Genomic DNA, 57,090 nt, shown 5'->3' with positions numbered 1-57,090 from the left:
GCCGGCTTCGCGAGCGTCTGCCCGGTGTCGACGTGCGTCACGGCGACGCCCTCCGCGTCGGGTTCGACGCACCCGTCGTCGTCGGCAACATCCCGTTCCACCTCACGACACCAGTGCTGCGTCGCATCCTGACCTCGGGTTCCTGGCGACGCGCGATCCTGCTCACGCAATGGGAGGTGGCCCGCAAGCGGGCCGGAATCGGCGGCGGCACCATGATGACCGCGCAGACCTCGCCGTGGTTCGAGTTCGAGCTGCGCGGTCGCGTGCCGTCGCACGCGTTCCGCCCGATGCCCTCGGTGGACGGCGGCATCCTGTCGATCACCCGGAGGGGGTCGCCTCTGCTGTCGTCGGCGGAGCGTCGCCGCTACGAAGCGTTCGTACGTGACGTGTTCACAGGGCGCGGACGAGGCATCGCGCAGATCCTGCGGGCGCGTCGTGGAGCGACACCCGAGCTCGTCACGGCCGGTCTGCGGCGGGCGGACATCCGTCCTTCGGCGCTGCCGAGGGACCTCGATGCTCTGCAGTGGGCGGCGCTGTGGACCTCGCTCCACGATCGCTGAAGACAAGGCGTTGCGGATTCCCCGGCGTCGGCGAAGACTTATCGTCGCCGGGGCTTCCGGCACTCCCGTGGAAGGCGAGTCACATGGTCGTTCTCAATCCCTATCTGACGTTCCGCGACAACGCCCGCACAGCGCTGGAGTTCTACCAGAGCGTGCTGGGCGGGACACTCGACATCTCGACGTTCGGATCCATGCCCGACATGGGCTACGACCCCGGCGACAGCGAGCTCGTCATGCACGCACAGCTCACCACCGAAGACGGCCTGGTGCTGATGGCGTCCGACACACCGAGCGGCGTGGAGTTCCGGCGCCCCCAGGGAATCTCCGTCTCGCTGAGCGGGCCGGAGAGTGACCGCCTGCACAGCGTGTGGACCGGTCTCGGCGACGGGGCGACCGTGACCATGCCACTGGCTCCGGCACCGTGGGGCGGCGAGTTCGGAATGCTCGTCGACCGTTTCGGGATCTCCTGGCTGGTCGCCATCGACGACTGACGCGTCAGCGGACAGCGGCGGTGGTTGTCCGCGGCATCGGGCACACTGTGTGCATGGCGACCTTCGATCATCTCGGCATCACCGTCGACGACGTGCCGGCCGCGTCCGCGCAGTTCAATCCCGTCTTCGAGGCGCTCGGCTACACGCGTGCCCACGACAGCGCTGAGCACGCGTACTGGCGACGCACGGATGAGCCCGAGATCCTGCTCTACTCGGCTCGCGAGGAGGGCACGGGCCCCCACGTGCACGGCCGTGTCGGCTGGCAGCATCTCGCGTTCGCCGTCGACTCGCGCGAGGAGGTGGACCGGATCCACGACATCGCCGTCGCAGCAGGGTGGAGTGAGGTACGGGCCCCCAAGGAGTACCCGCGGTTCAGCGATCGCTACTACGCGTGCTTCGTGGAGGACGACAACGGCATCAGGCTCGAGATCATGCACAATCCGCCGACGGATAGAGTCTGATCAGCTCGCGTCGCCGATCACGGGATGTGTGTGCGCACGGCGTCGAGGAATCCTGCGGGGTCGTCGACGGAGATCCGCACGGCCGAGACGGTCACATCTCCCTGCGGCAGGTGCAATCGGGTCGGCCGCTCGAGCGTGATCTCGATGTCGGAGCGGTCTTGGATGACGTGGTTCAGGACCTGGTCGCCCTCCGGGCCGGTCAGGCTGAGCTGCGGGGCGCCGCTGAGCGAATGCTGTCGCCGCTGGACCGAGGCTATCGACTGCCAGGGAAGGTCGATGTCGATCTCGCCGCCGTGACGCACCCGAATGCCGTCGGGGCCGACCGCGTGCGGACGGGTGAGGTAGCCGAGCAACATCCCGAGCATCGTGAGCACGCCCCACACGCCGAGCGCCAGCAGAGGCCAGCGCAACCAGGGGATCGAGTGCACGAAGAGATCGATCAGGGGGATCTCGACAGTGGACAGCACGAGGAACACGATGAGGATGGTGCGGATCGGCTTGTCATAGCTGAACGCCGAGGCACCGCGCGGAACACGCGGTCGCCCGGTGACCGCCCTCCCGATGCTGCGCCATCCGGCGGTCTCCATGGCCGATCCACGACGGATGCCGTGCCGGATGCGCTCCGCACCCTGGAGCTGGGGCCCGATGCGTCGGGGCTCGGTCGAGGCGACGGTCTGTGACATCGAGCGGCTCCCGTCCTGGTCGTTGCGTTGCACTTGCAATGTAACGACCAACGTCCGTCGTTGTCAATACGAGTGCAATGTGAAAGCATGATGGCATGCCGAAACGCGTCGATGCAGCAGAGCGGCGCGCCCTCATCGCCGACGCGCTCTTCCGCGTGATCGCCCGCGACGGACTGGGCGCCGTCAGCCTGCGCCATGTCGCGACGGAAGCCGGCGTCACCGCCGGGATGGTGCAGCACTACTTCTCCTCGAAGCACCAGATGATGACATTCGCCATGCAGGCGGCGAGCGCCCGCTACGAGGCGCGCATCGGCGCCGCCGTCGGCGAGCTGGGCGCCCACCCCCCGCCGGGCGCGACGCTTCGCGCTGTGCTTGCCAACTTCATTCCGCGTTCCGAGGCGGAGCTTCACGACGGCCGCATCAGCCTGGAGTTCCAGGCCTACGCGGCCGGGCGTGACGACCTCACCGGGGCGCTGGCCGAAGGCGACATGCAGTTGCGGGAGTGGCTGGCCGGACTGATCGCTCAGGCCGCGGATGTCGACGAGCCCGGTGCCGCGATCCGAGCGGCCGGCCTGCTCGCCAGCGCCGAAGGACTCGGGCTCAAGGTGCTCAGTTCGGGGATGCCTGCATCCGAGGCGCTCTCGGCGCTGGACGCGCAACTTCACCTCAACGGCATCCGCTGAACGGACCGCGGACGCGAAACGGGCTCAGTGCTGTGCGTGCGTCTCGATGTAGGCGCGAAGCGCCGACTCGTCGTGGGGCATCTCGACCACGTGCTGCGGTGCATCCAACATCCGCCGCAGCTCGTCGGAGTGCTCCAGGTCGATGCCGATCGCCTCGGTGATCGTCTCGGCGAACTTCTGCGGCTTCGCGGTCTCGAGCACGAGCATCGGCACGTCGGTCTCGACGAACGACCGCGCCACGTGCACGCCGTCGGCAGTGTGCGGGTCGATGACCTCGCCCGAGTTCTCGTACACCGATCGAATGGCGGCGATGCGGTCAGCGTGCGTCGACGAGCCGCTGACGATGCCGAACTCGCCCTCGAACCGGGACTGTTCCGCCGAGAAGTCGAAGAAACCGGTCTCGTCGAGCTCGGCCCACGCGGCCGACACCCGAGCGGGATCACGGCCGACCAGCACGTGGATGAAGCGCTCCAGGTTCGACGCCTTCGAGATGTCCATCGACGGGCTCGACGTCGCGTGCGTGTCAGCGGCTGAGCGCGGGCGGTAGACGCCTGTGCGGAAGAACTCGTCGAGCACGTTGTTCTCGTTGGCGGCGAGCACCAGCCGACGGATCGGCACGCCCATCTCCTTGGCGAAGAACCCGGAGAGGATGTTGCCGAAGTTCCCGGAGGGCACGGTGAACGAGACCTCGAAGCCTGTACGGTACTCGGGCTCGACCGCATCCGTGACCCGCAGCCACGCCCAGAAGTAGTACACGACCTGGGCGGTGATGCGAGCGAGGTTGATGGAGTTCACCGCTCCGAGCCGCTGCGCGCGTTTGAAGTCGATGTCGCCTGCCAGCCGCTTGACCAGGTTCTGGCAGTCGTCGAACACGCCCTCGACTGCGATGTTGTGCACGTTCGCATCGTCGAGCGAGTACATCTGCGCCCGCTGGAAGGAGCTCATCCTCCCCTGCGGCGAGAGCATGAAGATCGACACGCGCTCCTTGCCGCGCAGCGCGTGCTCGGCCGCGGATCCGGTGTCGCCCGAGGTCGCGCCGAGGATGTTCAGCACGCCGTCGTTCTTCTCGAGGACGTACTCGAGCACCTGGCCGAGGAACTGCATCGCCATGTCCTTGAACGCCAGAGTGGGTCCTTCGGAGAGTCCCACCAGCGTGATCCCGCCCCCGATCGAGCGCAGAGGCACCACCGCGTCGGGGAAGTCCGCGTAGGCATCCGCCGTCATGCGAGCGAGGTCCTCACGCGGGATGTCGGTGGCGAAAAGTCCGAGCACCTCGGCCGCGAGCTGCGGATAGGTGAGCGCACGCCACCGCTCGAGCGTCTCGGAGTCGACCTGCGGCATCCGCTCTGGCACGGCGAGACCGCCGTCGGGGGCGAGGCCTTCGAGCAGCGTCTCGCTGAACGGCTGCGGCTGCATGCCGCCGCGGGTGGAGATGTACAGCACGGATGCTCCTCGGGTCGACCGCCTGGGGGTTCCATTGTCGCAGGGTCATCCGACCCGGCGAGCCGCATGTCACACTTCGCACCCGGCATCCGACATTCAGACGAGGGCATCGAACCGGATGCCGCGACGGAAGGATGATCATGACCAGGATCGACATGGCCCGCACGAACAAGCTCGGCTACGCCGCCGTTCTCGGAATGGAGGCGTACTCCCGCAAGGCGGTGGAGACCAGGCTGTACGAGCTGATCAAGCTGCGGGCGTCGATCCTGAACGGCTGCGGCTTCTGCGTCGACATGCACGCCGCGGACGGCGCGAAGCACGGCATCCCGCAGCGCACTCTGCACGCGGTGGGCGCCTGGCAGCATGCGAAGAACCTGTTCGAGCCGAAGGAACTGGCCGCCCTCGCGTTGACCGATGCGATCACGAAGCTCGGCCCCGACACGGTGACCGACGAGATCTGGGACTCGGTCGCACAGCACTTCGACGAGGGCGAACTGGGCGGCATCGTGATGGCGATCTGCACGATCAACGTGTGGAACCGCATCGCGATCTCGACGCAGATGGAGCCGCCGGTCGATGACAAGCATCCGATCGTCTGAGTTCGCCGCGGGCGGCGGGCGTGGACGGTAGCGTGGCGGCATGACCGTCGCCGTGTCCACCACGCCCGCAGCACGAGCGTGGGAGGCGGAGCGCGGCAGGCTGATCGGCATCGCGTACCGGATGCTGGGCGACTTCGGCCACGCCGAGGACGTCGTGTCGGAGGTCGCGATCGAGGCACTGCGCGAGGAGCGCGCCGGGATCCGGAAGGTGCACTCCTGGCCCGCCTGGCTGACCACCGTGTGCATACGGCGGGCGATCGACCGGTTGCGGGGCCTCGCGGCGGTGCGCGAGGAGTACACGGGGCACTGGCTCCCCGAGCCCGTCGCCACCGATCGGCTCCCGGAGGATGCCGTGGCCGATCGCGAGATGCTCTCGCTCGCGCTGCTGCATCTCGCCGAGCAGCTCTCCCCGGAGGCCCGCGCCGCCGTGGTGCTGCATCGCGCGTTCGCGATGCCGGCGACCGAGATCGCCGAGATCCTCGAGAAGTCGCCCGCCGCCGTCCGTCAGTTGATCTCGCGCGGCGAGCGCCGTCTGCAACTCCACGTGGACGCTCCCCCACGTCCTGCGAACCCGCAGGCGCTGAACGCCCTGGTCGACGCAGTGCGGACCGGCGACGTGTCAGCACTGCTCGCCCTGCTCGCCGACGACACGATCCTGTGGACCGACGGCGGCGGGGTGGTCTCTGCGACCCTGAATCCGATCTTCGGCGCGGAGAGGGTGCGCCGCTTCTTCCTCGGCGTGCGCGAGAAGGCGGCGGCACACAACCGTGAGAACCCGTTCTCGATCGAGGTGCTCGACGTCAACGGCGAGACGGCTTTCGCACTATCCCACTCGGGACGCACGGACGTGCTCGCGGTGGAGTTCGACGATGCGGGGCTGATCTGCGGGATCCGTCAGGTGTGCAACCCGCACAAGCTGCGGCGCGCGCTGGGCTGACCGGCACGCGCCGGAGCATCCTCCTCACTCCTCCGGCTCGAGCGGCCGCGTCGTGTCGCGCCGCGCCCGCCGCGTGTCCCGGCGTTCCTCGCCGACGGTGAGCGATGCGTCACCGGATGCGGTGTGATGCGGATCTCCCGGTCCCCGCGGCTGGATGCGGCCTGGCTCGAGGGTGCGCGTGACGTCCTCCGCGGTCACGATCGGGATCTGCGCGGTCGCGGTCTCGTACCACTCGGTGAGCGCCGGATCGTCGGTGTCGATCCCGGCTCCGGCACCCTCCTCGGTCGCGACCTCCGTGGCCCCGAAGACGAAATCGTCACCGTGCTCGCTGATGCCGCGCCTGACGCCCTGTGCGATCGCGGCGCGTGCGAAGCGGCGGCGCAGCATGTACGGGTCGGTGTGCAGCTCCCTGGCCCAGGCGAACATGATGCCGATCACGACGACCGCGAACGGCAAGGCGGAGACCACCATGATCGACTGCAATCCCGACAGCGCCGTCTCGCCTCCGGCGAGCAGCAGCGCCAGCGCGGCGGCGCCGAGAAGCAGTCCCCAGGTGATCGTCACCCACGTAGACGGCTCCGGCCGGCCGCGCTGACTCATGGAGCCCATCACGATCGCGGCCGAATCGGCAGAGGTGACGAAGAAGAGCACGATCGAGAGCATGGCCAGCACGGAGAGCACCGCACCGAACGGCAGGTTCTCGAAGACCGCGAACAGGATCGCCTCCGGCGCGCCCGCCTCGCTGATCGCGCGGCCCTGCGCCTCGAAGAACATCGTGGTGCCGCCCATGATGCCGAACCAGATGATGCAGACGATCGAAGGCACCACGATCACCACCGTGACGAACTCGCGAAGCGTGCGTCCGCGGGAGATCTTCGCGATGAACATGCCGACGAAGGGCGTCCACGAGATCCACCACGCCCAGTAGTAGTTGGTCCAGGTGGAGACGAACTGGGCGGCCTCCTCGCCCTGCGCGGGGTTGCGCATCAGCATCGTCCAGAGTTCATTGATGAACGCCGGGACGCTGGAAGGGATGATGTTCAGCAGGAACAGCGTGGGTCCGGCGATGAAGATGAACACCCCGATGACGCCGGCGATGACCATGTTGATGTTCGACAGAGCCCGGATGCCGCGCTTGATGCCCGACACCGCCGAGAGTACGAACGCGGCGGTCAGAACGGTGATGATCACGATCAGTCCCACGTTGCCGATCGGACCGATGCCGCTGACGTACTCGACGCCGCTGGCGATCTGCAGCGCCCCCATTCCCAGGGTGACGCCGGTGCCGAACAAGGTCACGATGATCGCGAAGACATCGATGATGGCGCCGACCCATCCGTCGGTGCGGTCGCCGAAGATCGGCTGGAAGATGGCCGAGATCAGCGGAGGCCGTCCGCGGCGATAGGCGGCGTACGCGATGGCCCCGCCGACGAGCGCATAGAACGCCCAGGCCATCGGACCCCAGTGCAGGATCGACTGCGCCAGAGCGTCGAGCATCGCGTCAGCGGATCCTGGCTCAGAGGCGAACCCGTACGGGACGTCGTTGAAGTATCCCAGCGGCTCCGCCGGACCCCAGAAAAGCAGCCCGATGCCCATACCTGCCGAGAAGAGCATCGCGATCCACGACACCGTCGAGAACTCGGGGCTCTCGTCGTCGGCGCCGAGACGGATGCCGCCGGTGCGTCCGTACCCGACAACCAGCATGAAAGCGATCGTGACGATGGCCAGCAGCGAGAACAACCAGCCGAAGTTGGTCGTCACCCACCCCAGTGAGGCGGCTCCTGCCTCGCTGATGCTCTGCGGGCTCGCGAACCCCCAGATGACGACCGCGAGCACCAGGACACCGGCGATGCCGAGCACGGGCCAGTTCGTGCTGAAGGTGCGCGGGGTGTCTTCGACGCCGATGCCCGGGATGAGAGCGGGGTGGGTGACCTCCTTCAGAACCCGCTTCGGCCCCGTCCTGTCCGATGGCTCCTTGCGCGGCCTCGGTCCTGGCCGCGAGGGCTGCTCGGGTCCTCCGTGCGGTGGCTCTGATGTGGTCATCGACGTTCCTCCTCGGGTTGTGCACCCGGTCCCGGATGCTTCGTCTTCGGCTCGTCGCGTTCCATCACCCCATAGATCGTGTCCGGCTCGCAAGCGCCTTGCATTCCGGGCGTGGCCCGGATGCGCTGTCAACCCCTGTACTCGTCGATGCTCTCGGCGTCTAGGTTGAGCGCGATGCGAGCGACAGGTGCGGTGGAGTACGGCGGCGGCGCAGTGGGCACCATCGGCGGTGCGCTGCGGGATGCCGCCCGGCCGGCGCGGCTGCTGCTCGCGGCGAAGACCGCGGTGGCGGTCGCAGCCGCGTGGCTGATCGCGCCGCTGATGCCGGGAGTGACCGACGAGTACCCGTACTACGCACCGCTCGGCGCACTGATCAGCATGTACCCCACGCTCATGAGTTCGCTGCGCTCCAGCCTGCAGACGCTGATGGGGCTGGCTGCCGGCGTCGGGATCGCCGCGATCATCGTGCTCACCGTCGGTCCGAGCGTATGGACCCTCGCCGCGGCGGCCGCGCTGGGCGTGCTCGTCTCCGGCACCGGATGGTTCGGTGCGGGGAAGGAGTACATCCCGGTCGCGGCGCTGCTCGTCCTCATCATCGGCGGTGGCGATCCGGAGGGCTACTCCCTCGGCTACGTGGTGCAGACCGGAGTCGGCGTCGTCATCGGACTGCTCGTGAACCTCGTCATCCCGCCGGCGCCCCTCGTCGGGCAGGCGCGTGCCCGTCTGGATGCGTTTCAGCGCACGCTGGCGGGGCACCTGCACGACATCGGCGACGCCGTGGCGGAGTCGTGGCCGCCCGAGAACGAGGGCTGGGCGCGTGATGCACGCGACCTCGCCGAGACGAGCCGCGCCCTGCGCGGCGCCCTCGCCGAGGCGGATGAGAGCCGCCGGGGGAACCCGCGAGCGTGGATTCGCCGCGTCGACACCTCGCAGGAGCACACCCGTCTGGAGACGCTCGACGACATCGCCCATCAGATCCGCGACATCTCGGGCTGCATCGGCGACACGATCTGGTCGCGCCGGGCAGCGCTGGAGCTCGACCCGGAACTGGTCGGGCCCCTCTCCGATGCCTGCCACGCGGTGGCCGAAGTGCTCGATCCCGACACCGATCCCGAGCGCGACGAGACAGCGCGCAGGACCGCAGCAGAGCGAGTGGACCGACTGTTCGCGGCCGTGCATGATCGCACGCTGGACGTGGGAACCGTGACCGGTCCCGGCGTGCTCAGCGCGATGCACCTGCACCGCATCCTGATCCTGCTGAGCCCGGCCGACGACACCTGACACAGAGCCCCGCGGCTGCCGTGCATCGCAGCGCGGATCAGCCGCGGCGGTACTGCAGCAGCAGCTCGCTGTCGGCACGCAGCACCGACATGAGCCTCATCTCGGTGCGCACCGCCTCGCCTACAGCGATGCGGCCGGCGGCGCCGGCTTCCAGGGTGGGCGCGACCGTGAGATGCAGGGCGTCCACCGCGCCGGCACCGAGGAACGATGCGAACGTGTGCGGGCCGCCCTCCGCGTGAACGTGCATCAGCCCGCGCCCGGCGAGCTCTGCCCGGATGCGCAGGGGATCGGCATCGTCGGCGCCGGTCTCGATGAGGTCGGCCACCTCCGCGAGATGCTCCCGGCGCTCCGCGCGATGCTTGTCCTCGGCGTTTCCTGCGGGGACGGTGCAGATGATCGGTCGTACCGGAGCATCCGTGAACATCGCGGATGCGGGGTCGAGGTCGAGACTGCGCGAGACGAGCACCAGCACGGGGTGCGGTGGCAGGCCGTGCCGCATCCGCCACCCGGACGCGGCGTCGGAGAGCCGCATCGCCGCGTAGCCTTCCCTGCGTGCGGTGCCGGCCCCCAGCAACACCGCGTCGGCCGGCCAGCGCAGCAGATCGAACAGGCGACGGTCCGCTTCGTCGCCCAGCCCGCCGGAGAGACCGTCGCGGGTCGCAGCGCCGTCGATGCTGGCGATGAAGTTCATGCGCAACCACGCCCGCCCCTCCGGTATGCTCGTCCCGGCCAGCAGGGCTTCATCATCGAGGTCCGACGCCGGGTCGGGCCAGAGGCGATCGATGGGCATCCCGCTCCTCACACGTTCCGGGTCGGATGGGTGTTGTGCTCCAGCCGCACCGGCTGACGCATCCCCAGTATGGCCTCGGCCATGCGGGCCGCGTCGACGGCCTCCGCGATGTCGTGCATGCGCACGATGCGCGCGCCCTTCAGGATGCAGGCCGTCATCGCAGCGAGGGACCCGGACAGCCGCTCCCCTTGCGGACGATCGATGGACTCGCCGATGAAGTCCTTGTTCGACACGGCGACGAGCAGCGGCAGGCCGATGTCGACGAGCTCGTCGAGGCGGCGGGTGAGTTCGAGGGAGTGCAGGGTGTTCTTGTCGAGATCGTGACCTGGATCGACGATGATGCGCTCACGCAGTACGCCGCCCGCCTCGGCGCGCTCTATCCGCTCGAGCAGGAACGAGCGCACCTCCGCCACGACGTCGTCGTAGCGTGCTGCGGGCTTCTCGACGCGCGGCGGACCGACGCTGTGCGTGATCACGACGTGCGCCTCGCTGTTCGCGATCACGCCTGCCATCCGGGTGTCGCCCAGACCGCTGGTGTCGTTGATGACCGCCGCGCCCGCGGCGATCGCGGCGGCGGCGACGTCGGCATCGTTCGTGTCGACCGAGACGACCACCCCGGCGCCCGACGCCGTGATGGCCTCGACGACCGGGACGACTCGGTCGATCTCCTCCTGCACCGACACCGCGGGGCCGCGTCCGAACGGCACGCCTCCGATGTCGACCCAGTCGGCGCCACGCTCGGCGGCGCGAAGCGCGCTGCCGACCGCGCGGTCCAGGGCGAAGGTCGCGCCCCGATCATGGAACGAGTCAGGGGTGCGGTTGACGACGGCCATGACCGCCACCTGGCGAGCGAAGTCGAAGTCCCGTGCGCCGATGCGGCGCACGGTCTTCGCTGCTGTGGGTGTGCTCATCGCGGTTTCCCCACGCTGTCACGCACGGCGTCGGAGGAGTCCCAGTCGTTGGCATGCATGGCGGCGACGACCATACCGTCGGAGACCCAGTACGCGCGGAACGCGCCGCCGCGAGCGACGTCCGTGTCGCCCTCGATGTCGACCCGGTCATACCCCTCCGGGCCGACGCTGCCGAAGTACTCCATGCCGAGGTCGTACTGGTCGGTGAAGAAGTACGGCAGATGCACGTAGGGCTCCTCTGCCCCAAGCAGGTTGCGGGCGACCACCTTGCCCTGCTCGATCGCCGTGTCCCAGTGCTCGACCCTGATGCGGCGTCCGAGCACGGGATGGTCGTGATTGGCGACGTCGCCGATCGCATAGACATCAGGGGCGGAGGTGCGCAGCGTCGTATCGACGAGGATCCCGTTCTCGACGGCGAGGCCCGCCGACTCGGCGAGTTCCGTGGCGGGTGCCGCACCGACGCCGACGACCAGCACGTCGGCCTCGACCATGTCGCTCTCGGCGACCTGGGTGCCGAGGCGCAGATCCACGCCGTGATGACGGTGCAGTTCGGCGAACACGCGTGCCACCTCGGGTCCCAGCACGCGCAGCAGAGGCAGCTCCGCCACTTCGAACATGGTCACCCGCGCGCCTGCCTGGCGTGCGGCCGATGCGACCTCGAGGCCGATCCACCCGGCGCCGATGATCACGACATGAGCGTCCGGTGTCAGACGCGCTTTGAGCCCGGCGCTGTCCTCCATCGTGCGCAGGTACACCGGGTGCGCGACGCGCTCTGCGGCCTCGAGGTGCCGGGGCACTGCGCCCGTCGCGATCAGCAGCCGGTCGTAGTGCAGTTCGCTCTCGTGTCCCGCCTCCGATCTCGCTGTCAGCACATGGGCGTCGGTGTCGATGCTCGTGACGCGGGTGCGCAGCTCGATACGCACGTCATGGTCGCGATACCAGCCGGCCTCATGCACGGCGGCCGCTTCGACGTTCTTCTTGCCGAGCAGCACATCCTTCGACAGCGGCGGCCGCTCATACGGGAGGTGGTTCTCGGCGGCGAACAGCACCAGTTCGCCGTCGTAGCCGCGTTCGCGCAGCTCAGTGACTGCGGTGGCGGCGGCGAGGCCGCCGCCGACGATGGCGATGGTCATCTTCCGGTCCTCTCTGTGGATGCCGATTCTGCCGCACTCAGCGTTCGGCGACGAGCGCGAAGAACTCGGCGCGTGACCGGGCGTCGTCGCGCAGTGTTCCCCGCACGGCGGAGGTCTTGGTGATCGCATCGCCGGCGCGTGCTCCGCGCAGTGTCATGCAGCTGTGGGCAGCCTCGACGATGACGCCGACACCACGTGGCTGCAGCCGGGCTGCGAGAGCGTCGGCGATCTGCACGGTCAGCCGCTCCTGTGTCTGAGGGCGACGCGCGTAGTGATCGACCATGCGCGGGATCTTCGAGAGCCCGACCACGCGATCCGCAGGGAGATACACCACGTGGGCGACGCCGCTGAACGGCAGCAGATGGTGCTCGCAGAGAGAGTGCACAGGGATATCGCGCACCAGCACCATCTCGTCGTACCCCTCGCGGTTCGCGAAGGTGGTGAAGTCGAACGGCTGCGGGTTGAGCAGCTCGGCGTATGCCGCGGCGAACCGGTATGGGGTTCGGGCGAGGTCGGGTGCGTCGGCTGCATCCGGATCGATGCCGAGGGCCGCCAGGAACAGCCGGCCGGCGTGCTCGGCGGCTGCGAGATCGACCGCCCGCGGGGCAGCCTCGATCCGCACGCGATCCGGCGACGCCGCCGCAGGCGTCGCGAGCCCGAACGTCTGGTCGTGGGTCCGATCCGCGATGGAAGTGAGCGTCATGCGGTCCTCCTCGTGCTCACTTCCAGTAGAGACCCCTCGATCTCTAAAGTCAATACTTATCGCTTTTAGAAGATGGACGGTCGCCGCGCGTGAAGCCGGGCCGGCTCGGGCGCGTACGTTCGAGGCGTTCGTCATGCCGGCGATGGAGACGGCGGACGGCGGCGGGGTTCACCTGCGAGGGGGCCGGATCGAATGACCAGCGGCGCGCCGAGACCCCGATCGCGAGCGTGGCCGGGATGCTCGCCGATACTCACGCTCGCGATCGTCGCGCGTTGGGGACGCGCGGGTCAGAGCACTGGGGATGCTCCGCACTCAGAGCACTGGGGATGCTCCGCGCACTCATCAAAATACCGAGTGCAGTACAGGCCCTATAGGGTCGCAAGTCCATAGTTCGGTGGACTTTCGTCCCCCTCTGCGCTTCGGCGCCTGCCTCGCACGGGATGCCGCCGTGCGTCCATCCCGACCCTGATCACACGATGGGCAGACGAGCTGCGACGCGCCACCGGCCGTCGACCTCGCCTGCGCTGAACTCGCCACTCGCACCGACCACGCGCTCCGCCATCCGGCCGAGCCCCGTACGACTGGAGGGCACGTCACGCCGGGGGGCTGCGGGCAGGGGGCTGTCGATGATCAGCCGGGCGACGGCCTCGTCCAGCTGCAGGTCGATGGCGACGGTGCCGGGGCCGGCGTACTTCAGCACGTTGGTGACGGACTCGCGCACGACCCGGGCGAGGATGATCTCGGCGGCGCGAGCCAGCCGCTCGTCGCGCAGTGGCCCCTCGCACTGGACCTCATGACCGGCCGCCTCGAGCTCAACGCGCGCTTCACTCACGGCTTCCGCGAGATCGCCGACATGCATGCCCTCGGAAGCGCGCCCCTCGTCGGCGAGCTCGATCACGAACCGAAGGTCCGCCATGGCCTTTCGTGCAGCGCTGCGGATGGCCTCCTGCGAGGCAGGCGCCGCCTGCTCGTCATCGAGCAGCTGCGCATGCATCGACACCACTGTGAGATGGTGCGCGATGCTGTCATGCAGTTCACCGGCGATCCATCGCCTTTCGGCGAGCACCGCTTCCCGCTCCTGCTGCGCCTTCTCGGCCAGTTCGTGTTCGAGACGACGACCTCGGGCGAAGGCGGCACGCAGAGCGAAGCCGATGGCCCCGGCCACGGTGGCGACGATGAGGTAGATGCCGACGTTGACGGGGACGCTCAGCCCCCCGTAGGCGATGATGCTCGCGGCGACGAGGAACACGGCCAGGTAGGCGAAAACGAGTAAGGTCCACCCGAGCCGCAGCACCAGTGCGGCTGCGACCGCGAACGCCAGGAGGACCTGGCTCTCCGAGCCGGTGAGGAACGAGACTGCCAGCATCGCTCCGAGCACGGCCGTGGCGACCAGGGGCGTCCAGAGATACAGGGCGAACGCCGCGGTCGCCCCGATGCTGAGGAGGGAGGCGAGGATGTCGCCTCGGGGCGAGGAGAACGCTCCGAACACGTCCACAGCGGCGACGCCCGCCACGATGACGAGGATGACGACGCTCTCCGGGCGACTCAGCCGCTCGCCTCTGCTGAGCCAAAGCGAAACACGTTCACCGCGACCTGACCGGATCGACGACATGTTCCGCTATCTCCAATACGCCAGTACGCTAGCGATAGATGCCGAGAAGGATGCACAACTGCTGCCAAAAGGTCATGTTAGTCACCCCCTTCGCCGGTTCGTTTGTTCAGATGCTCTAGAGCTTCTCGGCAAACGCCTCGCAACGCATCTGACACGAGTTCAGACTTCGCTGGCCAAAGGTCTACACCGCAGAACCGGCACCGCACACCAGGGCCGGAGCTAGGCTGGCTGCATGCCGGAGATCCGCGTGCTCATCGTCGATGACGACCCGCTGGTGCGGACCGCTCTCGCGCATTTCGTCGCACGCGATCCGGTCATCGAAGTCATCGGCCAGGCCGAGGATGGCGGCCAAGCACTCGCCATGACCGAACACGACCGTCCCGACGTCGTGATGATGGATGTGCAGATGCCCGGGATGGACGGCATCCAGGCCACCAGGGCGATCTCCACCCGCTGGCCGGAGGTTCGCGTGCTCGCCGTGACGACGCTCGAAGGCAGCGAGACCGTCCTTCCGATGCTGGGCGCCGGGGCGTCCGGCTACCTGCTGAAGGACTCCAGCGCGGACGCCATCATCGCGGGGATCCACGCGGTCCACGATGGCGCGAGTTCACTCTCCCCGAGGATCGCGTCCATGCTCATCAAGCACGTTCGCGACGGCGAACCGCCGGCCGACGCCGGTGAGCTCGAGCCTTTGACAGACCGTGAGGAGCAGGTCGTCCAGCGCCTCGCCCAGGGCATGTCGAACGGCGAGATCGCGCGATCGCTGATCGTGTCGGAGGGAACCGTGAAGGCGCACCTCGGCCGGGTCATGTCCAAATGGGGCGTGCGCGATCGCGTGCAGATACTCGTGGTCGCGGCGCGCGCAGGGCTGGTCGATTTCCGCTGACCCACCTGGCGTCAGAACATGGCGGCCGGGAGGAAGCCCTCGTGCTCGAGCAGCCAGCGCTTGGTGAGCAGACCCTCTCCCGGCGGCCCACCCGAGTAGCCGCCGAGCCCGTCGCTTGCGACGACGCGGTGGCAGGGCACGATGATGGGGATCGGATTCGCGCCCATGATCGAACCGATGGCGCGCGCAGGCACCGTCGTGCCGCTGCGTCGGGCGAGTTCGCCATACGTCACGGTCTCGCCGTGCGCCACCGTCGCGTGGAGGGCGTTGAGCACCGCGCGACTCGCCTCGCCCTGCGTGCCGAGATCGATCGGCATGTCGAAGACCGTCAGGCGGCCTGCGAAGTAGGCGCGCAGCTGCGCGAGCGCCTCGCCGAGCAGCGGGTCTGCCGGTTCGGCGTCGACGGACAGGCGACCACTGGGCCAGGTGACGCGTGTGATCGCCTCGCCGTCGCCGGCCACTCCGATCACGCCCACCGGAGTTCTGACAGTGGCGAACGAGCTCATTCGGCGACCATATCCCGCACGTGGGACATTAACGCCGGGTGAATTCCGCCGCCGCGGGCCCGACGCTGATTCGAGATCTGTCAATATAGATGGGAATCTAATCAACGCCAGAACCACCGCCACTTGAGGAACCCGCATGAGCACCGCACCTACCGTGACCAAGGCGACCAAGTCGACCGCCGGGAAGGGCGCCGTCGACACGCGTCGACTGTCGACTCTCGACCGTTGGCTGCCGGTATGGATCGGTCTCGCCATGGTCGGCGGCATCGCGCTCGGCCGCTTTCTTCCAGGCCTCTCCGAGCTACTCGCGCGCCTCGAGATCGGCGGTATCTCGATTCCGATCGCACTCGGACTGCTCGTGATGATGTATCCGGTGCTCGCCAAGGTGCGCTACGACAGGGTCGCCGCGGTCACAGGAGACAGAAGACTGCTCGTTTCGTCGCTGCTGCTGAACTGGCTGGTCGGACCGGCGCTGATGTTCACACTCGCCTGGGCGTTCCTCCCGGACCTGCCGGAGTACCGCACGGGACTCATCATCGTCGGGTTGGCGCGATGCATCGCCATGGTCGTCATCTGGAACGATCTGGCCTGCGGCGATCGTGAAGCCGCCGCCGTGCTGGTCGCCATCAACTCGGTGTTCCAGGTGATCGCATTCTCACTCCTGGGTTGGTTCTATCTCACAGTGCTTCCCGGTTGGCTCGGCTTCGACACCCAGGGTCTCGAGATCTCGGTCGGGCAGATCGCGTTGAACGTGCTGATCTTCCTCGGCATCCCTCTCGTCGCCGGCTTCACCTCCCGCTTCGTCGGAGAACGCCGCAGAGGGCGCGGCTGGTACGAGCAGCGGTTCCTTCCGCGGGTGGGTCCGTGGGCGCTGTACGGGCTGCTGTTCACCATCGTGCTGCTCTTCGCACTGCAGGGCGAGCAGGTGACCTCCCGCCCCTGGGACGTCGCGCGCATCGCACTGCCGCTCCTGGCCTACTTCGCGATCATGTGGTTTGCAGGCCTTCTCACCGGGAAGTCACTCGGGCTGGACTACGCCCGATCCTCGACGCTGGCGTTCACCGCGGCGGGGAACAACTTCGAACTCGCGATCGCGGTCGCGATCGGCACATTCGGTGCCGCATCCGGCCAGGCTCTCGCCGGCGTCGTTGGCCCGCTCATCGAGGTCCCCGTGCTCGTCGGTCTCGTCTACGTCTCGCTGTGGGCCGCTCGCGCCTGGTTCCACACCGACCCGTTCGCCGCAGAGGGGGCGAAACTGTGAACCTCACGCTGACAGCCGAGGGCAGCGTCTGCAGCCCCGCCGCCCTGCACGCCATCGGACAGGAAGCGGCCTCGTCGGTGGCCGCGACCCTGAAGGCGCTGTCGGACCCGCTGCGGCTGCGGATGCTCTCCGCCATCGCCTCCGATCCGCGCGGCGAGTCGTGCGTCTGCGACCTCGCCGAGCTCGCCGACGTCTCTCAGCCGACCGTCTCGCATCACCTGAAGGTGCTCAAGGATGTCGAAGTGCTGACGTCGGAACGACGAGGCACCTGGGTCTGGTACCGCATCAATCCGAGCCACCGCGGCGCCGTCATCGCGCTGCTCGACTCTTTCGCGCCGGCGAGTCTCGGGTGGCGCGCCGGAGCTGGCGAGCCGCCTGCGCGCCCTGATTTCGACGCCAGGATCACCAGACTCGGGCAGGAACTCGCGTCTGAGACTCCCGAGCTCGAACAGGAAACCGTGCTGAGCATCGTCCGCGAGTCCTACACGGCCCTCGCGCGCACCGCCAAGGTGACCGGAGCGCTCGTACCGCTCACCGAACGCTTCGCCCGCCAGCGCCTGGCCGACCTCACCCGCGACAGGGACGTGTCGGCGCCTCAGGTGCTGTTCGTGTGCGTCGCCAACGCCGGGCGGTCACAGCTCGCTGCGGCACTCGTCAATCAGCTGGGTGGCGGCCGGATCGTCGCTCGCTCTGCGGGCTCGAACCCGGGTGACGTCATCGATCCGCACGTCCGCGCGCTTCTCGCAGAGATCGAGGGCGAGGCCGCAGCCGAGCGGTTCCCGAAACCGCTCACCGACGACGCGGTCCGCGCCGCCGACGTGGTCATCACGATGGGATGCGGTGACGTGTGCCCGATCATCCCCGGCGTGCGATACGACGACTGGGCGGTCGGTGATCCTGCGCTCGCGTCCACAGCGGGTGTCGAAGCCATCCGCGATGACATCGCGGGGCGCGTGCGCACTCTCGTCGACGAACTCCTCCCCTGACCCCCCTCCGTCCTCCAGGAGCCAGCATGACCACCGTCTCATCGAAGCCGTCCGTCCTCTTCGTCTGCGTGCACAACGCCGGCCGCTCTCAGATGGCCGCCGGTTTCCTGCGCGACATCGCGGGAGACCACATCGAGGTCCGGTCGGCCGGATCCATGCCCGCAGAGCAGATCAACCCCGTCGCCGTCGAGGCGATGCGCGAGATCGGCATCGACATCACGGCCGAACAGCCCAAGGTGCTGACAACCGAGGCCGTGCAGGCGTCGGACGTGGTGATCACCATGGGCTGCGGTGACGCCTGCCCGTTCTTCCCCGGCAAGCGCTACGAGGACTGGAAGCTCGACGATCCGGCCGGTCAGGGCATCGACGCCGTGCGCCCGATCCGCGACGAGATCCGTTCCCGCATCGAGAAGCTGGTCGACGAACTCACCTGAGAATCGCCAGGTGAGCGCGCGTCGGCGGGGCGACCTGTTGACCTTCAGCCCGGGTGAAAGTCGATGATGGTCCCATGACCCGGCCACGCGAGCGCGAAGAGGTGCCCCTGCCGGTCGCGGCGCCGCGAACCCTGCTGCCGATCGGCGCGTTCGCGCAAGCTGTCGGCCTGAGCGCGAGCGCACTGCGTCAGTACGGCGAATCCGGGCTCCTGATTCCCACGGAGATCGATGGACGCACCGGCTATCGCTACTACGCCCCGGATCAGCAACGTCGCGCCATCTGGATCCGCCGGCTGCGGGACGCCGGGCTCGGCCTCGGCAAGATCGGCGCCATCCTCGACGGCGACGCCGCCGAGGCCGAGCGTCTGCTGGACGCCTGGCTCACGGATGCCGCGGAACGGCAATCAGCCGCTACGGCGTTGGTCGCGGACCTCAAGCTCAGCCTGCGAGCGCGCGTCGAGAACAACCCTGTGCATCGCACGACCGCCGGTTTCGACGGTGCCGTCCTCGCGAACGCCATCGAGCAGGTGACGGCCGCGAGCGGCATCGACGGATTTCACAGCGTCCTCATGGACATCACCGATGGGGAGGCTGCGGTCGTCGCCACGGACCGCTATCTGCTCCTCGCACGCCTGGCCGTCTCCAGGCGCGTGTCAGGTCCGCCGGCGAGGGTGAGCTTCACGCCGGGATCGGTAGCCGCCTGGCTTCGAAGCAGGCGGCGGGTCGACCTCGTCGTCGAATCCCCGATCGGCCGGAACGGTCGCAAGACCATGCACGCTCACTTCTGCGATGACGCGGGGCACCGCCGTGAGCTCGAGCGCGAGCGGGATCTGCTCCCCAGCGTCCACGCGCTCCTGCAGGACCGGTCAGGTGCGCCGACGAGGATCGTCTTTCCACGCACCGAAGTCCTGCGAGTCTCGCGTTCGACCGGGAGCCTCTCACTCATCGCGTCGGAAGGAGAGGCACGCTTGCACTCGGATGCGGGTGTCGCCGCGGGCTCCGCAGACGGTCGCGCCGTCTCGCTGGAGCTCTCCGCGGCGACACTGACCCGAATCGCCGAGGCGGCGGTCGGTCCCGCGCTCAGCTGCGACGTCGACGAACCCGGCGCGGCCGTCGTCTGGCGGGCGCCGAGCCAGCCGGACTTCGTCGCGCTGGCGATGCCGCAATCGAGATGAACCAGCGGATGCCGAGGGGCTTCAACGCCTGGGTCGTCGCGACGGTCGGCGCTGATCTCGGCTCCGGTGTTCTCGCGTTCTCGCTGGCCTGGGTCGCGTCCGGGCACGGGCCGGCCCTCGTGTCGGCCGTGCTGACTCTCACCGTGGCGCCGTCCGTGCTGTTCGGCCTGCTCGGAGGTGCCGTCGCGGATCGCTTCGGCCCCCGGCGGGTGATGATCGTCTGCACGTGCGCATTCATGTCGATCAGCGCCGTGCTTGCGCTCACCGTCACTGTGCGACCGATGTCACCGGTGGCGCTGGTGGTGGCTGCGGCGGCGATCGGAACCGTCTCGGCGTTCCACCGGCCGGCCGTGGGCGTGTTCCCGCGGATGTTCGTGGTCGATGCAGAGTTGGGAGCCGCGATGGCGCGCGTCGGAATGGCGAGCCAGGTCGCGGGCGCGATCGCACCTCCGCTCGGAGGAATTCTGGTCGGCGTCATCGCTCTGAGCGGTGTCGCCTGGATCGACGTGGTCGGGTGCATCTGCATGGTCATGGTGCTGCTCGCCGTCCGCCCTCCGATCGCCTCAAGCCCCGCGATGGAGGCGGTGTCCGTCCGCGGCATCCTCCGTGGAATCGCCACGGCCGGCGAGACCAGAGGCGCACCGGCGCTACTGGCCTGCGTCGCGCTTGTTGCAGGAGCAGTGATCCCGTCGATGGTCGTCGGCATCCCCCTCGTGGCTCGCGAACGCGGATGGACGGCGGCCGAGGCGGGCCTCATCGAGGCGGGCTGGATCGCCGGAGGTCTGCTCGCCGGCGCATGGTTCTCTTGGCGCGGAACAAGCGCAAGGGCGTGGCGTGGGATCGCGATCGGCCCCGTCCTCGTCGCCTGCGGGCTCGCCGCCCTCGCAGTCTCTCCGTCCTGGACGTCCGCGGCAGGCGGCACCGGCATCATCGGGTTCGGTGTCGTGATCTTCACCGCGCATGTCTTCCCCACCTACGTCCGCCTCGCCCCCGCATCGATGCTCTCCCGCTTCCAGAGCGTCCTCATCCTGGCGCAGCGAGCGCCACAGCTCGTGGTCACGCCGCTCATCGGCATACTGATCGGGTTCACCACCACCGGCCCGGCATTCTTGTGCGGCGCCGTCGTCGCTCTCGTCGCAACCGTCGTCGTGGCCGCGAACAAGACCCTGCGCGCCGTCGGCTCAGCCTCTGTCGCAGGCGGTGTCAGCCCTGCGCCGTGACGCGGACAACGTGGCGCCGGCTCGGTGCCGCGCCGGTCACGCCCGTTGCCACATCCACGGCACGGTCTCGGTGACCTTGACGAGCCCCGCACGCTCCAGGATCGGTCGTGAGTCTTCCGTCGAATCCGAGTGAATCCACCGCACCCCGCGCGACATCGCCGACCGGACACGCGCGGAAGTCAGTGCACGGTAGATACCGCGTCCCCGGTAGTCGGCGAGAGTGGCGCCACCCCAGATCCCTGCGAACTCCGTACCGGGGACCAGGTCTATCCGGCCGGCGCTGACGATGCGCCCGTCGACTTCAGCCGCCCACACCTCGACCGGCTCTTCCCTGGCCCGCTGCTCGAGGATCGCCGACAGCATCCGCTCGGCCCTCGGCGTTCCGCCGAACACCGAATCCTGCATGTCGAGCGCTGCGCGGATGTCCTCGGGATGGGTGAGCTGCCGCACCGTCACGCCCGCCGGCGGCTCGGTGCCTATGAGCGCCGAGGCGGCCCCCAACATCACCGACTCCGGCTCGTCAGGGGCGAAGCCTGCCGCGCGCAGAGCCTCTTCGAGGCCCGGCGCGCGATCGTGTGTGCGCGTCTTCCACTCAGCCTGTCGAATCGATCGATCGTCGGCGAGGAGGTCAGGCACGCGCTCAGCGTATCGGCAGGGTCGCGCGGCGTTCGGCCGCGGTTCCACACGCTGCCGCGACGCAGGCCTGTGACGACGCATCAGGAAGATCGCCGGTTCGGCGGCTATCCTCGCGTCGTGATCGTCTGGCTCAACGGCACCCACGGCGCGGGCAAAACCACGACCAGCGCACTCGTGCAGGCATTGATCCCGGGTTCGCGGGTGTTCGACGCCGAGAAGGTCGGCGAGACGCTGATGGACATCTCGCCCGGCCTGCCTGAGACCGACAACTTCCAGCACTGGCCACCCTGGCGGCCGCTCGTGGTCGATACGGCCCGCCGCGTGCTCGAGTACACCGGTGGCACGCTCGTGGTTCCGATGACCGTGCTCGTCGAGCCGTACTGGCAGGAGATCAGTGACGGCCTCGCGGCGCACTCCATCGCCGTGCGCCACTTCGTGCTCCACGCCGATCAGGACGCGCTTCGCAGCCGCATCGAGAACGACACCGTGCTGGGTCACTCGACGTTTCGGATGAGGTACCTGGAGCCGTATGCGGAGGCGTACGAGACTTGGCTGCGGAATGCGGCCGAGGTCGTCGACACGACTCGGCTCACCCCCGCGGAGGCCGCACAGCGCATCGCGGCCGCGGTGCGGGTGTAATCGAGGGCTGACGCTGAGAGGGGAGCACGCTGGGGCCGGCCACTGTCACGCTCTCGATCCGTCTGCGCGATGGTGATCGCCGACGCGGCGAGCGATCCGCGGACATGCGTCCCTACGACCCGTCCGCTCCTTCAACACCGGGGCCCGGCCCCGGGCGCACCGCCGCTGTGTCGGCGATATCGATGCGCACGTTCCCGTCGTGCTCCGACACCTCGATACGCGGTGCGGCGTCAGCCTCGGTGGAATGCTCGGCACGCAGCAACTGGTCTCGGCGCTTCTGCTCGTCGGTCATCGGATCTGGTTCGCGCTCACTGTTGGACATGATCCGAAGCGTGGTCGCCGCCGCCGCGTACCGCGATCCCCTGGCCTCACTGCCGCGGTCGTGATATCGCCAGCCCGCACCGCTCCCGGCCGACACCGGGATCCACTGATGCGGGGCTCGGGGTCAGGTCTGCGCGAACGGTTAGAACTGCTCGACGCGCTGCCGTCACTGATCCAGCCCCAGTACTTCGTCCAGCACGCGACGAGCGAAAGCCGCTTGGCCAGGCGCGGTGTTCGTCAGCATGATGAGGCCTTTCCAGAGCGCCCATCCCGCCCCGCGCGCCCATGTTGCATCGTCGAGGTCGAGCGTGGATCGGAATGCGCGTCGCGCTGGTCCGCGGAACTGGGTCCAATAGATCACGGTGTCGCATGCAGGGTCGCCGACGGCGGAGCAGCCGAAGTCGATCATGGCTGAGAGCGCCCCTCGGCGGTCAACGACCAAGTTGTTGATCGCGACGTCGCCGTGAACCCACACTGACGCTTCGCCCTCCGGCGTCGACGTTGCGCTGCGCCAGAGCGCGGCGGCGCGGTCTCGTTCCCGCACGTCGAGCAATGCGAATCGACTTTGCACCTCGTCGTCCCAGTGCGTCACAGGCGCACCGCGGTAGGCGCTGTGCTGGCCGGGCGCCGGACCATCCGTAGCATCCGCTCGGCGCAACGAGGTCAGGAACAACGCGAGATCGACAGCCAGCGCGGTGTCGCCGCTCAGGTGGGCAGGGTCGGGCCGGCGACCTTCGATCCAGCTGTAGATCGACCACGGCGCCGGGAAAGTCTCGTTCGGACGTCCACGACCAACGACGCTCGGGATCGGCTGAGACAGCTGCGGCGCGAGCCTCGGCAACCACTCCTGCTCCTTCCGCACCTGTGGAACGTAGGCAGCGGCCGCTGGGAGACGAACAACCAGAGCCTCCCCGAGGCGGAACATGCGGTGATCGTTCCCCGCTTCCGCGATTGCACGCACAGGCAGAGCCGCCCACTGTGGGAACTGCTCTCGCACGAGATCCTGCACCAACGCTTCGTTGATCGCGAGGCGGCTGGGAAAAGGCACACTCATCCCGCCACGCTAGTCGGCAGAGGCCCCGTGCCGGCCGACAGCGAGTGCTGTCCGCGAGTCCGGACGACCGATTGCGGCCGTGAATCGGTTCCGTACGGCGTAAGACGCCGCTGACGATCTTTACGGCGGGCCGATGGCCCCGTCGCGGATCGGTTCGGTCACCCCCGAAGAATTCCGTGACCAAACCGTTGCATTCGTTACCCGGCCGTTATAGAGTCATCGCACGGTGAATGTTTGCTGTGGCACTCACCGCATGTGATTGCAGGACACTCTTGGTGCAAGGGACAAGGGCCGGCCGGAAGCCTCTCCGACCGGCCCTTACTTGCGGCTCGTGCAGGGTGTCGGCACCCGCCAGTACGCTGAGGGAATGACCGATCGCCAGCTCGCCCTGCGCGCGTGGGAGAGCCTGTTCCGTGCACAGCACCAGGTGCTGGGAGAGATCAGCACCGACTTCGACGGGGCTGAGATCACGCAGGCCGAGTACGACGTGCTGCTCACCGTCGTGCGCGGGTCCGCCATGACGGCGCGTCTGCGCGACATCACCGCCAACTCCCTCACCAGCCAGCCCAGCGTCTCTCGCCTGGTGGAGCGCATGGTGCTGCGCGGACTGGTGACGAAGGCTGCCGACCCCGACGACGGTCGCGGCGCCGTCGTCACGGCGACAGAGGCCGGGGCGAGGGCGTTTCGCAACGTGGCCGCCGTCCATGGCCGCTCGATCGCCAGCCGCATGTCGGTGCTGGACGACGACGAGCTGGCGGCCCTGCTCCGTCTGACGGAGAAGCTGCGGCGGTAGTGGCAGCACCGCCCCTCGAACCGCCGTGATCCTGCGGCGCCGGATCGCCGGACGGCAGCGGCCGGTCTTCTGGCAGGGTGTACCTGAACGCCTTACGAGGGGAAAGGAAGGCTCACCATGGAGATCGCCGGAATCATCGGCATCCTGATCATCGTCGGCATCGCCGTCGTCGCCGCCATCGTCGTCGCACTCATCCTGATGCTGTTCGCCCGCAGCTGGATCAAGGTCGCTCGCGCCGACGAAGCGCTCGTCATCTCCGGACGCAAGCAGAAGGTGCAGCGAGCGATCATCAACGCCGACGGCAGCACCAGCTCCGAGCTCGCCGAGTCGCCCGTCACGGTGATCGTCAACGGCAAGTCGCTGGTCAACCCGATCACGCAACGGCACGAGATCATCTCGCTGCGCTCGCGTCAGGTCTCGCTCAACGCCGAGGCGCAGTCGCTCGACAGCGTGACCCTCAACGTCGACGGCGTCGCGATCGTCAAGATCGGCTCCGATCCTCTGTACGTGCGCCGCGCCGCCGAGCGCTTCGCCTCGCAGGACAAGGCCATCGAGCAGTTCACCACTGAGCAGCTCGAGGGTGCGCTGCGCGGAATCGTCGCGACGCTCTCGGTCGTCGAGCTCATGCGCGAGCGCAAGAAGTTCTCCGACCAGATCGCCTCCGACGTGTCGCAGGAGCTCGCCGAGCAGGGTCTGATCCTCGATTCGTTCCAGATCAAGGGCATCACCGACGCCGTCGGGTACATCCAGTCGCTCGGCGCACCCGAGATCCAGGCCAAGCGCCAGGCGGCCGAGATCTCGCAGACCAACGCCGACCGTGCGATCAACCAGAAGAACATCGCCAACCAGGAAGCGAACCTGATCGAGCAGACCGCGCTCGACACCAACACCGCCAACGCGAACGCCGGTATCGGCCGTGCCCGCGCCGAGGCCGAGCAGGCCGAGCAGCTGGCCCGCGCGCAGGCCGAGCAGGCCGTGCTGCAGCAGCAGGCGGAGAACAAGCAGGCCCAGCTCGATGCCGACGTCAAGCGCGTCGCCGACGCCCAGCGGTACGAGGCCGAGACGCGCGCGCAGGCCGAGCTCTTCACGCGCGAGAAGGCCGCCGAGGCCGCGGCAATCGAGCAGGTCAAGCAGGCCGAGGCCCGCACGCGCATCGCCGAGCAGCAGGCCGAGGCCGACAAGGCCCGCGCGGCGGGTGAGGCCGCCGCCGCAGAAGCCAAGGCCGCCGGTGAGGCGAACGCGCTCCGCGCACAGGCGGAAGCCGAGGCCGAAGCCCGACGGCTGCGCGCCAACGCCGAGGCCGAGGCGATCCGCGCCGAAGGTGAGGCGCGGGCCGCCGCCGTCGAGGCGGAGGCCAAGGCGATCGCCTCGAACCAGGAGGCGTTCCTGTCGCAGCGGGTGCTCGAGGTGCTGCCGTCGATCATGGCCGAGTTCGCCAAGGGCTACTCGACGATCGGCAACGTCTCGATCATCGGCAGCGCCGGTGAGGACGGCGCCTCCAGCGTCGTCGGAGGAGACAGCGCCAGGGCCATGCGCTCGGTGTTCGACAGCGTCAGCGCCGCCACCGGTCTCGACCTCGCCGCGATCATCCAGGGACAGGCGATCGGCCGCGGCTTCGGCGCCGGCCTCTCGCAGACCACGGACGCGAGCACGACCGAGGAAGCTCCCGTGAAGCGCGAACCGGTGCCGACCACGCCTCCGCCTGCCGTGCAGGCCGCCCCCGCAGAGTGAGTCGCAGAAGGGCCGCCCCGCAGCCGCGGGGCGGCCCTCTCGCATCTGCCGCGCGGGTCCGTACCGATCCGGTACGTAGACTCGAATCATGACGTTGCCGCCGCCCCCTCTGCCGCATGCCGTCTTCACAGGAGCATGGGGTGACACCGAGACCAGGGGCTGGAGCGCGGCTCAAGCGGTGGTCAGCGAGGGCATGGTCACCCTGTGGATCGCGTCACCGAACGGCTGGATGCAGCAGTTCACCGCTCCCGCGAGCCAGGTGACCGCGAAATCGGCGGCGCAGCGCATCACGCTGAACGTCCACGGCCGGAGCTACCCGATCCTCGCGGACCCCGGCGCGGTCGGCCGCGCACTGAACCTCACCGGGATGGGAATCGCGGGCAACCTGATCGACGCCGGGGGCGTGAGCGCCGCCAGCGGAGTCGGACGCACCGTGAACCAGGCCGCCGCCGCGCACTCATTCACGGCCGGTGGCGGCAAGGAGTTCCTGACCGCGATGCGCGCCTCTGGCGCCCGTGTCTCACGTCTGGGCTATGGCGCCATCGTCGCCATCGGGTGCGGCGGCGGGCTGGCCCTCGTCATCGCGACACTCGTGATCACGGTGCTGGTGCTCAATGTCTGACGCCGCGTACCCCTACCCGGGCGCGGGCGACCCGGATTCGATGGCCGTACGCGACCCCGGCACCTCCCCCGCTGTGCTCGCCGACATCGCCGCCCGGCGGTGGGATCTGCACTCGGCCATCGTGGCGCATCCTCGTGTCTACCCCGAGTTGCGGAACTGGATCGCGCAGGTGAACCCGGACGGCGCGCAGGCCCCCTGGATCGGATCGCCGACGCCCTCGCCTGCACCGGCGCCGGCCCGCCGCCGCGGCATCGGCTGGTGGTTCGCCGGTTGCGGCTGCCTCGCGCTCGTCGCCCTGGTCGTGATCGGCATCATGCTTCTCGGCGGACTCGGAGCCGCGCTCTCCTCAGACGACGGCGACCGTCAACGCGGCGGAACCCAGACCTCCGTCCCCGCGGATCCCGGCGCGGGAGACGATCCGCTGGGGGCCTTCGAAGCGGAGCGGGAGGCGTACTACGAGCTGGTCGCCCAACTCGACGGCAACCCCGCGGCACCGCTGGTCACCCATGAGGATGTGTTCCGCCGCTACGAGGAGCGAGCGGCGAGCGAGGGGCTCACCTCGTTCTCGGCCGAGACGTTGGCCCAGCAGGCGCGCGAGCTGCGCGAGCAGCTGCAGCAGAGCATCGCCGAGGCCGAGAAGCGCCGCGTCAACAACAGCGGCACGCTCACCGAAGACATCGTCGACCAGGCCGGAGAAGGGTTCATCGACATCCGCTGGGATGCGGCATCCGCCTGTCCCTCTTCGGATGAGGAGGGCTGGCGGACGTCGGCGTGCGTCACCAAGGAGGACTCGCTCACGGTCCGTCTTCTGCCTGAGAAGGAGTTCTCCAGCGACTGGGAGAAGCGGATGCTGGTCGTGCACGAGCTCGCCCACGTGTACCAGCGGGCGGATGGCACCCGATTCGAGGACCGGAACGGGCATGCTGACCGCCTGGTGGAGCAGGGCCTGTTCCAGGGCGACCTGGAGAAGATGGCGGACTGCTACGCCCTCACCTATCACGACGAGTGGTCCCTGTCGCGAGGCGACGTCGAGATCGGCTACGGGTACGTCTGCGGCGAGTCCGAGCGCAAGGCGATCCGCGAATGGGCCGCCGACGTCGACGCGCCGTTGCCCGGTTGACCTGCAGTCGGCATCGACGAAGGCTGGACGGGTGAGCAGCGGGAGGTTCGATCTGGAAAGGATCGGCGACGGCCTCAGCTTCGCCGCTGCACTCGACGACCTGCATACGGCTCTCGAGCGCAGCACCTCGGCCGTCGTCAGTGCACCTCCAGGCACGGGCAAGACGACGCTCGTGCCGCCGATGCTCGCGTCGCGCACATCGGGCCGCGTGGTCGTGACCCAGCCGCGCCGGGTCGCTGCGAGGGCGGCGGCTCGCCGTCTCGCTCACCTCGACGGCTCGGCGCTCGGCTCCCGCGTCGGGTTCACAGTGCGCGGCGAGCGCAGCGTGACGCGGACGACGCGCGTCGAGTTCGTCACCGCAGGCGTGCTGCTGCGCCGGATGCTCGACGACCCGGGGCTCGACGGAGTGGATGCCATCGTGATCGACGAAGTGCACGAGCGCGCACTCGAGACCGACCTGCTCATCGGGCTGCTCAGCGAGACCCGACAGCTGCGCGACGACCTCCTCCTCGTCGCGATGTCAGCCACGATCGACGCAGAGCGTATCGCGGCCGCGATCGGCGCCGATGACACGTCCGCCCCCGTCGTCGCGCACGACGTGCCGGCGCATCCGCTGACCGAGCGGTGGGCTCCGAGCGCGGCGCCTCGACTCGACGAGCGCGGCGTGACGCGCGACTTCCTCGCGCACGTCGCCCGCACGGCGGCATCCGCCGGGCGGGAGCTGGTGCGCGACGACCCTTCAGCCGATGTCCTCGTGTTCGTCCCCGGTGCCCGCGAGGTGTCGGAGGTCGCTCGCCGCCTCCGCGAGAGCGGTGGCGAGTTCGAGGTGCGCGAGTTGCACGGGCAGGTGCCGGCGGCCGAGCAGGATGCGGTCATCCGCGGTCGCAGCGTGCATGAGCCGCCCCGCATCGTGGTCACCACCTCCCTGGCGGAATCCTCGCTCACGGTTCCCGGCGTGCGTCTCGTGGTGGACAGCTGCCTCTCCCGCCATCCGCAGCGCGATGCGGCGCGCGGGATGACGGGTCTGGTGACGACGAGCGCGCCGCGATCGTCGTCGGTGCAGCGCGCCGGTCGTGCCGCCCGCCAGGGCCCGGGCACGGTCATCCGGTGCGTCGATGAGCGCACCTACGCGGCCGCCCCCGCCCGCCCCGCACCTGAGATCGCGACGGCTGACCTCACCGATGCTGCGCTGCTGCTCGCCTGCTGGGGTGCCCCGGGCGGCCAGGGTCTGCGGATGATCGACCGGCCGCCTGCCGACAGTCTCGCGGACGCGCAGGCCGTGCTGCGCGGCCTGGGCGCCATCGATTCCGACGGACGCGCGACGACGGAAGGACGCGGACTCGCGCGGATCCCCGCCGATCCTCGTCTCGCGCGCGCCCTTCGTGACGGCGCACCCGTGGTCGGAGCACGGCTGGCGGCCGAGGTGGTCGCGCTGCTCGCGAGCGATGTGAGGATCGCGGATGCCGACATCGCGGGCGCCCTGGTCGCCATGCGAAACGGACGGGGACCGCAGGCGCGGCAATGGGCGCGCGAGTCGACGCGGCTCCAGCGGTACGCCGCGAGTGACGGCGACGCCGGTGCCGGCAGAGGCGTCGACGACGCTGGGCTCGTCGTCGCCTTCGCCTTTCCGGAGCGGGTCGCACGTCTCGTTGATCGCTCGTCCGATGGATCCACGTTTCTGCTGGCTTCGGGCACGCGCGCAGGCGTGCGTGGCTCGTTGGCGGGCGCCGAGTGGCTTGCCGTGGCAGATGTCGCCCGCGCGCCGGGTCGGGTGGCCGCCGGCTCCGGGGCAGTGATCCGGGCGGCCGCTACGCTCACCGAGCAACAGGTCGAACTGGCGGCCCGCCACCTGATCACCGACCGCATCGAGGCGGAGTTCTCCGGCGGCCGGGTGACCGCCCGCCGTGAGCACCGCGTGGGTGCCATCGTTCGCTCGTCCGTGCCCGTCCGCGCCACGACGGGCGAAGGGCACGATGCGGTGCGGCGTGCGATCCAGCTGCGCGGGCTCGATGTGCTGATCTGGTCGGATGCGGCCGACGACCTGCGCAGGCGACTCACGCTGCTGCATCGCGAGTTGGGCTCGCCGTGGCCGGACGTGTCGGATGCGGCTCTGCTCGAGAGTCTCGACGCGTGGTTCGGCCCCGAGCTCGATGCCCTGGCCAAGGGCGCACAGGCGTCACGGATCGACCTCGTGCCGGCCCTTCGCCGGGTGCTGCCCTGGCCTGAGGCGGCAGAGCTCGACACTCTCGCGCCCGAACGACTCGAAGTGCCGAGCGGCTCGCGCATCCGCATCGACTACCCGCCGATCGATGAGCCGACGGCACGACCGGTGGTCGCCGTGAAGCTTCAGGAGTGCTTCGGCTGGGCAGAGACGCCGCGCCTGGTGCACGGCCGGGTGCCAGTGCTGTTCCACCTGCTCTCCCCTGCCGGGCGCCCTCTTGCCGTGACCGACGACCTCGCCTCGTTCTGGTCGGGCCCGTACTCGCAGGTGCGCGCTGAGATGCGCGGGCGCTACCCGAAGCATCCGTGGCCGGAGGATCCCTGGCGGGCGGTGCCGACCCGACACACGAAGAAGCGCGCGACCCGCACCTGATTCAGCGGCCGTCGCCCATCCCGCCGCGAACGTCTCGAACGTCCGTACTCAGCACTCGATGACGTTCACGGCGAGACCGCCCTCGCTGGTCTCCTTGTACTTCGTCGACATGTCGAGGCCGGTCTGACGCATGGTCTCGACGACGGCGTCCAGCGACACGTAGTGCTCGCCGTCACCCCGAAGCGCGAGGCGCGCGGCGGTGACCGCGGTCGACGCCGCGATCGCGTTGCGCTCGATGCAGGGGATCTGCACGAGCCCGCCGATCGGGTCGCAGGTGAGACCGAGATGGTGCTCCATCGCGATCTCGGCGGCGTTCTCGATCTGACGGTTCGTTCCGCCCATCACCGCCGTGAGGCCGCCCGCCGCCATGGCGCAGGCCGAACCGACCTCGGCCTGGCAACCGCCCTCCGCACCCGAGATCGACGCGTTGGCCTTGAACAGTGAGCCGAGTGCCGTGGCGGTGAGGAGGAAGCGGCGGATGCCGCGACGACGGTTGGCCTCGGCCATCTGCCCCTCGTCGAGTGCGCCGTCCTCGGCAGCCGCGAGCGCCTTGTCGGCGCCGAATCCGAGGAGGGCGCTGCCGACCAACTCGCCGTATGGCGTGACGGCGTTGCCCGCGCCGAGACCGGAATCGGCGAGGAAGCGCCACCAGTACATGGCGACCGCGGGAAGGATGCCGGCCGCACCGTTCGTGGGCGCCGTGACGACCCTTCCACCGGCGGCGTTCTCCTCGTTGACGGCGAGCGCGAACGCGCCGAGCCACTCCCCCGGAATCTCGCGGTGCCCCTCAGCCTCCGACGCCTCCAGCTGCGAGCGGATGTCAGCCGCCCGGCGCTTGACCTTGAGGATGCCGGGCAGGGTTCCCTCCGCGTGCAGTCCGGCGTCGACGCAGGCACTCATCGCATCCCAGATGGCATCGAGGCCGGCTGCGACCTCTTCCTCGCTGCGCACCGCCATCTCGTTGAGCCTGGCGACCTCGGCGATCGACAGGCCGTTCTCGTCGCACAGCGCCAGCAGCGACGCGGCATCCGAATACGGGAAGGGCTGCTCGGCAGCGGTGACCCGCGCCTGCTCTCCCTCACGGCGGATGAACCCGCCGCCCACGGAGTAGTAGGTCTGCTCGAGCACCGTGGAGCCGTCGGCTGCGAACGCGTACAGGGTCATCGCGTTCGGGTGGCCGGGCAAGCGCGTGCGCGGGATGAACGAGATGTCATCCTTCGTGAAGGCGACCGGTCGCTCGCCGGCGAGGTTGAGACGCTGCCCCTCGGGCCAGTCGGACCACGCCCGGCGCACCTCGTCCGGGTCGCACGCCTCCGGTGTCAGCCCCTGCAGTCCGGCGACGACGGCATCGGGCGTTCCGTGGCCGAGACCGGTGGCACCCAGCGAGCCGAACAGGTCGCAGGTGACCCGGTCGACCTCGTCGAGGAGGTTCTCGGCCCGCAGCCGCTCGGCGAATTCCAGCCCGGCGCGCATCGGCCCGACCGTATGGGAGCTCGATGGACCCACCCCGATGGAGAACAGGTGGAATGCCGAGACGTACGCAGTCACGTCTCCAGCCTACGTCCGCGCCGGGGAGTCGGCCCTACTCGACCAGCTTCCCCGCCGTGTCCACGTCGCGCATGAGATCGGCGATCTCCTCGGGGACGGCCGCGATGCGCTCACGAGTGACGCCGGACGAAGGCGACCACACGAGGTTGACCTGCAGGGACGGGTCGGTCTCGGGGAAGTCGCTGCGATTGTGGCATCCGCGGCTCTCGCGACGCTCGAGCGCAGCCTCCAGCGTGGCGCGGGCGGCGATCGCCGACGCCTTGAGGTCGAAGGCGTGGGCCAGATCGTGGAATCCGGCGATGTCGGGATGGATGCCGACATCGGCCATCCGCTGCTCGATGCGGTCGAGCTCGGCGAGCCCCGCACGCAGTCCCTGCTCGTCGCGGACGACCCCGGCGTGCTCTGTCATCGTGTTGCGGATCGCGCGCTGCAGCGCTCGCACATTCTCATGCCCGTCGGCCGCGAGCAGGTCGTCGATCTCGGCGCGTGCCCCGGCCACGGCATCCGCCGATCGGCGCTGCGCGTCGAGGCTCGCCGCGTGGGCCATGGCCGCTCTCGCGACGATGCGCCCGTAGACCAGCAGCTCGATGAGCGAGTTCCCGCCGAGGCGATTCGCACCGTGCAGACCGCTCGACGCCTCGCCGACGGCATACAGGCCGCGCACGTCGGTGCTGTGATCCTCGGGGCGCACCCAAACGCCGCCCATCGAGTAGTGCGCTGTCGGCGCGATCTCGATCGGTTCTGCGGTGATGTCGAGCATCTGCAGCTCGAGGAGCGTCTGGTGGACCCGCGGCAGCCGGGTCATGATCGTCTCACGCGGCAGATGCGACACGTCGAGCCAGACGCCGCCGTTCTCGGTTCCGCGACCCTCCTTGATCTCGGTGTATGCCGCGAGCGCCACGCGATCACGGGTGGACAGCTCCATGCGATCGGGGTCGTACTTCGCCATGAAGCGCTCCCCCAGGCCGTTGCGCAGGATGCCGCCCTCGCCCCGCGCGGCCTCGGACACGAGGGTGCCGGCCGCACTCTCGGGCTCGATGATTCCCGACGGATGGAACTGCACCAGTTCGGGGTCGCGCAGCCTGGCGCCGGCGTCGACGGCGAGGCGGAACGCGTCTCCGGTGTTCTCGTCACGTCTCGAAGAGGTTCGGCGCCAGATGCGGGTGTGACCTCCGGCCGCGAGGATCACGGCATCCGCGTGGATGAGGTAGCGGGTGCCGTCGGCCTGATCGAAGCCGTAGGCACCGAAGACGGTGTTGTCGCGCACGAGGATGCGTGTGATGTAGACGCCGTCGAGGATCGGCACGTCGAGTTGTTCCGCTCGGCGCACCAGGGTGCGCTGGATCTCCAGACCGGTGTAGTCGCCCGCGAACGCGGTGCGACGGAAGGTGTGCGCGCCGAAGAACCGTTGCGAGATGCGGCCGTCGTTCTCTCGGGCGAAGTCCATTCCCCATCGCTCGAGATCGCGGATACCGCGCTCCGCTCCCTTGGTGACGACCTCGACCGTGTGCGGGTCGGCCAGCAGATAGCTCTCCTTGATGGTGTCTGCGGCGTGCTGCTGCCAGCTGTCGTCGGCGTCCATGGTGCCCAGGGCCGCGTTGATGCCACCTGCGGCGAGCGAGGTGTGCGCATCGTGACGAGGGCGCTTGCCGACGGCCAGCACGTCGACTCCGCTCTCCGCGACCTCGATCGCGGCGCGCAACCCCGACCCTCCGGTGCCGATGACGAGGACCGTGGTGGAGATCTGGCGTTCGCGTGTGCTCATGTGATCGACGTTAGGCCGGCCGCGGCGATTACTCCAATGCATTATCTGCGTTGATTCGATACGCTAGGAGCATGAACCTGGAACAGCTGCGTGGATTCGTCGAAGTGGCCCGGCTCGGGCACTTCACTCGCGCCTCCGAGAGTCTGCACCTGGCGCAGCCGTCGCTGAGCCGCCAGATCTCGACGCTCGAGCGCGAGCTGGGCAGCGAGCTGCTGCACCGCGCGCGGGGACACATCTCGCTCACGCCCGCCGGTGAGGCGCTGTTGCCGCGAGCACAGCGGATGCTGGCCGAGGCCGAGGCGATCCGCGAGGAGATGGGCGAGCTCGCGGGCCTCCGCCGCGGACGCGTGCGCCTGGGCGCACCACCCACCCTGTGCGTCAGCCTCGTCGCCGAGGCGCTCAGCGCGTTCCACGACGCGCACCCCGGGGTAGAACTGCACCTCGCCGAGGCAGGCTCACGCGCCCTCGTCGAGCAGCTGGCGGTCGGCGCCATCGACGTGGCGCTGATCACCGCGACCGACGCACGCCCGCTGCCGAGCGTCACCCTCACCCGCGTTCCCCTGCTGGCAGAAGAGCTCGTCGTCGTCTCGTCCTCGGCTCAGCCCCCCATCACTCAGGACGCCATCGACCTCCAGCGCCTCGCCGAGATGCCGCTCATCGCACTCGATCAGAGCTACGACCTGCGCGCCGCGACCGACGCCGCCTTCCGCGAGGCCGGGTTCGCTCCGACGCCCGTGCTGGAGGGGGCGGAGATGGACACCGTGCTGCGCTTCGCAGAGCGCGGCCTCGGCGTCGCCGTCGTTCCGGCTATGGTGCTGACCGACCGCCCCGGGCTGCGTTCGGCGCGGCTCGCCGAACCGATGACGCGAACCGTCAGCCTCGCACACCGCTCCGACGTCACGCCCGGCGTTGCGGTGGCGGCGATGCGCGGGACGATCATGGCGACTGCGGCACGTTTCGCCGACCGCGACCCCGCGGTTCAGAGCCTCATCGGCTGATCCGCGGATCGGACAAGACGAAACCCCCGCCGCTTCCGCGACGGGGGTTTCAATACTGTCTCAACACAGTGCGCGCCCCGAGGGACTCGAACCCCCAACCTTCTGATCCGTAGTCAGATGCTCTATCCATTGAGCTAGGGGCGCACGGCCCGCTCAGCGGGCCATGGAACAGCCTACAACACGCTTCACCGAGATGCGAAATCCGCCGGACGGTCCGTTCAGTCGGCGCGTCTGGCCTTCTGAAGCGCCGACCGCGCCGCCTTCGCTGCCCCCTTGGCGGCGTCCTTCTCGCTCGCCTTCTCCCGCTTCCTGCGGGCTCGCTGCTCCGACGAAAGCGCCTGCAGATCGACCAACTTCAGCGCCTGCATGCGCGCCTCCCGCATGCGGTCGTAGTCGGGATCCTGGTCGGGGCGCATCCCCTCGACACGCAGGCGCCGATCGAGATTGCCGCGCACATCGCCCCACGCCGCGGCGCGGGCATCCTCGACGAGCTCGCGCAGGAGCTCGTCGTCCTCGGTCATCTTGCGAAGGTGCTGCGCGACGCCGAGCGACTGCTTGGCGCGCCGGCGGAGGTTGCGCACGTCACGATCGCGGTAGTCGTGCGTGCCGTGCGGGTCGGAATAGCGCCCCTTGGCCTTCTTGCGCAATTGGGTCAGATGCTCGGCCGCATCCTCTGACTCCTGGGCCATCGCCAGCAGCGCGCCCCGCGCATCCTCCTTGTACCGGTCGATATCGAAGACGCCGCCCTGCGCGATGGTGCCGACCAGGATGTGGTTCTTCACGGTCAGCCGAGCGGCCGCCGCGGCGATGGCGACGCCCTCGGCGATGGCATCCGCTGTTCGTCCCACCGTTACCTCCACGATCGAGCGTACCGGCAGCAGCCGACGTCTACGAGACCCGATCAGCCGTCGCCCCGGGCGCGCGCCAGAAGCCGTCGCTCGGCGGCTTCGCGACCCTCCGCCAGGTGGGCAGGGATCAGCTCGCGCAACGCGTCGACGTCGCGTGCGAGGAAGGCGTCCAGGATCACCCTGTGCTCCTCGACCATCTGCTCGACGTCCTCGAACTGCCCGAACAGCCACCGCAGACGGGTGACGTACGACTCGGCGAGCTCCTGCAGGACGTCGTTGCCCGACAGCCCGACCGCCGTGGTGTGGAACTTCGCGGAGGCCGCCTGCGCCGCGGCGATGTCACCTGCGGCGACCGCGCGCGCCTCACGGGCGTAGGTCGCGCGGATCACCTCCGCCCCGTGGTCGTCGTGCCGCTGGGCCGCCAGCACCCACGCGAGCGTCTCTATCGCCTCGCGGAACTCCGCGAAATCGCGGATGTCCTTGATCGTGAACTCCCGCACCACGGCCCAAGTGCGGGGATGCTTCACGACGAGCCCCTCGCCCACGAGCGCCTTGATCGCCTCGCGCACGGGCAGACGCGACACTCGCAGCTCGGCGGCGATGTCGCGCTCGATGAGCCGGGAGCCCGGCAGCCGTCTGCCCAGCATGATGTCTTCGCGGAGTGCGTTCGTCACCCGAACGGACTCGAGCTCGATCACCCGCTCGATCACCATGAACGGATTCAACCATTCACGGCCGGCGTGCGCCATGGGTGGCGGGAAGCGGACCACAGGGCCGGCGGCAGCCACCGTTCGACGGCGACCAGGATACTGTCCGGGCCAACCGCGTCGGAATCAGCCTCAGCCGCCGCTGGAATCCCGCGCGACCAGTTCGGGCTGGAAGCGTACGCGGCGGTCATACCCCGCCCCCTCCAGCTCCTTGAGCAGCAGGTCGACGCCCGTCCATCCCAGCAACCGGGCGGGCTGGCGTACCGAGCTCAGCGGCACGACAGCGGCCGAGGCGAAGTCGATGTCGTCGTAGCCCACCATCGCGATATCCTCCGGCACGCGGATGCCGGAGCCGAAGCTGAACGCCTGGAGCAGACCCACCGCCAGCAGATCGTTGGCGGCGAAGACGGCGTCGGGTCGATCCTGCACCTCTCGCGCGACCAGCAGCTCGCCCGCGGCGCGGCCCTCCAGCACGGTCAGCGACGACCGCTCGACGATCTCGAGCGTCGCGCCGGCCGCCTCGGCGACGGCCAGCTCGGCACCCCGAAGACGATCGGCGACCTGGTGCACGCTGCGCGGACCGCTCACGAACGCGATCCGGCGGCGGCCGCTCGCCAGCAGGTGCTGCACAGCGAGCCTTCCCCCTTCGACGTCGTCCACCGAGACGGAAGGGAAGGACTGCTCGTCGACCTCGCGGTCGACGAGCACCACCGGCATGCCACCGGATGCGAAGCGCCGCAGGGATGTCAGGTCATCGGAAGCCGGCGTCAGCAGCACCCCGTTGACGCGCTGCTCCCGGAACAGCTCCAGATGCGCGTTCTGCCGCGCGTCGCTCTCGTCGCTGTTGCCGAGCAGGACGGTCATCCCGGCATCCGCAGCCCGATCCTCTGCGCCCCTCGCGACCTCGGCGAAGAAGGGGTTGCCGATGTCGGGAACGACGAGCCCGATGCTGCGGCTGCGACCGGCACGCAGCTGACGCGCCGCGTCGTTGCGCACGAATCCGAGCTCGTCGATGACCTTCTGCACGCGCTGGGCCGTGCGCGCCGAGACGCGATCCGGTCGATTGAGCACGTTGGAGACGGTGCCGACGGATACGCCTGCCGCCGCCGCGACGTCCTTCACACCCACTGCCATGCAGCTTCCCTCCCCCGTTCACCCGCACAGAATCTGCGGTGGTCCCACTTTCTCATTCCGCGCGGGTCTGGCCGCGTCGACGGCGCGCCGGCACGCCGACGACGGCCAGTGCAGCGCATCCGACGGCCGGTATGAACAGCGGCGCCAGGGCCCACGTCACCACACCGACGAAGACGGCGGCAGCGGCGACGTAGAGCGCGCCGACGGCATCGGCGCGCAGGAGTCCCGGGACGGAGCGCACGGCAGCCGGCCACCCGGTGGAAGGCGACCATGCACCCGCCGCCATGAGCACGCCGACCGAGAGGACGACCAGGCCCGCCCAGCCGACGACACCGACGATCTCGCCGCCCGGCAGCATCCCGGAACGAGCGAGCAGCACGTCGACGGTGAGCACCGCGGCGATCAGCGCGGCCGGCACGCCGACGAGGAGTGAGGGCAGGATGCCGGCGCGCAAGTCGGCCCAGAAGAGGCCGACGCGGGAGTCCGAGGCGGCGACGAAGCGTCGCAGATGACGGATGCCGGCGGCGACCGCGATCGGCAGTGTGACGACACCGAGCGAGACGATCGTGATCAGCAGCCCGATCGCGAGCACCTCGCCGAACAGACCGAATTTCGCCGTCGCACCGGGATGGGGGCCGGGGTCGAACCCGGCGCCGACCGGCCCGGCGCCGGAGCGCGCCTCGCGCGCCGCCGCCCTCGCCTCCCTCCGACCAGCCGCGGACATCGTCAGCCCTTCAGGCCCTGCGTGGCGACGCCGTCGACCAAGAACCGCTGGAAGACGATGAAGAACAGCAGGATGGGCACCAGCGCCAGGAACGAGGCGGTCACGGTCGCACCGTAGTCTGCGCCTCCGGAAGACGCGTCGTTGTACAACCGCAGCGCGATCGGCAGCGGGTAGTTCTCGGGACTGGTCAGATACAGCAGCGGGCTGAGGAAGTCGTTCCAGGTCCAGATGAACGCGAAGATCGCGCAGGTGATCAGTGCCGGCCGGATCAGCGGCAGGATGATCGACCAGAAGATGCGCATGTGGCCCGCGCCGTCGATTCGAGCAGCCTCGTCCATGTCGCGCGGCATCTGGCGGATGAACTGCACGATGAGGAAGACGAAGAACGCCTCGGTGGCGAGGAACTTCGGCAGGATCAGCGGGATGAAGGTGTCGATCCAGCCGAGCTGGTTGAAGATGATGTACTGCGGGATGATCACGACGTGGAACGGCAGCAGCAACGTGCCGATCATCGCCGCGAAGAGGATTCCCAGCCCCTTGAACTGCACGCGGGCGAACGCGTAGGCGGCGAGCGCCGACGATGTCACGGTGCCGACGACGGCCGAGGCGGCGAGGATGAAGGAGTTCAGGAAGAACTTCCACATCGGCACCCCTGCGATGCCCTCCATCACCTTGCCGTAGTTCTCGACCGTGGGATTGACGGGGATCAGCCCCGCGTTCGAGCCGAACTCGCTGTTGGGCTTGAGTGTGGAGAGGAACAGCCACAGCAGCGGGTACAGCACGATCGCGGTGAGGATGATGAGCCCCACGAACCAGATCGTCGTCTGGACGGTGCGGCGCTTGACCCTGCGACGCGCGGGAGCGGGCGCGGACGCGGACACGGGCGACTGATGCTCGATGTCTACGGGAGTGGAGGTCATTTGTCGTCTCCTGCGTAGTGCACCCAGGACTTCTGCGTGCGGAAGAGGATGAATGCCAGCAGCGCCACGACGATCAGCAGCACCCAGGCCATGGCCGCGGCGTAGCCCATCTGCCCGTCGGAGAAGCCTCGCTTGTAGAGGTAGACGGTGATGAAGTTCGTCATACCAGCCGGACCGCCGGTGCCGTTGGAGATGATGTACGCGGATGCGAAGACCTGGAACGCACCGATCAGGCCGAGCAGCAGGTTGAAGAACATCACCGGGGAGAGCATCGGAAGCGTCACCGCCCGGAATCTGCGCCAGGCTCCGGCGCCGTCCATCTCGGCCGCTTCGTAGAGCTCCTTGGGGATCTGCTTGAGGCCGGCGAGGAAGATGACCATCGTCGAGCCGAAGGTCCACACGTGCAGCAGGATCATCATCGGCAGCACCATCGGCGGGTTGCCGATCCAGCCGCCGAGGTTGATGCCGAAGATCTGCAGACCGCTGTCGACAGGGCCGTCGGTGGAGAACATCGCACGCCACACGATCGCCACCGAGACCGAGGCGCCGATCAGCGACGGCGCATAGAACGCGGAGCGGAAGAAGCCCGCACCCTTGTCGCGGTAGTTCAGCAGCATCGCCACACCGAGAGCAGCGGCGAGCGTGATCGGGGTGCCGACGAACACGTAGACGAGCGTGATCTCGGCGGACTGCAGAAAGACCGGATCCTTCGTGAACAGCCTGATGTAGTTGTCGAACCCGATCAACCGCGGTGGCTGGAAGATGTTGTACCTCGTGAAGGAGAGATACAGCGAGTACGCCATCGGCACGAGCGTGAGGCCGAGGAAGCCAATGAGCCAGGGAGTGAGGAACGCGTAGCCTGCGGCGGTCTCGCGGCGGGCGCGGGTGCGCTGGCCGGGGCGAACCGGCTCCACCTCGCGGCGGCCTTTACGCATCAGCCGCGCGCTCGAGCGCTCTTCGGTGACGATCACCCTTGTCGCTGTGGTGCTCACGGGGCCATCCTTCCGGGGTTCGGAGCGGGTGACAGCGAAGAGCACGCCGGGGCGCACGGCACGGGCGGACTGTCGCCGAGGTTACCGAACATCATCGTCCTCTCTGGACGTCCTCGTCCGGCGGGAGCCGCGGAACGTCGCTGTCCGTGTGGATGTGTGCGCCACCCGATTGGGAAAGCGCTTCCCTGCAAACTAACTCAAATTGAAACGTTTCGCAAGGTGAACCGGGGTCACCGGCGCAGGTCCTGCACCGGGCTCGTGAACCCGGCCCGATGAGTCGGGTGTGCAGCCAGGATCGCTGGCGTGATCACCGCTCCGTCCGCGGCCGCGGATGCGTAGATCGCCGCGACCAGCTCGAGGGATCGCGCCGGGGCGTCGGCGGTCGCCGGCAGCGGAGTGCCGTCGAGCAGCGCATCGAACACGTCGCGCAGCAGCGGCGTGTGGTCGCTGCGCTCCTCGGCATCCGGGAACGCCCACGCCTCGGCCTCGGACTCGAAGCCGGGCGCCGGCGTGATCCGCCAGTTCTCGTGTCCGTGACCGTAGACGTGATCGACCGTGATGGTCGCCTTCTGCGTGTCGATGCGGATCGAGCTCGCCTCGCGGGGTGAGACGGCGCTGGTGACGATCTGGGCCACCACGCCCGCCTCGAAGACGATGGTCGCGGTCGAGACGTCTTCCGTCTGCGTCTCGCGGTCCAGCCGGAACAGCCTCCCCTGCACCGAGGACCAGTCCCCCAGCAGGTGCGCGAGCAGATCGAGCTGGTGGATGCCGTGCCCGAGCGTCGTTCCGCCGCCCTCCGTCTCCCAACTGCCGCGCCAGGGCACGGCGAAATAGGCGGCGTCGCGGAACCAGAGCGTCTGACACACCGCGACGAGCGGCCGACCCAGTGCGCCGCTCGCCAGAAGGCCGCGCACGTGCGCCGCAGCGGTTCCCGTGCGCTGCTGGAACACCACGGCGAGGTGGCGGTCGGCCGCGAGCGCGGCAGACCGCATGTCGTCGAGCTCGTCGAGCGACGGCGCCGGTGGCTTCTCCACGATCACATGCGCGCCGGCGGCGAAGGCGGCGAGCGCCTGAGCGCGGTGCGGTGCGGGAGGGGTGCAGATGAGCACCACATCCGGATGCTGCGCCGCGAGCATCCCCTCGTAGTCCGCGGACGATTCAGGAATCCCGTACTGCGCTGCGAACTCGGCAGCCCGCTCGGCGCTGAGGTCGGCGACCGCGACGAGTTCGGCGCGGGGATGCTGCGCGACGGCCTTCGCGTGAAGATGCGCGACGGCACCGGTGCCGACCAGCACACAGCGCAGGGCGCGGACGGACGGAGAATGGGACGTCATCGAACCTCCTCGGGACTGCGTCGATCATAACGTTTCAACGCCTGGCCGACGTCACAGCAGACGCCGCAGCGCGGCCGCGATGCGCGCCGCCTCGCCCGCCCCCGCATCCGCGATGCCGACCCCGTAGCGGAACACGACGCGCTCCCCCGCGCCCACCTGGAGCTCTTCACTGAAGAACGGGGCGGGGTTGAGCGCCGCGTACTCCTCGGAACGGGCGAACCATTGCGGCGGGTGGTGCGGGTTGTCCACGGCATCCACCATCACGATCAGCGATGTCGCGTCGATCACATCGTGGCGGCCCTCGAACCCCATCCACTCGTGCCGCTGCCCTCGCACGTCCGCCCCTGAGCCCGTGCCTTCGGCCGTGACCAGGCGCCCGTCTGTGAACGAGCGCGGTCCCCGCCAGAACAGGCCGCCATAACCGGCGTTCTCGCGGCCCCTCGTGGTGGGCGAGCCGATTGCGACCGGGGTGTCGGTCACGTTCGTCATCGCCGTCTCGAACGTGAGCGCCCATGTCGTGTCGTCCAGCACGCGCGCCGTGAGCGCGCGGTGCTCGGTGAAGATCCGGCGGCTGTCCTGCGTGACCCACTCCAACTCGTGCGCGAACAGCGCCACGCCGTCTTCGATGTCGGCGGCGGTCACGTCCAGGTGCCGCTGGGTGCCGTCGTTGGGCAGCTGCACATAGCCTTCGCCGCGCACGTAGGTCGGCCCGCCCCAGAAGTTCTCGTCGTCAACCACGGGGAGCGACCACGCAATGCCCTTGTGCCATACGTGATCCCAGGGCCGGAACAGGCTCACGACCCGCCCCGATCTGGTGCGGATCGGATCCAGGTAGGGCTTCGGTGATTCCAGTTGCGGGGACTCTGGTGCGATGACGTACCGGAAGAGTTCGACGTCGCCGTCGGAGACGACGATCCCGGCGTCGGTGCTGTCGAGCTTCAGTGTCATCCTGCGGTCTCCTCTGGGTCGCCGCTGAACGGATCCCGCCGCGCGGCCGATCGGCTGCCGGTGTGCATGAGCGGTGTCAAGATTCTCCTCGAGCGCGAGCCGCGTTCGGAAGCTGGATGGCGCCGGTGATCACGGGCGGCTGTCCGTTCTGCGCGTGATGAAGCTGCACGTACCGGCCGCCCAGGGCCATGAGCTGCTCGTGCGAGCCCTGCTCCGCGATGCGGCCGCGCTCGAGCACGACGATGCGATCGGCCTGCCGCACGGTCGACAGCCGGTGCGCGACGATGAGCGTCGTGCGGCCGCGCATCAGCCGCTCGAGGGCCTGCTTGACCAGCGCCTCCGACTCCGGATCGAGTGCGCTGGTGGCCTCGTCGAGCAGGAGGATGCGCGGATCGCGTACGAGCGCACGGGCGATGGCCAGCCGCTGCCGCTGGCCGCCGGAGAGGCGCGCGCCACGCTCGCCGACGACGGTGTCCCAGCCATTCGGCTGTGCGCGCACGAAGTCCCAGACGTTCGCGTCCCGCAGCGCCTTCTCGACGCGCTGCGGCGTCGCATCAGGGAGTCCGTAGGTGACATTGTCGAAGATGGATCCCTCGAAGAGCACCGAATCCTGCGGCACCACCGAGATCGAACGGCGCACCGTGCGCACATCCAGCTCCTGCAGGTCCTGACCGTCCACGAGGATGCGTCCGCTGCTCGGGCGCACGAAGCCGAGCACGAGGTTCAGCAGGGTGGACTTCCCCGAGCCCGACGAGCCGACGAAGGCGACGGTCTCGCCAGCGCGGATGCGCAGATCGATCCGGTGCAGGGCGTCGTCGTCGGCTTCTGCGTAGCGGTGCGTCGCGGCCTCGAGCACGATCTCGCCGCGCACTTCGTTCACCACGCGCTTGCCGGAATTGTGCTCGATGTCCGGCTCCTGCAGCACCTCGGCGATCGATCTCACGGATTCCAGCCCGCGCGCTCCCACGGGGATGAGCATGAGCAGCTGCGTGAGGCCTCCGGTGAGCAGGGTGAAGTACGTGGAGAGCATCACGACCTCGCCGGGAGAGACGGGCAGGACGCCGGTCAGGGCGAACACGGCGGCGAGCATGAGGCACGCGGCGCCGAGCAGCTGCATCGCCACCCATGAGATCGACGCGACGTGGCCGTTCAGCAGGTCGAGATCGAGGCCGGCGCGCCGCACGCCGGCGGCACCGTCGGCGACCCTGTTTATCGCCGTCTGCTCCAGTCCGTGCGCCCTGGTGACCGGGATGAGGGAGGCCATCTCGCCGACGCGCGCTGAGAGCGTCTCGATCTCACGCCGGAACTCCTCGTTACGTCGCCGCGAGCGCTTGCGCATCGCGTAGCGGATGCCGATGGCGATCGGAACGGCCAGGGCGTACACGGGCAGGAACTGCGGCACGGCGATCGCCGTCATGCTGAGCGCACCGATCATGACCATCGTGGAGGAGAGCAGCGGATGAGTGACCTGCTGCAGCATGAGTTCGACGTTCTCGACATCGCGCACGAGCTTGGTCTGCACGATCGACGCGCTGACGCGGGTGTGATACCCGATCGACAGACTCTGCAGCCGGGCGGTCAGTGCGTTGCGCAGGTCAGCGCCGAGGTCGCGCACGACGGTCATGAAGTTGCGCGTGTAGATCAGGTGGTTCGGGTAGTTCTGAAGCAGCAGCAGCGCGGCGAGCGCGAACCACCACAGCACGCCGCTGACCTCACCTCCTGCTGCGACGATGTCGATGATCGCCGCCGTGATCACCGGCAGGAACCAGAGCGGGGTCTCCTTGACGGCGAACGCGAGCACCGCTGCGGTCAGGCGCCACGGTCGACGCCCGACGAGACGGAGGACGGAGCGGATCGGATGCTGTCCGTCGATCAGCGCCGCAGCGCGGGAAAGCGCTTTCTTGGACATGACCCCATCGTAGGGTCATTGGCGGAAGGGCGGCAAGGCGGTCGCCTCGGCGCACTTCGCACGGATGACCGCCGGTCTCCCGAGGACCCGCCGTTCTGCGCGAGCTATGCTCGTTCCCGACAGACGGAGGACGGATGCCGCGGGCGAAGATCACCGAGGTCGCTCGTGAGGCGGGGGTCTCGCTCTCCACCGTGTCGCGGGTGATGAACGGCAATCAGTCGGTCGATGCTGCGTTGGCTGAACGGGTCCGCGAGGTCGCCGCCCGGCTGGGCTATACGGCCAACCCTCTTGCGCGCAGCCTCGTGCTCGGGCGGACGCAGACGATCTCGGTGGTGATCCCCGATCTCGCCAACCCGACGTTCCAGGCGATCCTGCGGGGACTCAGCCATGCCGCCGCCAAGGACGGCTACCACGTACTGATCTCGGACACCGAGGAGCGGGTGGAGCACGAGAGCGAGGTCGCCACGACGACGCGTCAGCGCACGGACGGCGTGATCCTCTGCGCTCCTCGACTGCCGCAGGACGAACTGGCCGCCTTGTTGCCCACGATCGCACCCGCTGTGGTGATCAACCGGGGGCCGCAGGAGAACGCGCCCACCGTGGCGGCAGACTACGGCACGGCCATCATGGCTCTCATCGACCATCTGCGCGGTCTGGGACATCGGCGGCTGGCGTTCGTCTCCGGCGCCGTGTCCAGCGCCTCGGGCGAGGCGCGCAGGCGCGCCCTGGCGGCGGCGTGCGATGCCGATCCTGGGCTGGAGGTCATCGAGATACCGGGCGGCGTCGACTTCGACAGCGGAGCCGCCGTCGCTTCGGCGGTTATCGACAGCGCTGCCACGGCGGTGCTCGCCTTCAACGACCTGGTGGCGATGGGACTGCTGTCGGCCGTATCCGCCCGCGGTATCCGGGTTCCGGAGCAGCTGTCCATCGTCGGGTTCGACGGCATCCCGTTCGCCGCATATACGAGCCCTCCCCTCACGACGGCGGCGGTGCCGGCGGCCGACCTCGGCCGTAACGCGTGGGCGGCGATGCACGCGCTGCTCTCGGGTGCAGACCCGGTCGCGACAGAGACCTTCATCCCGGAGTTGGTCGTGCGCGAGAGCACCGGGCCCGCGCCCCGCTGAGACCCGATCGGCAGCTTCGCTGCGTGATATCGTGAGAAAACGTTTCCCGAAACCTGGAGTCACGGATGCCTCGCCTTCGCTATGCCCTCGCCGGCGCCGGTCACCGCGCGCAGATGTACGTCGAAGCGATCGCCGGACCGCATCGCGAACGAGCCGAGCTCGTGGCGATCTGCGAGCCCAATCCCGTGCGCGCTCAGCTGCACGCGCGAACCGTCGTCTCGGCCGGAGATGCCGCGCCACGCGTAGGCGCACCGGACGAGCTCGAGACGCTGATCCGCGAGGAACGAGTCGACCGCGTCATCATCTGTGCGCGCGACGACCTGCACGCTGAACTGATCGTGCGCTCGCTGGACGCAGGCGCCGACGTCGTCGTAGAGAAGCCGCTCACGATCGACGCCCCCAGCGCCGCGCGCATCGAAGAGGCGGTCGCCCGCACCGGCCGGAAGGTGGTGCTCACCTTCAACTACCGCTACTCGCCGCGCAACAGCACGCTGCGGCAGGTGTTGCAGGACGGCGAGATCGGCGAGATCACCTCGGTCGACTTCTCATGGATGCTCGACACCAACCACGGCGCCGACTATTTCCGCCGCTGGCACCGCGAGAAGAAGAACTCCGGCGGGCTGCTCGTGCACAAGTCGAGCCATCACTTCGACCTCGTGAACTGGTGGCTGCGCTCACAGCCGCGCCGCGTGTTCGCATCCGGCGGGCTGCGCTTCTACGGCGCCGCGAACGCGGCGGCCAGGGGCCTGGGCGAGCGGCCGGCCCGCGGCACGCACGACGGAGCCGACCTGTTCGAGCTGGATCTCCGTAAGGATCCGCGCCTTGCCGAGCTCTACCTCGACGCCGAGAAGCACGACGGCTACCTGCGCGATCGCGACGTCTTCAGCGACGGCATCACCATCGAGGACAACCTCGCCCTCATCGTCGACTACGACTCCGGAGCGACCCTGTCGTACTCGCTCAACGCGCACGCCCCGTGGGAGGGCTACCGCGTCGCCGTGAACGGCACCCTGGGCCGAGCCGAGCTGGAGGTCGTCGAGCGCGGCGCCGTGCTCGCCGGCGAGGGCCTGCACCCGGCCATCGATCCGAGCCTTTCCCACACCGAGCGTGTCGCGAACCTGCGCCCCGAGGGCGAGCGCCTGATCCTGCACAAGCACTGGGGCGAGGCATACGAGGTGCCCATCGTCAGCGGTACCGGCGGTCATGGCGGTGGTGACGCACTGCTACTGAACGACGTCTTCATCGGCCCGAGCGACGACCCGCTCTCGCGCCCCGCGGACTGGAGCGATGGCATCCGCTCGATCGCCGTCGGTATCGCCGGCAACCGCTCGCTGGAGACCGGTCTGCCGGTACAGGTCGCCGACCTCGGCGTCCGCTTGCTGCAGGGTCCTGCCGCACGATGAGCCGCGTCGTCGTCACGGGCGGTGCCGGACGCCTTGGACGCAGCCTGGTGGCCGGTCTCGCCCGACGCGGGTACGACGTCGTCTCCTTCGACCGTGCGATCTCCGACTCCCCACAGTTCGCCGACGCGCAGCAGGTGGTGATCGACCTGACGGATGCGGATGCCACGGCTCGCGCGCTCGGCGAGGCCAGGGCCGATGCGATCATCCATCTCGCCGGCATCGCGGTGCCGTTCAGCGCTGCCGAGGACGTCATACTGCGCACCAACGCCGCGCTCGCCATGAGCGTGCTCGGCGGCGCGGCACGCGCGGGCATCGGCCGCGTCGTCGCCGCCTCCAGCCCCACCGTTCTCGGATACGGCGCGCCGGGCTGGCTGCCCGACCGCTTCCCGCTCGACGAGCGGACCGCCCCGAAACCCCACCACGCGTACGCGCTGTCGAAGCTCCTCATCGAGCAGACCGTCGCGATGCTGCGGCGTCAGGGCGGCGACACCCGCTACGCCGTCTTCCGCCCGTGCTACGTGATCGCTCCCGAGGAGTGGAGCGGCGCCCCGACTCAGCAGGGCCACACCGTGCGGGAACGTCTGGACAACCCTGCGCTCTCGGCGCCGGCGCTGTTCAACTATGTCGACGCTCGTGACGTCGCCGGCTTCGCCGACGCGCTGCTGCAGGCGATGCCCGAGATCCCTGACGGAGAGACGTTCTTCGTCGGTGCCGACGACGCACTCGCTCGCGAGCCGCTGGCCGAGCTCATCCCTCGATTCCTGCCGGGAAGCGAGGAGCTCGCGGCGGTGCTCACGGGCTCCTCGCCGGCGTTCTCGAATGCGAAGGCGCACCGCCTGCTCGGCTGGCGCCCCGCGCACTCCTGGCGCACCGCGCTCTCATCCCACCCGCACATCCAGACCCGGGGAGCACCGACATGAACTTCGACGGCATCCTCTTCTTCCCTGTGACGCCGTATTCCGCCGACGGCACGATCGATCATGACGTGCTCGCTCAGCACGTCGCCGACGGGGTCGCGTCGGGCGCAGGCGGTGTCTTCCCCGCCTGCGGCACCGGGGAGTTCCACGCGCTGTCGGCGCGGGAAGCGGCATCCGTCGTCAGCACCGCCACGGCCGCGGTCGACCGACGGGTGCCGGTGATCGCCGGAACCGGCGGCGCCCTCGCACACGCGGTCGAGGTCGCGAAGGCTGCCGCGGATGCCGGAGCCGACGGCCTGCTCGTGCTGCCCCCTTACCTGGTCGGCGGCACGCAGGACGGTCTCATCTCCTACGTCGCGCAGATCGCCGCATCGTGCGGGCTGCCCGTCATCGTCTACCACCGCGGCAGCGCGCAATACACGGTGCAGACCATGCGACGTCTCGCGCAGAACCCCCGCGTGATCGGCTTCAAGGACGGCACGGGCGACATCGGCACGGCGCAGCTGATCGTGCGCGCGGTCGCCGAGGAGGGCCGCGACGACTTCGCGTTCTTCAACGGGCTGCTCACCGCCGAGCTCACGCAGGCCGCGTACCGCGGCATCGGCATCCCGCTGTACTCCTCGGCCGCGTTCGCGATGATCCCCGAAGTGGCGAGCGCCTACCACCGCGCGTACGTCGACGGCGACGAGGTGCGAAGGATCGAGCTGCTCGACGGCTTCTACCGCCCGCTGGTCGCGCTGCGTGACGAGACCCCGGGGTTCGGGGTCTCGCTGATCAAGGCCGGTCTGCGACTGCGGGGACTCCCGGTCGGGTCCGTGCGCGCCCCGCTCGTCGACCCGACCCCCTCTCAGGAGACGCGCCTCGCCGAGATCCTCGAGGCAGGACGCGCTCTGCTGTGATCACGATCCGCCGCCTAAACGCCCGCCTGCTGCGCGTGCCCTTGACGCGCCCGTGGGCAGCGGACGTCACCTCGGTCGGAGTGATCGCGACGCATGTGGCACGCTCCGACGGCGCCGAAGGATGGGGTTTCTCGTGGACGCCCCAGATCGGGGCCGAGGCCGTGCATGCGCTGCTCGCGCACGACATCACCGCGGCCGCTGTGGGCCGCTCTGCCGTTCCCGGCGTGGAGTGGCAAGCACTCTGGGAACATCTGCACGAGGCCGGCGGCGGGGGCGTCACGACGATCGCCCTGGCCGGTCTCGACCTGGCCCTGTGGGATGCGGAGGCCCGCTCGGCATCTTCTTCGCTGTCCTCACTGCTCGGGCGACGCCGAGAATCCATGCGCGCGTACGGGTCGGGCGTCAATCTGCATTACTCGCTCGACGAGCTGGTCGCTCAGGTGCAGCGCTGGGTGGATGCCGGGTTCCGGGCTGTGAAGATCAAAGTGGGGAAGCCCTCGCTCGAGGAGGACCTCGAGCGGGTCGCCGCCGTGCGAGAGGCCCTCGGGCCCGACCGGGAGCTGATGATCGACGCCAATCAGCGCTGGGATCTCGATCGGGCGACCCGGTCGATCGAGACTCTCGCCGCGTGCGACCTCGCCTGGATCGAGGAGCCGCTGCGCGCCGACAACCTGGCCGGCCACACAGAGCTGGCGCGCCGCCTGAGGACTTCCAGCGGTGTGCCGATCGCCTTGGGCGAGAATCTGCACACGCTGCACCGCTTTGGCGAGTTCCTGCGAGCGGGCGCGGCGCAGATCGTGCAGCCAAACGTCGTCCGGGTGGGCGGCGTCACACCACTCCTGCGCATCGCAGAGCTCGCCCGGCAGCACGGCGTCGCCCTGCATCCGCATCTGCTGCCGGAGCTCTCCGGGCAGCTCGCCCTGACGCTGCCGGGCGAGATCGCAGAGCCGTGGGCGGAGGTCGTCGAGGACGCGGGGTTCGCCGAGCTCGGCGCCCTGACCGCCCCGTCGCCCGTGATCGTCCGCGACGGCCGACTGGCCGAGGCGCCGCACCTCGGGCTCGGCATCCGCTTCGCGTGACACGGGCGCACCAGAAAGCGCTTTCCGATACGCTGGGGAGATGACCTCCCGCTTCGCGATCGGCGAGACCGACTTCCTCCTCGACGGCGACCCGCACCGCATCATCTCCGGCGCCATGCACTACCCCCGCATCCATCCCGACCTGTGGCGCGACCGCATCCGCAAGGCGCGTCTGATGGGTCTGAACGCCATCGAGACCTACGTCGCGTGGAACGCCCACGAGCCGGTGAGAGGCCAGTGGCGCGCGGACGGGGATGTCGACCTCGGCCGGTTCCTCGACATCGTCGCAGAGGAGGGAATGCACGCCATCGTGCGCCCTGGCCCGTACGTCTGCGCTGAATGGCACAACGGCGGGCTGCCCACCTGGCTGACGACGGACAAGAGCATGCGGTTGCGCAGCAGCGACCCGGCCTACCTCGCCGAGGTGACCGGTTATCTCGAGAAGATCAACGCCATCGTCGCGCCGCGCCAGATCGATCGCGGCGGCAGCGTCATCCTCGTGCAGATCGAGAACGAGTACGGTGCGTACGGCGCCGACAAGGACTATCTCGAGGCGCTCGTGCGCGTCACCCGCGACAACGGCATCACCGTCCCGCTCACGCAGGTCGACCAGCCGATCCCGCACATGCTGGAGAACGGCTCGCACCCTGAGCTGCACAAGACCGGCTCCTTCGGCGGACGAATCGACGAGCGTCTGGCCACCCTGCGCGCGTTCCAGCCGACCGGCCCGCTGATGTGCATGGAATTCTGGTGCGGGTGGTTCGATCACTGGGGCGAGAAGCATCACACGACGACCTTCGCCGACAGCGCGGCCGACCTGGACAGGCTCCTGACGGCCGGTGCGTCGGTGAACATCTACATGGTGCACGGCGGCACGAACTTCGGGCTGACGGCGGGCGCGAACGACTCCGGCCGGTACCTGCCGATGGTCACCAGCTACGACTACGACTCCCCCATCAGCGAGTCCGGCGACCTCACCGAGAAGTTCCACGCCTTCCGTGAGGTGATCGCCAAGCACGCCCCTGTGCCCGACCTGCCTGTGATCGAACCTGTGCAGGCACCGACGCCGCGAGCCGTCTTCGAGGCGGTCGCCGATCCGCTGGAGCTGGTCGCGACCGACCGCGGCGAGTTCACGACTCCGCCGACCATGGACGAGCTCGGCTCCGACGTCGTGCTGGTGGAGTACCAGACGGATGCGGCGGGATCGGGCGTGCTGGAGGCCGAGGTCCGCGATTACGCCTGGATCGAACGCGACGGCGCCGCGGCCGGTCGTCTGCAGCGCACGATCGGCGACCTGTCACTCGCCCTGCCTGCGGGGAAGCGTCTGCGTCTGCTCGTCGAGGAGACGGGCCGGGTCAACTACGACCGGAAGATCGGCGAGGCGAAGGGGCTCATCGGCGCTCCACTGCTCGATGGCCGGGCGCTCGACGGCCCCTGGCGCGTGCGCACGTTCGACGTCGCGGCACTCGGCACCGCGGTGTCGGAGGCCGCAGTCGCTTCCGCGATCACGAGCGGCCGGGCCGTCGGCCCGGTGGGCCTGCGCGCTTCCTTCGATCTCGATGAGCCCGCCGATCTCTTCCTCGACACGGCCGGCTGGGGCAAGGGATACGCTTGGGTCAACGGCTTCTTCCTCGGCCGCTACTGGCGCCGCGGCCCGCAGCGCACCTTGTACGTGCCGGCGCCTGCGACCCGGGAGGGGGCCAACCAGGTCGTCATCGTCGAACTCGAGGCGGCGACGGATGCCACCGCGCGCTTCCTGGCGCGGCCCGACCTCGGCCACGAGGTGGAGTGATGGCCTCGTACGCGGCGGCGTTCGACTGGGCCCGTCGTCATGTGCATGACGGGCGCCTGCCGACAGCCGTTCTCGGAATCGCGACCGCCCACGGGACCGTCGCACTCGACGGGTTCGGCGCAGGCACGGATGCCACCTACCCGCTGTTCTCGATATCCAAGGTGCTCATGGGCATCACGGCCGCACGCGCCGTCGAGCGCGGGCTGCTCACTCCGGAGACGCCCCTGACGACGGCGGTGCCGGCCTTCGGCGCCGGCCGCGACGACGTCGTGCGGCTGCGTCACCTCGTGAGCCACACCTCAGGCATCAGCGAGCCACCGCTCGACACGGCCGCGACGCTGCGCACCGAGCTGCTGACCCGGGGCTGCGACTTCGCCGCGGGAACCGCATCCCGTTACTCGTCCCTCGCCTTCGAGGGCATCGCCGCGCTCACAGAGCACGCGACCAGCGTGCCATGGGACGCCGACACACGTGCATGGGCGTCGGCGATCGGAGCCGACGGACTCACCCTCGACCACACCGGATCGATCGAGGTCGTCGACGCGGCCGCGGCAGGGTTGGATATGGCGCGCTTCCGGGCGACCCGCGCCCCCGGCGCAGGCCTGCTCGGCCGGGCCGAGGATCTGCTGCGCGTCGGCAGCGAGCTGCTGCGGATCCACGCGGGTGCGACCGACGGCATCCTCGCGCCGGCGACGCTGCACATGATGCTGCGCCCGCTCACCGGCGACATCTCCCGGCTCGAGCCGTACCCGGCGCAGCGCGGCCAGGATTGGGGTTTCACCTTCAATCTGCGCACTCGCGCCCCCGGCCTCATCGACCGCGACGTCTACGGACACGGCGGCTGGGCGGGCACGGAGTTCTGGGTGCATCCGAGCGCCGGCGTGTGCTGGGTGCTGCTGACGAACCGCGCCGTGCGCGAGGGTGTCGACGCCGACGAGCTGGACAACACGGTGGTGTCAGGGCGATGATCCTCGACGTCCGCCATCGCGGGTGGCCCGCGCCGGCGTCGCCCAGCCCGCTGCCCGATCCCTCCGAAGCAGCGCGGGGAATCACCGTGACCGACCGCAGCGTGCTGCGCGACGGCGTGCCGACCGTACCGGTCTCGGGCGAGATCCACTTCAGCCGCCTGCCGCGCGAGCGCTGGGGCGAGCGGCTGCGCCAGATGCGCGCGAACGGCGTGACACTCGCCTCCGCCTACGTTCTCTGGCTGCACCACTCCCCCGAGCGCGGAATCGCGCACTTCGACGGCGCGCGCGATGTCGCCGCGTTCATCGACGAGTGCTCCGCCGTCGGACTGGAGGTCGTCCTTCGGATCGGGCCGTGGGCGCACGGTGAGGCGCGCAACGGCGGCTTCCCCGACTGGGTGGCCGATGCCGACGTCGAGCATCGCAGCGACGATCCACGCTATCTGGAGCTCGTCGAGGAGTGGTTCGCCCAGCTCGCCGCGAACCTCGACGGGCGGGCGCGGCCGGGCGGGCCCGTCATCGCGATCCAGCTCGAGAACGAGCTCTACGACCGACCAGGCCACCTGCTGACGTTGAAGCGGATGGCCAGGGAGGCCGGAATGGCGGCGCCGCTGTGGACGGCGACCGCCTGGGGCGGCGCCCAGCTCCCGCCGGGCGAGGTCATGCCGCTGTTCGGCGGCTACGGCGACGGCTTCTGGGCCGATCCCGAGGATGGCTGGGATCCGTCCTTCCGCGCGCACTACTTCCCGTCCCACACGTGGGATGACCCGGGTGTGGGTGCGGACGTGCGGGCATCGCAGGGGTTCAGCGCCGTCGACCCGGCGCCAGAGGGCTCAGATCTCGCTCTCCTCGGCGGCTTCCCACCTGCGACGTGCGAACTCGGAGGAGGAATGGCGACCGCCTACCACCGGCGCCCCGTGCTCTCCGGTCGCGACGTCGCCGCCCTCGCGCAGATGAAGATCGGCAACGGCTCTGCCTGGCAGGGGTATTACATGTACGTCGGCGGCCGGAACCCCGCTCCCGGGATGCAGGAGACGCAGGCGACCGGGTACCCGAACGACATGACCGAGTGGAGCTACGACTTCCACGCACCGATCGGTCAATCCGGTGACCTGCACGAGTCGGCAGCGTTGCTGCGCGCGCAGCACGCGTTCCTGGCGGCGTTCGGCCATCGTCTGGGCACCTCGAGCCTTCCGGACGCGCAGGTTACCGGGCTCGACGACACGCACACCCTACGGTGGGCGCTGCGCTCGGACGGTGTCGAGGGCTTCTGCATCATCACCCATCACCAGCCGCACGTGCCCGTGACGACCGCAACCGGAGTGCAGCTGCGGGTGCGGCTCGACGGCGAGACCGTGGTCGTGCCCAGCGCACCCATCGACGTCCCGGCGGGGACGATGGCGCGCTGGCCGATCGGCCTGCGGGTGGGTGGGACACGGCTGCGATGGGCGACCGCGTCGGCGCTCACCCTGCTGGAAGACGAGCTCCTGGTGCTGTGCGCCGACTCCGGCGTTCCGGTCGAGGTCGCCGTCGGCGACGAAGCACCGCGTGTCATCGAGGCCGGTCTGCACGAGATCGCCGGACTGTCGCTTCTCGTTCTCGGCGACGCCGCCCAGGCGTGGGTGCTCGGACATGATCTGTGGCTGAGCGACGGCGAGCTGCTCTGGGATGGTGAGCGCGTAGAGGTGAGGGATGCCACGTTCGCGCGCCGCTTCGACGTGTCCGCCCGCACATGGGTCGATCTGCCCGTGTCCTCCCCGCGCTCGCCGGTCGCGGTGGGGGCGCGCCTGATCCGTGCCGGCCGCAAGGCGCCCGCGGATCACGGTTTCGGCGGCGCCCGGCACCGCGCACCCTCATGCGCCGCGTTCGATGAGCTCGCGGCGGTGTATGCGCTCGGGATGCCTGCGTGGACCGGCGACGCGGTGCTCGACATCGACTGGGCCGGCGACGTGGGACAGCTGCGCGTCGACGGCGAGACGGTGGACGACCGATTCTGGGACGGCACCCGCTGGTCGATCTCGCTGCGCGACGCCGGGATCCACCCGGGCTCGACCGTGACGCTGCACCTGCTGGAGCTGTCCGGCGACTCGACGGTGTGGCTGCCGGCGGACGCCCAGGTGCGACGTCGCGGCGCCGTCGAGGGGTTGCTGATCCTGGACCGCGTCTCGCTGCGGCAGCGCGGAGAGTGGGAGCGGGTGGACACGGCCGGCTGACACGCGAATCGCCTTCCCCGCGTGAGTGCGGGGAAGGCGATTTCTGGCAGACAGGCGAAGAGGTGGAAGCCGCGGACGCGGCTTCCACCTCTTGTTCGTTCAGCCGTTGACGACCACGTCCATCTCCGTGAAGAACTGCTCGACCGCAGCCTCCGGGGTGGTGGTGCCGTAGCCGATCTCACGGCCGAGCTCGAGGAACTTCTGTTCGAGAGTGCCGTAGCCCACGATCGGGACGGGCGGCGCATCGCCGAGACGATCCGCGATCGAGGCCTCGTACTCCTTGATCTGCTCGCCCATGGCGTCCAGCTGCGCGCCTTCGAGCTGGGTCTCCGAAGCGGGCAGACCGCGGTTGGTGCCGAAGATCTCGCCGACCTCCGCGCTGTTCACCAGGAAGTTCAGCAGCGTCACTGCCGCCTCCGGGTGGTCGGTGTTCGCCGACACGGCGTGCAGCATGGACGGCTTGAGGTAGAGGTCCTGGGCGCCTTCCTTCGTCACCGGGGGCTCGATGAGATCCAGCTCCGTGTACCCCTCGCCGAGGTTGCCCAGGTAGCCGGCGCCGAAGTTGTCCCACGTCAGCTCGCTCGCAGTCAGTCCGGCGTCGAAGCCGGACAGCGGGGAGATCTCCTCGAGCTTGCGCTGAGTGATGACCACCTCGGCGTCGCGGTTGGCGGCTCCCAGCTTCCAGAACTCGAGGAGGTCGTCCTCGGTGAAGTTCGGCTCACCCTCGGCGGTGAACAGGTCCTCACCGTTCGCCCGCTGGTAGATCTCGAAGTTCTGGATCCGCATGTTGTAGTCGGTTCCGCCCCAGAGCTCGATGCCGCTGTCGGCCGCGGCGGAGGTGACCTCGCTCATCCATGCGTCGTAGTCCTCCCACGAGCCGGCGCCGGGATACGCCTCGACGTTGGCCTTCTCGAGCAGCACGGGGTTGAGGAACAGGCCCCAGGCGTTGGTGGACGTCGGGATGGCGGTGGTCTGATCACCGACGACACCGATCTTGAGCACGCTCTCCGGCAGCGGATCCGTGTCGATGACGCCGCCGAGGTACGGGTTGAGGTCGAGCAGCAGACCGTTCTCCGAGTACTGGCGCAGGTACGAGTAGTCGAACTGCATCACGTCGGGCAGGCCGCCGCCCGCGGCCTCGGTCTGACGCTTCTCCCAGAAGGCGGGGAAGTCGAGGAACGAGACGTTGACCTTGATGTTCGGGTATTCCTCGTTGAACGCCTCGATGGCGCGGTTGTACAGGTCGGCCCGTACGTCGTTGCCCCAGAACGAGAAGTCCAGGGTGACCTTCTCGTCGGGGTCGTAGGTGGCCCCCGCTCCGGGCTCTTCACCGCCTGCGCAGCCGGCCAGCAGGAGTGCTGCGCTCGCGGCGACGGCGGCCGCCGCCGTGATCCGCTTCTTTCTGAACATCGTTGTCCTCTCTGCGGAGATCCTCGCTGTTGCCGGTGCGCGGATGTCCTGTGTCGGGTCTTGTGATTGCGCCCTCTGGGAAAGCGTCTTCCCAGACGGTACTATGAATTGAGACGTTTCACAACAGATGTGAAGCATCCCTGCTTCGATCCCCTCCTCACCCATCGGCCGCGACCGATCGATCGAGAGACGACGACCATGACTCACGCTCGCCAGCAACCCCTGCCCGACTGGACGCTCGATGCGACGCTCGGCATCTTCATCCACTGGGGCCCCTACTCCGTGCCCGCGTGGGCGGAACCGACCGGAGCCTGGGGTGCGATTCCACCCGAGATCTGGTTCCGTCACAACGCGTACGCGGAGTGGTACGCCAACACGATCAGGATCGAGGACTCCCCGGCGGGCGCGCACCACGAGAAGGTACACGGCGGCGCCCCCTACGACGCCTTCCTCGACCAGTGGAGGGCCGAACGCTACGATCCTCGCGCCTGGGCGGCGCTGTTCCGCTCGATGGGCGTGGACTACGTCGTGCCGGTGACCAAGCATCACGACGGAGTCGCACTGTGGCAGGCCCCGGGCGCCGAGGGCTTCAACACCGTCGAGCGCGGCCCTCGGCGCGACCTCCTCGGCCCTCTCGCCGACGCCGTTCGCGCCGAGGGGATGCGGTTCGGTGTGTACTACTCCGGCGGACTCGACTGGCACAGGACCGATTTCCCGCCGATCCAGTCGCCCGAAGACGTGGAGACCCTGCGGCCCGTCGATGGCGACTACGCCGCCTACGCCGCCGCGCACGTACGCGACCTGATCGACCGGTACCGGCCGTCTGTCATCTGGAACGACATCGAATGGCCGGATGCCGGAAAGCACGACGGCAGCCTGGATGCCCTCATCGCTCACTACCGCGAGGTCGTGCCCGACGGTGTGGTCAACGATCGATGGGGTGCGGAGATCTGGGACTATCGCACCAGCGAGTACTCGCATGACGTCCACAACGAGCACGGGACGGGCTGGGAGCACAATCGTGGCCTGGGTTTCTCGTTCGGGCACAATCGCATCGAGAACGAGGAGCTGACGCTCTCGCCGCGCGAACTCGCGAGGATCTACGCAGACGTCGTCTCGCGCGGAGGCCGCCTGCTGCTCAACATCGGGCCGGA

Annotated in this window: 53 protein-coding genes and 1 tRNA gene (2 of these 54 running past the window's edge); 29 read left to right on the top strand and 25 right to left on the bottom strand. The window is 69.1% G+C overall.

Annotation, left to right across the window (positions count from 1 at the left end):
- The 3 genes from erm to RIN43_RS03645 form a co-directional block, all read left to right on the top strand.
- Positions 1-560, top strand: partial view of a 23S ribosomal RNA methyltransferase Erm gene (gene erm, locus RIN43_RS03655; protein ID WP_309127522.1) — the 3' portion only. Its footprint begins 208 nt before the window's first position; 560 of the gene's 768 nt are visible here — the last part of the coding sequence; its start codon lies off the left edge, out of view; it ends in the stop codon at positions 558-560.
- Positions 561-643: 83 nt separating this feature from the next.
- Positions 644-1,051 carry a VOC family protein gene (locus RIN43_RS03650; RefSeq protein WP_309127521.1) on the top strand — a complete coding sequence of 136 codons (408 nt, stop codon included), beginning with the start codon at positions 644-646 and terminating at the stop codon, positions 1,049-1,051.
- A gap of 53 nt (positions 1,052-1,104) precedes the next feature.
- Positions 1,105-1,512 (top strand): VOC family protein, encoded by a 408-nt coding sequence (locus tag RIN43_RS03645; RefSeq protein ID WP_309127520.1) that lies wholly within the window; start codon positions 1,105-1,107, stop codon positions 1,510-1,512.
- A 17-nt stretch (positions 1,513-1,529) separates the two neighbouring features.
- Here RIN43_RS03645 and RIN43_RS03640 read toward each other — a convergent pair whose 3' ends face one another.
- Complete coding sequence (locus tag RIN43_RS03640; protein WP_309127519.1) at positions 1,530-2,195, bottom strand: hypothetical protein; 666 nt, start codon at positions 2,193-2,195, stop codon at positions 1,530-1,532.
- A gap of 95 nt (positions 2,196-2,290) precedes the next feature.
- Between RIN43_RS03640 and RIN43_RS03635 the strand changes: the two genes are divergently transcribed.
- The gene (locus RIN43_RS03635) at positions 2,291-2,878 is read left to right on the top strand and encodes a TetR family transcriptional regulator (protein WP_309127518.1); all 588 of its coding nucleotides are present in this window, start codon (positions 2,291-2,293) and stop codon (positions 2,876-2,878) included.
- Between the two features lie 24 nt (positions 2,879-2,902).
- Here RIN43_RS03635 and thrC read toward each other — a convergent pair whose 3' ends face one another.
- Positions 2,903-4,321, bottom strand: coding sequence for a threonine synthase (gene thrC, locus RIN43_RS03630; RefSeq protein ID WP_309127517.1), 1,419 nt, complete (start codon positions 4,319-4,321; stop codon positions 2,903-2,905).
- A gap of 140 nt (positions 4,322-4,461) precedes the next feature.
- Between thrC and RIN43_RS03625 the strand changes: the two genes are divergently transcribed.
- Together RIN43_RS03625 and RIN43_RS03620 are read left to right on the top strand one after the other, a co-directional pair.
- A complete protein-coding gene (locus tag RIN43_RS03625) occupies positions 4,462-4,920 on the top strand; it encodes a carboxymuconolactone decarboxylase family protein (protein WP_309127516.1) in 459 nt (152 codons plus the stop codon).
- Between the two features lie 40 nt (positions 4,921-4,960).
- Entirely contained in the window at positions 4,961-5,857 is an 897-nt protein-coding gene (locus RIN43_RS03620; protein WP_309127515.1) for a sigma-70 family RNA polymerase sigma factor, read from the top strand.
- A 24-nt stretch (positions 5,858-5,881) separates the two neighbouring features.
- Here RIN43_RS03620 and RIN43_RS03615 read toward each other — a convergent pair whose 3' ends face one another.
- Complete coding sequence (locus tag RIN43_RS03615; protein WP_309127514.1) at positions 5,882-7,900, bottom strand: BCCT family transporter; 2,019 nt, start codon at positions 7,898-7,900, stop codon at positions 5,882-5,884.
- A 174-nt stretch (positions 7,901-8,074) separates the two neighbouring features.
- Here RIN43_RS03615 and RIN43_RS03610 point away from each other — a divergent pair, with 174 nt between their 5' ends.
- A complete protein-coding gene (locus RIN43_RS03610; protein WP_309127513.1) occupies positions 8,075-9,181 on the top strand; it encodes an FUSC family protein in 1,107 nt (368 codons plus the stop codon).
- A gap of 37 nt (positions 9,182-9,218) precedes the next feature.
- Here RIN43_RS03610 and RIN43_RS03605 read toward each other — a convergent pair whose 3' ends face one another.
- From RIN43_RS03605 to RIN43_RS03585, 5 genes are all read right to left on the bottom strand, one after another.
- The gene (locus tag RIN43_RS03605; RefSeq protein ID WP_309127512.1) at positions 9,219-9,971 is read right to left on the bottom strand and encodes a dihydrofolate reductase family protein; all 753 of its coding nucleotides are present in this window, start codon (positions 9,969-9,971) and stop codon (positions 9,219-9,221) included.
- Positions 9,972-9,979: 8 nt separating this feature from the next.
- Positions 9,980-10,882: a dihydropteroate synthase gene (gene folP, locus RIN43_RS03600; protein ID WP_309127511.1), complete on the bottom strand. Its 903-nt coding sequence runs from the start codon at positions 10,880-10,882 to the stop codon at positions 9,980-9,982.
- Positions 10,879-12,015: an FAD-dependent oxidoreductase gene (locus RIN43_RS03595; RefSeq protein ID WP_309127510.1), complete on the bottom strand. Its 1,137-nt coding sequence runs from the start codon at positions 12,013-12,015 to the stop codon at positions 10,879-10,881. The genes folP and RIN43_RS03595 overlap by 4 nt, the downstream gene beginning before the upstream one ends.
- Positions 12,016-12,052: 37 nt before the next feature.
- Positions 12,053-12,718 carry a GTP cyclohydrolase I gene (gene folE / locus RIN43_RS03590; protein WP_309127509.1) on the bottom strand — a complete coding sequence of 222 codons (666 nt, stop codon included), beginning with the start codon at positions 12,716-12,718 and terminating at the stop codon, positions 12,053-12,055.
- Between the two features lie 469 nt (positions 12,719-13,187).
- Complete coding sequence (locus RIN43_RS03585) at positions 13,188-14,231, bottom strand: histidine kinase (RefSeq protein ID WP_309127508.1); 1,044 nt, start codon at positions 14,229-14,231, stop codon at positions 13,188-13,190.
- Positions 14,232-14,562: 331 nt separating this feature from the next.
- Between RIN43_RS03585 and RIN43_RS03580 the strand changes: the two genes are divergently transcribed.
- On the top strand, positions 14,563-15,216 hold the full coding sequence (locus tag RIN43_RS03580) for a response regulator transcription factor (RefSeq protein WP_309127507.1): 654 nt from the start codon (positions 14,563-14,565) through the stop codon (positions 15,214-15,216).
- An 11-nt stretch (positions 15,217-15,227) separates the two neighbouring features.
- Here the strand turns inward: RIN43_RS03580 and RIN43_RS03575 are convergent, their stop codons facing one another.
- The gene (locus tag RIN43_RS03575) at positions 15,228-15,722 is read right to left on the bottom strand and encodes a methylated-DNA--[protein]-cysteine S-methyltransferase (protein WP_309127506.1); all 495 of its coding nucleotides are present in this window, start codon (positions 15,720-15,722) and stop codon (positions 15,228-15,230) included.
- A 136-nt stretch (positions 15,723-15,858) separates the two neighbouring features.
- Here RIN43_RS03575 and arsB point away from each other — a divergent pair, with 136 nt between their 5' ends.
- From arsB to RIN43_RS03550, 5 genes are all read left to right on the top strand, one after another.
- Complete coding sequence (gene arsB / locus RIN43_RS03570) at positions 15,859-16,983, top strand: ACR3 family arsenite efflux transporter (protein WP_309127505.1); 1,125 nt, start codon at positions 15,859-15,861, stop codon at positions 16,981-16,983.
- A complete protein-coding gene (locus tag RIN43_RS03565; protein WP_309127504.1) occupies positions 16,980-17,969 on the top strand; it encodes a metalloregulator ArsR/SmtB family transcription factor in 990 nt (329 codons plus the stop codon). Before arsB ends, RIN43_RS03565 begins: the two co-directional genes overlap by 4 nt.
- Positions 17,970-17,995: 26 nt before the next feature.
- Positions 17,996-18,403 (top strand): arsenate reductase ArsC, encoded by a 408-nt coding sequence (locus RIN43_RS03560; protein WP_309127503.1) that lies wholly within the window; start codon positions 17,996-17,998, stop codon positions 18,401-18,403.
- Positions 18,404-18,477: 74 nt separating this feature from the next.
- Positions 18,478-19,578 (top strand): MerR family transcriptional regulator, encoded by a 1,101-nt coding sequence (locus RIN43_RS03555; protein ID WP_309127502.1) that lies wholly within the window; start codon positions 18,478-18,480, stop codon positions 19,576-19,578.
- An 8-nt stretch (positions 19,579-19,586) separates the two neighbouring features.
- A complete protein-coding gene (locus tag RIN43_RS03550; RefSeq protein ID WP_309127501.1) occupies positions 19,587-20,798 on the top strand; it encodes an MFS transporter in 1,212 nt (403 codons plus the stop codon).
- Positions 20,799-20,834: 36 nt separating this feature from the next.
- Here RIN43_RS03550 and RIN43_RS03545 read toward each other — a convergent pair whose 3' ends face one another.
- A complete protein-coding gene (locus RIN43_RS03545; RefSeq protein ID WP_309127500.1) occupies positions 20,835-21,434 on the bottom strand; it encodes a GNAT family N-acetyltransferase in 600 nt (199 codons plus the stop codon).
- A gap of 117 nt (positions 21,435-21,551) precedes the next feature.
- On the opposite strand from RIN43_RS03545, the gene RIN43_RS03540 reads away from it, so the two are divergent.
- Positions 21,552-22,073, top strand: coding sequence for an ATP-binding protein (locus RIN43_RS03540; RefSeq protein ID WP_309127499.1), 522 nt, complete (start codon positions 21,552-21,554; stop codon positions 22,071-22,073).
- A gap of 112 nt (positions 22,074-22,185) precedes the next feature.
- On the opposite strand, the gene RIN43_RS03535 is transcribed toward RIN43_RS03540, so the two are convergent.
- Together RIN43_RS03535 and RIN43_RS03530 are read right to left on the bottom strand one after the other, a co-directional pair.
- Positions 22,186-22,395, bottom strand: a complete 210-nt coding sequence (locus RIN43_RS03535) for a multidrug transporter (protein ID WP_309127498.1) — start codon at positions 22,393-22,395, stop codon at positions 22,186-22,188.
- 165 nt (positions 22,396-22,560) lie between these two features.
- Positions 22,561-23,448, bottom strand: a complete 888-nt coding sequence (locus tag RIN43_RS03530) for an aminoglycoside phosphotransferase family protein (protein WP_309127497.1) — start codon at positions 23,446-23,448, stop codon at positions 22,561-22,563.
- 367 nt (positions 23,449-23,815) lie between these two features.
- Between RIN43_RS03530 and RIN43_RS03525 the strand changes: the two genes are divergently transcribed.
- The 5 genes from RIN43_RS03525 (at position 23,816) to hrpB (ending at position 30,307) form a co-directional block, all read left to right on the top strand.
- Positions 23,816-24,241: a MarR family winged helix-turn-helix transcriptional regulator gene (locus tag RIN43_RS03525; protein ID WP_309127496.1), complete on the top strand. Its 426-nt coding sequence runs from the start codon at positions 23,816-23,818 to the stop codon at positions 24,239-24,241.
- A gap of 117 nt (positions 24,242-24,358) precedes the next feature.
- The gene (locus tag RIN43_RS03520; RefSeq protein WP_309127495.1) at positions 24,359-25,972 is read left to right on the top strand and encodes an SPFH domain-containing protein; all 1,614 of its coding nucleotides are present in this window, start codon (positions 24,359-24,361) and stop codon (positions 25,970-25,972) included.
- Positions 25,973-26,060: 88 nt separating this feature from the next.
- The gene (locus RIN43_RS03515; protein WP_309127494.1) at positions 26,061-26,594 is read left to right on the top strand and encodes a hypothetical protein; all 534 of its coding nucleotides are present in this window, start codon (positions 26,061-26,063) and stop codon (positions 26,592-26,594) included.
- Complete coding sequence (locus RIN43_RS03510; protein WP_309127493.1) at positions 26,587-27,714, top strand: hypothetical protein; 1,128 nt, start codon at positions 26,587-26,589, stop codon at positions 27,712-27,714. The genes RIN43_RS03515 and RIN43_RS03510 overlap by 8 nt, the downstream gene beginning before the upstream one ends.
- Positions 27,715-27,745: 31 nt before the next feature.
- Positions 27,746-30,307 carry an ATP-dependent helicase HrpB gene (hrpB, locus tag RIN43_RS03505; RefSeq protein WP_309127492.1) on the top strand — a complete coding sequence of 854 codons (2,562 nt, stop codon included), beginning with the start codon at positions 27,746-27,748 and terminating at the stop codon, positions 30,305-30,307.
- Between the two features lie 48 nt (positions 30,308-30,355).
- On the opposite strand, the gene RIN43_RS03500 is transcribed toward hrpB, so the two are convergent.
- Together RIN43_RS03500 and RIN43_RS03495 are read right to left on the bottom strand one after the other, a co-directional pair.
- Positions 30,356-31,855, bottom strand: coding sequence for an L-serine ammonia-lyase, iron-sulfur-dependent, subunit alpha (locus RIN43_RS03500; protein ID WP_309127491.1), 1,500 nt, complete (start codon positions 31,853-31,855; stop codon positions 30,356-30,358).
- A gap of 34 nt (positions 31,856-31,889) precedes the next feature.
- Positions 31,890-33,620 (bottom strand): FAD-dependent oxidoreductase, encoded by a 1,731-nt coding sequence (locus tag RIN43_RS03495; protein ID WP_309127490.1) that lies wholly within the window; start codon positions 33,618-33,620, stop codon positions 31,890-31,892.
- A 71-nt stretch (positions 33,621-33,691) separates the two neighbouring features.
- Here RIN43_RS03495 and RIN43_RS03490 point away from each other — a divergent pair, with 71 nt between their 5' ends.
- Positions 33,692-34,618 carry a LysR family transcriptional regulator gene (locus RIN43_RS03490; RefSeq protein WP_309127489.1) on the top strand — a complete coding sequence of 309 codons (927 nt, stop codon included), beginning with the start codon at positions 33,692-33,694 and terminating at the stop codon, positions 34,616-34,618.
- A 71-nt stretch (positions 34,619-34,689) separates the two neighbouring features.
- Here RIN43_RS03490 and RIN43_RS03485 read toward each other — a convergent pair.
- From RIN43_RS03485 to RIN43_RS03440, 10 genes are all read right to left on the bottom strand, one after another.
- A tRNA-Arg gene (locus RIN43_RS03485) sits at positions 34,690-34,762 on the bottom strand.
- Between the two features lie 74 nt (positions 34,763-34,836).
- Positions 34,837-35,466 carry an asparagine synthase gene (locus RIN43_RS03480; RefSeq protein ID WP_309127488.1) on the bottom strand — a complete coding sequence of 210 codons (630 nt, stop codon included), beginning with the start codon at positions 35,464-35,466 and terminating at the stop codon, positions 34,837-34,839.
- 53 nt (positions 35,467-35,519) lie between these two features.
- Positions 35,520-36,179 (bottom strand): GntR family transcriptional regulator, encoded by a 660-nt coding sequence (locus RIN43_RS03475; RefSeq protein WP_309127487.1) that lies wholly within the window; start codon positions 36,177-36,179, stop codon positions 35,520-35,522.
- Positions 36,180-36,305: 126 nt separating this feature from the next.
- Positions 36,306-37,307: a LacI family DNA-binding transcriptional regulator gene (locus RIN43_RS03470; protein ID WP_309127486.1), complete on the bottom strand. Its 1,002-nt coding sequence runs from the start codon at positions 37,305-37,307 to the stop codon at positions 36,306-36,308.
- Between the two features lie 52 nt (positions 37,308-37,359).
- Positions 37,360-38,031, bottom strand: coding sequence for a hypothetical protein (locus RIN43_RS03465; RefSeq protein WP_309127485.1), 672 nt, complete (start codon positions 38,029-38,031; stop codon positions 37,360-37,362).
- Positions 38,032-38,033: 2 nt separating this feature from the next.
- Positions 38,034-38,951, bottom strand: a complete 918-nt coding sequence (locus tag RIN43_RS03460) for a carbohydrate ABC transporter permease (protein WP_309127484.1) — start codon at positions 38,949-38,951, stop codon at positions 38,034-38,036.
- Positions 38,948-39,943, bottom strand: coding sequence for a sugar ABC transporter permease (locus RIN43_RS03455; protein ID WP_309127483.1), 996 nt, complete (start codon positions 39,941-39,943; stop codon positions 38,948-38,950). Before RIN43_RS03455 ends, RIN43_RS03460 begins: the two co-directional genes overlap by 4 nt.
- A 230-nt stretch (positions 39,944-40,173) precedes the next feature.
- Entirely contained in the window at positions 40,174-41,277 is a 1,104-nt protein-coding gene (locus RIN43_RS03450; RefSeq protein ID WP_309127482.1) for a Gfo/Idh/MocA family oxidoreductase, read from the bottom strand.
- Between the two features lie 51 nt (positions 41,278-41,328).
- A complete protein-coding gene (locus RIN43_RS03445) occupies positions 41,329-42,225 on the bottom strand; it encodes a PmoA family protein (RefSeq protein ID WP_309127481.1) in 897 nt (298 codons plus the stop codon).
- A gap of 76 nt (positions 42,226-42,301) precedes the next feature.
- A complete protein-coding gene (locus RIN43_RS03440; protein ID WP_309127480.1) occupies positions 42,302-44,134 on the bottom strand; it encodes an ABC transporter ATP-binding protein in 1,833 nt (610 codons plus the stop codon).
- Between the two features lie 134 nt (positions 44,135-44,268).
- On the opposite strand from RIN43_RS03440, the gene RIN43_RS03435 reads away from it, so the two are divergent.
- The 8 genes from RIN43_RS03435 to RIN43_RS03400 all read left to right on the top strand — a co-directional run bounded on the left by RIN43_RS03435 (position 44,269) and on the right by RIN43_RS03400 (position 54,526).
- Positions 44,269-45,258 carry a LacI family DNA-binding transcriptional regulator gene (locus RIN43_RS03435; protein ID WP_309127479.1) on the top strand — a complete coding sequence of 330 codons (990 nt, stop codon included), beginning with the start codon at positions 44,269-44,271 and terminating at the stop codon, positions 45,256-45,258.
- Positions 45,259-45,323: 65 nt separating this feature from the next.
- The gene (locus RIN43_RS03430) at positions 45,324-46,661 is read left to right on the top strand and encodes a Gfo/Idh/MocA family oxidoreductase (protein ID WP_309127478.1); all 1,338 of its coding nucleotides are present in this window, start codon (positions 45,324-45,326) and stop codon (positions 46,659-46,661) included.
- Positions 46,658-47,581, top strand: a complete 924-nt coding sequence (locus RIN43_RS03425) for an NAD(P)-dependent oxidoreductase (protein ID WP_309127477.1) — start codon at positions 46,658-46,660, stop codon at positions 47,579-47,581. The genes RIN43_RS03430 and RIN43_RS03425 overlap by 4 nt, the downstream gene beginning before the upstream one ends.
- Positions 47,578-48,477, top strand: coding sequence for a 5-dehydro-4-deoxyglucarate dehydratase (locus RIN43_RS03420; RefSeq protein ID WP_309127476.1), 900 nt, complete (start codon positions 47,578-47,580; stop codon positions 48,475-48,477). The genes RIN43_RS03425 and RIN43_RS03420 overlap by 4 nt, the downstream gene beginning before the upstream one ends.
- Positions 48,474-49,556, top strand: coding sequence for a mandelate racemase/muconate lactonizing enzyme family protein (locus RIN43_RS03415; RefSeq protein WP_309127475.1), 1,083 nt, complete (start codon positions 48,474-48,476; stop codon positions 49,554-49,556). Before RIN43_RS03420 ends, RIN43_RS03415 begins: the two co-directional genes overlap by 4 nt.
- Positions 49,557-49,596: 40 nt before the next feature.
- Positions 49,597-51,348 (top strand): beta-galactosidase, encoded by a 1,752-nt coding sequence (locus tag RIN43_RS03410; RefSeq protein ID WP_309127474.1) that lies wholly within the window; start codon positions 49,597-49,599, stop codon positions 51,346-51,348.
- Complete coding sequence (locus RIN43_RS03405; protein ID WP_309127473.1) at positions 51,348-52,316, top strand: serine hydrolase domain-containing protein; 969 nt, start codon at positions 51,348-51,350, stop codon at positions 52,314-52,316. The genes RIN43_RS03410 and RIN43_RS03405 overlap by 1 nt, the downstream gene beginning before the upstream one ends.
- Positions 52,317-52,402: 86 nt before the next feature.
- Complete coding sequence (locus tag RIN43_RS03400; protein ID WP_309127472.1) at positions 52,403-54,526, top strand: beta-galactosidase; 2,124 nt, start codon at positions 52,403-52,405, stop codon at positions 54,524-54,526.
- 99 nt (positions 54,527-54,625) lie between these two features.
- On the opposite strand, the gene RIN43_RS03395 is transcribed toward RIN43_RS03400, so the two are convergent.
- Positions 54,626-55,936, bottom strand: a complete 1,311-nt coding sequence (locus RIN43_RS03395; RefSeq protein ID WP_309127471.1) for an extracellular solute-binding protein — start codon at positions 55,934-55,936, stop codon at positions 54,626-54,628.
- Between the two features lie 198 nt (positions 55,937-56,134).
- Here RIN43_RS03395 and RIN43_RS03390 point away from each other — a divergent pair, with 198 nt between their 5' ends.
- On the top strand, positions 56,135-57,090 hold the 5' portion of the coding sequence (locus RIN43_RS03390; RefSeq protein ID WP_309127470.1) for an alpha-L-fucosidase. The gene runs 256 nt beyond the window's last position; only the first 956 of its 1,212 coding nucleotides appear in the window; the start codon lies at positions 56,135-56,137; its stop codon lies off the right edge, out of view.

Source organism: Microbacterium sp. (genome assembly GCF_031178445.1).
In the GTDB taxonomy this organism is placed as follows: Bacteria; Actinomycetota; Actinomycetes; order Actinomycetales; family Microbacteriaceae; genus Microbacterium.
This window is presented reverse-complemented; position numbering and strand designations above follow the sequence as displayed.

Coding starts and splice junctions, on each gene's coding strand:
- RIN43_RS03650 (WP_309127521.1), top strand. CDS start 644: ATGGTCGTTCTCAATCCCTATCTGACGTTCCGCGACAACGCCCGCACA.
- RIN43_RS03645 (WP_309127520.1), top strand. CDS start 1,105: ATGGCGACCTTCGATCATCTCGGCATCACCGTCGACGACGTGCCGGCC.
- RIN43_RS03640 (WP_309127519.1), bottom strand. CDS start 2,195: ATGTCACAGACCGTCGCCTCGACCGAGCCCCGACGCATCGGGCCCCAG.
- RIN43_RS03635 (WP_309127518.1), top strand. CDS start 2,291: ATGCCGAAACGCGTCGATGCAGCAGAGCGGCGCGCCCTCATCGCCGAC.
- RIN43_RS03625 (WP_309127516.1), top strand. CDS start 4,462: ATGACCAGGATCGACATGGCCCGCACGAACAAGCTCGGCTACGCCGCC.
- RIN43_RS03620 (WP_309127515.1), top strand. CDS start 4,961: ATGACCGTCGCCGTGTCCACCACGCCCGCAGCACGAGCGTGGGAGGCG.
- RIN43_RS03615 (WP_309127514.1), bottom strand. CDS start 7,900: ATGACCACATCAGAGCCACCGCACGGAGGACCCGAGCAGCCCTCGCGG.
- RIN43_RS03610 (WP_309127513.1), top strand. CDS start 8,075: ATGCGAGCGACAGGTGCGGTGGAGTACGGCGGCGGCGCAGTGGGCACC.
- RIN43_RS03605 (WP_309127512.1), bottom strand. CDS start 9,971: ATGCCCATCGATCGCCTCTGGCCCGACCCGGCGTCGGACCTCGATGAT.
- folP (WP_309127511.1), bottom strand. CDS start 10,882: ATGAGCACACCCACAGCAGCGAAGACCGTGCGCCGCATCGGCGCACGG.
- RIN43_RS03595 (WP_309127510.1), bottom strand. CDS start 12,015: ATGACCATCGCCATCGTCGGCGGCGGCCTCGCCGCCGCCACCGCAGTC.
- folE (WP_309127509.1), bottom strand. CDS start 12,718: ATGACGCTCACTTCCATCGCGGATCGGACCCACGACCAGACGTTCGGG.
- RIN43_RS03580 (WP_309127507.1), top strand. CDS start 14,563: ATGCCGGAGATCCGCGTGCTCATCGTCGATGACGACCCGCTGGTGCGG.
- RIN43_RS03575 (WP_309127506.1), bottom strand. CDS start 15,722: ATGAGCTCGTTCGCCACTGTCAGAACTCCGGTGGGCGTGATCGGAGTG.
- arsB (WP_309127505.1), top strand. CDS start 15,859: ATGAGCACCGCACCTACCGTGACCAAGGCGACCAAGTCGACCGCCGGG.
- RIN43_RS03560 (WP_309127503.1), top strand. CDS start 17,996: ATGACCACCGTCTCATCGAAGCCGTCCGTCCTCTTCGTCTGCGTGCAC.
- RIN43_RS03555 (WP_309127502.1), top strand. CDS start 18,478: ATGACCCGGCCACGCGAGCGCGAAGAGGTGCCCCTGCCGGTCGCGGCG.
- RIN43_RS03550 (WP_309127501.1), top strand. CDS start 19,587: ATGCCGAGGGGCTTCAACGCCTGGGTCGTCGCGACGGTCGGCGCTGAT.
- RIN43_RS03535 (WP_309127498.1), bottom strand. CDS start 22,395: ATGTCCAACAGTGAGCGCGAACCAGATCCGATGACCGACGAGCAGAAG.
- RIN43_RS03530 (WP_309127497.1), bottom strand. CDS start 23,448: ATGAGTGTGCCTTTTCCCAGCCGCCTCGCGATCAACGAAGCGTTGGTG.
- RIN43_RS03525 (WP_309127496.1), top strand. CDS start 23,816: ATGACCGATCGCCAGCTCGCCCTGCGCGCGTGGGAGAGCCTGTTCCGT.
- RIN43_RS03520 (WP_309127495.1), top strand. CDS start 24,359: ATGGAGATCGCCGGAATCATCGGCATCCTGATCATCGTCGGCATCGCC.
- RIN43_RS03515 (WP_309127494.1), top strand. CDS start 26,061: ATGACGTTGCCGCCGCCCCCTCTGCCGCATGCCGTCTTCACAGGAGCA.
- RIN43_RS03510 (WP_309127493.1), top strand. CDS start 26,587: ATGTCTGACGCCGCGTACCCCTACCCGGGCGCGGGCGACCCGGATTCG.
- RIN43_RS03495 (WP_309127490.1), bottom strand. CDS start 33,620: ATGAGCACACGCGAACGCCAGATCTCCACCACGGTCCTCGTCATCGGC.
- RIN43_RS03490 (WP_309127489.1), top strand. CDS start 33,692: ATGAACCTGGAACAGCTGCGTGGATTCGTCGAAGTGGCCCGGCTCGGG.
- RIN43_RS03475 (WP_309127487.1), bottom strand. CDS start 36,179: ATGGTGATCGAGCGGGTGATCGAGCTCGAGTCCGTTCGGGTGACGAAC.
- RIN43_RS03470 (WP_309127486.1), bottom strand. CDS start 37,307: ATGGCAGTGGGTGTGAAGGACGTCGCGGCGGCGGCAGGCGTATCCGTC.
- RIN43_RS03465 (WP_309127485.1), bottom strand. CDS start 38,031: ATGTCCGCGGCTGGTCGGAGGGAGGCGAGGGCGGCGGCGCGCGAGGCG.
- RIN43_RS03460 (WP_309127484.1), bottom strand. CDS start 38,951: ATGACCTCCACTCCCGTAGACATCGAGCATCAGTCGCCCGTGTCCGCG.
- RIN43_RS03450 (WP_309127482.1), bottom strand. CDS start 41,277: ATGACGTCCCATTCTCCGTCCGTCCGCGCCCTGCGCTGTGTGCTGGTC.
- RIN43_RS03445 (WP_309127481.1), bottom strand. CDS start 42,225: ATGACACTGAAGCTCGACAGCACCGACGCCGGGATCGTCGTCTCCGAC.
- RIN43_RS03440 (WP_309127480.1), bottom strand. CDS start 44,134: ATGTCCAAGAAAGCGCTTTCCCGCGCTGCGGCGCTGATCGACGGACAG.
- RIN43_RS03435 (WP_309127479.1), top strand. CDS start 44,269: ATGCCGCGGGCGAAGATCACCGAGGTCGCTCGTGAGGCGGGGGTCTCG.
- RIN43_RS03430 (WP_309127478.1), top strand. CDS start 45,324: ATGCCTCGCCTTCGCTATGCCCTCGCCGGCGCCGGTCACCGCGCGCAG.
- RIN43_RS03425 (WP_309127477.1), top strand. CDS start 46,658: ATGAGCCGCGTCGTCGTCACGGGCGGTGCCGGACGCCTTGGACGCAGC.
- RIN43_RS03420 (WP_309127476.1), top strand. CDS start 47,578: ATGAACTTCGACGGCATCCTCTTCTTCCCTGTGACGCCGTATTCCGCC.
- RIN43_RS03410 (WP_309127474.1), top strand. CDS start 49,597: ATGACCTCCCGCTTCGCGATCGGCGAGACCGACTTCCTCCTCGACGGC.
- RIN43_RS03405 (WP_309127473.1), top strand. CDS start 51,348: ATGGCCTCGTACGCGGCGGCGTTCGACTGGGCCCGTCGTCATGTGCAT.
- RIN43_RS03395 (WP_309127471.1), bottom strand. CDS start 55,936: ATGTTCAGAAAGAAGCGGATCACGGCGGCGGCCGCCGTCGCCGCGAGC.